Annotated in this window: 43 protein-coding genes, 1 pseudogene and 1 other annotated feature (2 of these 45 cut by a window edge); of the genes and pseudogenes, 20 read left to right on the forward strand and 24 right to left on the reverse strand. The window is 36.1% G+C overall.

The window, feature by feature from the left end:
• Window positions 1-4,311: the 3' portion of an S-layer homology domain-containing protein gene (locus tag ACWPVO_RS05535; RefSeq protein WP_454207085.1), read on the forward strand. Its footprint begins 2,130 nt before the window's first position; the window shows 4,311 of its 6,441 coding nt (coding positions 2,131-6,441); the start codon falls outside the window, past its left edge; its stop codon occupies window positions 4,309-4,311.
• Between the two features lie 223 nt (window positions 4,312-4,534).
• Here ACWPVO_RS05535 and ACWPVO_RS05540 read toward each other — a convergent pair whose 3' ends face one another.
• The 5 genes from ACWPVO_RS05540 to ACWPVO_RS05560 form a co-directional block, all read right to left on the reverse strand.
• The gene (locus ACWPVO_RS05540; protein WP_454207087.1) at window positions 4,535-5,854 is read right to left on the reverse strand and encodes a M18 family aminopeptidase; all 1,320 of its coding nucleotides are present in this window, start codon (window positions 5,852-5,854) and stop codon (window positions 4,535-4,537) included.
• Window positions 5,855-5,872: 18 nt separating this feature from the next.
• Complete coding sequence (locus ACWPVO_RS05545; protein ID WP_454207089.1) at window positions 5,873-7,309, reverse strand: APC family permease; 1,437 nt, start codon at window positions 7,307-7,309, stop codon at window positions 5,873-5,875.
• Between the two features lie 375 nt (window positions 7,310-7,684).
• Window positions 7,685-9,109 (reverse strand): citrate lyase subunit alpha, encoded by a 1,425-nt coding sequence (gene citF / locus ACWPVO_RS05550; RefSeq protein ID WP_454207091.1) that lies wholly within the window; start codon window positions 9,107-9,109, stop codon window positions 7,685-7,687.
• Window positions 9,106-10,002, reverse strand: coding sequence for an HpcH/HpaI aldolase/citrate lyase family protein (locus ACWPVO_RS05555; protein WP_454207093.1), 897 nt, complete (start codon window positions 10,000-10,002; stop codon window positions 9,106-9,108). The genes citF and ACWPVO_RS05555 overlap by 4 nt, the downstream gene beginning before the upstream one ends.
• Window positions 9,999-10,274 (reverse strand): citrate lyase acyl carrier protein, encoded by a 276-nt coding sequence (locus ACWPVO_RS05560; protein WP_454207095.1) that lies wholly within the window; start codon window positions 10,272-10,274, stop codon window positions 9,999-10,001. The genes ACWPVO_RS05555 and ACWPVO_RS05560 overlap by 4 nt, the downstream gene beginning before the upstream one ends.
• Window positions 10,275-10,438: 164 nt before the next feature.
• Here ACWPVO_RS05560 and ACWPVO_RS05565 point away from each other — a divergent pair, with 164 nt between their 5' ends.
• From ACWPVO_RS05565 to ACWPVO_RS05575, 3 genes are read left to right on the forward strand one after another with little or no spacing between them, the layout of a single operon-like run.
• Entirely contained in the window at window positions 10,439-11,341 is a 903-nt protein-coding gene (locus ACWPVO_RS05565; RefSeq protein WP_454207097.1) for a LysR family transcriptional regulator, read from the forward strand.
• Window positions 11,342-11,358: 17 nt separating this feature from the next.
• On the forward strand, window positions 11,359-12,735 hold the full coding sequence (locus ACWPVO_RS05570; protein WP_454207099.1) for a TRAP transporter large permease subunit: 1,377 nt from the start codon (window positions 11,359-11,361) through the stop codon (window positions 12,733-12,735).
• A gap of 13 nt (window positions 12,736-12,748) precedes the next feature.
• Complete coding sequence (locus ACWPVO_RS05575) at window positions 12,749-12,976, forward strand: hypothetical protein (RefSeq protein ID WP_454207101.1); 228 nt, start codon at window positions 12,749-12,751, stop codon at window positions 12,974-12,976.
• Window positions 12,977-13,208: 232 nt separating this feature from the next.
• On the opposite strand, the gene ACWPVO_RS05580 is transcribed toward ACWPVO_RS05575, so the two are convergent.
• From ACWPVO_RS05580 to ACWPVO_RS05615, 8 genes are all read right to left on the reverse strand, one after another.
• Window positions 13,209-14,321 carry a 5-methyltetrahydropteroyltriglutamate--homocysteine S-methyltransferase gene (locus tag ACWPVO_RS05580; protein WP_454207103.1) on the reverse strand — a complete coding sequence of 371 codons (1,113 nt, stop codon included), beginning with the start codon at window positions 14,319-14,321 and terminating at the stop codon, window positions 13,209-13,211.
• A 70-nt stretch (window positions 14,322-14,391) separates the two neighbouring features.
• Window positions 14,392-14,614, reverse strand: a binding site (T-box leader).
• 47 nt (window positions 14,615-14,661) lie between these two features.
• Complete coding sequence (locus ACWPVO_RS05585) at window positions 14,662-15,066, reverse strand: hypothetical protein (protein WP_195445150.1); 405 nt, start codon at window positions 15,064-15,066, stop codon at window positions 14,662-14,664.
• 24 nt (window positions 15,067-15,090) lie between these two features.
• Window positions 15,091-16,695, reverse strand: coding sequence for a potassium/proton antiporter (locus tag ACWPVO_RS05590; protein WP_454207105.1), 1,605 nt, complete (start codon window positions 16,693-16,695; stop codon window positions 15,091-15,093).
• Window positions 16,696-16,816: 121 nt separating this feature from the next.
• Window positions 16,817-17,098 carry a hypothetical protein gene (locus ACWPVO_RS05595; protein ID WP_250341496.1) on the reverse strand — a complete coding sequence of 94 codons (282 nt, stop codon included), beginning with the start codon at window positions 17,096-17,098 and terminating at the stop codon, window positions 16,817-16,819.
• Entirely contained in the window at window positions 17,091-18,287 is a 1,197-nt protein-coding gene (locus ACWPVO_RS05600) for a pyridoxal phosphate-dependent aminotransferase (RefSeq protein WP_454207107.1), read from the reverse strand. The genes ACWPVO_RS05595 and ACWPVO_RS05600 overlap by 8 nt, the downstream gene beginning before the upstream one ends.
• 25 nt (window positions 18,288-18,312) lie before the next feature.
• Entirely contained in the window at window positions 18,313-19,269 is a 957-nt protein-coding gene (locus ACWPVO_RS05605) for an ATP-binding protein (RefSeq protein ID WP_285043983.1), read from the reverse strand.
• Entirely contained in the window at window positions 19,244-20,257 is a 1,014-nt protein-coding gene (locus ACWPVO_RS05610; protein WP_270674203.1) for a DnaD domain protein, read from the reverse strand. Before ACWPVO_RS05610 ends, ACWPVO_RS05605 begins: the two co-directional genes overlap by 26 nt.
• Window positions 20,258-20,260: 3 nt before the next feature.
• Window positions 20,261-20,833 carry a GNAT family N-acetyltransferase gene (locus ACWPVO_RS05615; protein WP_285043984.1) on the reverse strand — a complete coding sequence of 191 codons (573 nt, stop codon included), beginning with the start codon at window positions 20,831-20,833 and terminating at the stop codon, window positions 20,261-20,263.
• Window positions 20,834-21,047: 214 nt separating this feature from the next.
• On the opposite strand from ACWPVO_RS05615, the gene ACWPVO_RS05620 reads away from it, so the two are divergent.
• The 8 genes from ACWPVO_RS05620 (at window position 21,048) to ACWPVO_RS05655 (ending at window position 28,480) form a co-directional block, all read left to right on the forward strand.
• Window positions 21,048-21,533: an Lrp/AsnC family transcriptional regulator gene (locus tag ACWPVO_RS05620; protein WP_005955134.1), complete on the forward strand. Its 486-nt coding sequence runs from the start codon at window positions 21,048-21,050 to the stop codon at window positions 21,531-21,533.
• An 18-nt stretch (window positions 21,534-21,551) separates the two neighbouring features.
• Window positions 21,552-22,253 (forward strand): response regulator transcription factor, encoded by a 702-nt coding sequence (locus tag ACWPVO_RS05625; protein ID WP_005955155.1) that lies wholly within the window; start codon window positions 21,552-21,554, stop codon window positions 22,251-22,253.
• Window positions 22,253-24,061 carry a HAMP domain-containing sensor histidine kinase gene (locus ACWPVO_RS05630; RefSeq protein ID WP_412622621.1) on the forward strand — a complete coding sequence of 603 codons (1,809 nt, stop codon included), beginning with the start codon at window positions 22,253-22,255 and terminating at the stop codon, window positions 24,059-24,061. Before ACWPVO_RS05625 ends, ACWPVO_RS05630 begins: the two co-directional genes overlap by 1 nt.
• The gene (locus ACWPVO_RS05635) at window positions 24,042-25,382 is read left to right on the forward strand and encodes a hypothetical protein (RefSeq protein ID WP_454207111.1); all 1,341 of its coding nucleotides are present in this window, start codon (window positions 24,042-24,044) and stop codon (window positions 25,380-25,382) included. Before ACWPVO_RS05630 ends, ACWPVO_RS05635 begins: the two co-directional genes overlap by 20 nt.
• Before the next feature lie 2 nt (window positions 25,383-25,384).
• Complete coding sequence (locus ACWPVO_RS05640; RefSeq protein WP_454207113.1) at window positions 25,385-26,233, forward strand: hypothetical protein; 849 nt, start codon at window positions 25,385-25,387, stop codon at window positions 26,231-26,233.
• Between the two features lie 57 nt (window positions 26,234-26,290).
• The gene (locus ACWPVO_RS05645; RefSeq protein WP_454207115.1) at window positions 26,291-27,076 is read left to right on the forward strand and encodes an MBL fold metallo-hydrolase; all 786 of its coding nucleotides are present in this window, start codon (window positions 26,291-26,293) and stop codon (window positions 27,074-27,076) included.
• 19 nt (window positions 27,077-27,095) lie between these two features.
• The gene (gene surE / locus ACWPVO_RS05650) at window positions 27,096-27,842 is read left to right on the forward strand and encodes a 5'/3'-nucleotidase SurE (RefSeq protein ID WP_454207117.1); all 747 of its coding nucleotides are present in this window, start codon (window positions 27,096-27,098) and stop codon (window positions 27,840-27,842) included.
• Between the two features lie 158 nt (window positions 27,843-28,000).
• Complete coding sequence (locus ACWPVO_RS05655; RefSeq protein ID WP_454207119.1) at window positions 28,001-28,480, forward strand: DUF4825 domain-containing protein; 480 nt, start codon at window positions 28,001-28,003, stop codon at window positions 28,478-28,480.
• Between the two features lie 393 nt (window positions 28,481-28,873).
• Here the strand turns inward: ACWPVO_RS05655 and ACWPVO_RS05660 are convergent.
• The 3 genes and pseudogenes from ACWPVO_RS05660 to ACWPVO_RS05670 all read right to left on the reverse strand — a co-directional run bounded on the left by ACWPVO_RS05660 (window position 28,874) and on the right by ACWPVO_RS05670 (window position 38,667).
• Window positions 28,874-36,318: pseudogene (locus ACWPVO_RS05660) on the reverse strand (S-layer homology domain-containing protein).
• Between the two features lie 213 nt (window positions 36,319-36,531).
• Entirely contained in the window at window positions 36,532-37,854 is a 1,323-nt protein-coding gene (mgtE, locus tag ACWPVO_RS05665) for a magnesium transporter (protein ID WP_454207121.1), read from the reverse strand.
• A gap of 255 nt (window positions 37,855-38,109) precedes the next feature.
• Entirely contained in the window at window positions 38,110-38,667 is a 558-nt protein-coding gene (locus ACWPVO_RS05670; protein WP_195445175.1) for a helix-turn-helix domain-containing protein, read from the reverse strand.
• A gap of 218 nt (window positions 38,668-38,885) precedes the next feature.
• Between ACWPVO_RS05670 and ACWPVO_RS05675 the strand changes: the two genes are divergently transcribed.
• A complete protein-coding gene (locus ACWPVO_RS05675) occupies window positions 38,886-39,785 on the forward strand; it encodes an alpha/beta hydrolase (RefSeq protein ID WP_454207123.1) in 900 nt (299 codons plus the stop codon).
• Window positions 39,786-39,900: 115 nt separating this feature from the next.
• Here ACWPVO_RS05675 and tnpA (ACWPVO_RS05680) read toward each other — a convergent pair whose 3' ends face one another.
• Together tnpA (ACWPVO_RS05680) and ACWPVO_RS05685 are read right to left on the reverse strand one after the other, a co-directional pair.
• Window positions 39,901-40,374 (reverse strand): IS200/IS605 family transposase, encoded by a 474-nt coding sequence (gene tnpA, locus ACWPVO_RS05680; RefSeq protein ID WP_005955379.1) that lies wholly within the window; start codon window positions 40,372-40,374, stop codon window positions 39,901-39,903.
• Window positions 40,375-40,530: 156 nt separating this feature from the next.
• On the reverse strand, window positions 40,531-41,754 hold the full coding sequence (locus ACWPVO_RS05685) for a helix-turn-helix domain-containing protein (protein WP_454207125.1): 1,224 nt from the start codon (window positions 41,752-41,754) through the stop codon (window positions 40,531-40,533).
• A gap of 199 nt (window positions 41,755-41,953) precedes the next feature.
• Between ACWPVO_RS05685 and ACWPVO_RS05690 the strand changes: the two genes are divergently transcribed.
• Both ACWPVO_RS05690 and ACWPVO_RS05695 read left to right on the forward strand, forming a co-directional pair.
• Window positions 41,954-43,285 carry a YjiH family protein gene (locus ACWPVO_RS05690; protein ID WP_454207127.1) on the forward strand — a complete coding sequence of 444 codons (1,332 nt, stop codon included), beginning with the start codon at window positions 41,954-41,956 and terminating at the stop codon, window positions 43,283-43,285.
• A gap of 48 nt (window positions 43,286-43,333) precedes the next feature.
• The gene (locus tag ACWPVO_RS05695) at window positions 43,334-44,005 is read left to right on the forward strand and encodes a flavin reductase family protein (RefSeq protein WP_005955248.1); all 672 of its coding nucleotides are present in this window, start codon (window positions 43,334-43,336) and stop codon (window positions 44,003-44,005) included.
• 640 nt (window positions 44,006-44,645) lie between these two features.
• On the opposite strand, the gene ACWPVO_RS05700 is transcribed toward ACWPVO_RS05695, so the two are convergent.
• From ACWPVO_RS05700 to msrB, 3 genes are all read right to left on the reverse strand, one after another.
• Entirely contained in the window at window positions 44,646-46,049 is a 1,404-nt protein-coding gene (locus ACWPVO_RS05700; RefSeq protein ID WP_454207129.1) for an alanine/glycine:cation symporter family protein, read from the reverse strand.
• 11 nt (window positions 46,050-46,060) lie between these two features.
• Window positions 46,061-46,984 (reverse strand): glutaminase A, encoded by a 924-nt coding sequence (gene glsA / locus ACWPVO_RS05705; protein ID WP_412446183.1) that lies wholly within the window; start codon window positions 46,982-46,984, stop codon window positions 46,061-46,063.
• Between the two features lie 257 nt (window positions 46,985-47,241).
• Entirely contained in the window at window positions 47,242-48,183 is a 942-nt protein-coding gene (msrB, locus tag ACWPVO_RS05710; protein WP_454207131.1) for a peptide-methionine (R)-S-oxide reductase MsrB, read from the reverse strand.
• 378 nt (window positions 48,184-48,561) lie between these two features.
• Between msrB and ACWPVO_RS05715 the strand changes: the two genes are divergently transcribed.
• The 5 genes from ACWPVO_RS05715 (at window position 48,562) to ACWPVO_RS05735 (ending at window position 54,230) form a co-directional block, all read left to right on the forward strand.
• Window positions 48,562-49,197, forward strand: a complete 636-nt coding sequence (locus ACWPVO_RS05715) for a ZinT/AdcA family metal-binding protein (RefSeq protein WP_454207133.1) — start codon at window positions 48,562-48,564, stop codon at window positions 49,195-49,197.
• Between the two features lie 81 nt (window positions 49,198-49,278).
• On the forward strand, window positions 49,279-50,574 hold the full coding sequence (locus ACWPVO_RS05720) for a metal ABC transporter substrate-binding protein (RefSeq protein ID WP_454207135.1): 1,296 nt from the start codon (window positions 49,279-49,281) through the stop codon (window positions 50,572-50,574).
• 3 nt (window positions 50,575-50,577) lie between these two features.
• The gene (locus ACWPVO_RS05725; RefSeq protein WP_454207137.1) at window positions 50,578-51,252 is read left to right on the forward strand and encodes a metal ABC transporter ATP-binding protein; all 675 of its coding nucleotides are present in this window, start codon (window positions 50,578-50,580) and stop codon (window positions 51,250-51,252) included.
• A complete protein-coding gene (locus ACWPVO_RS05730; protein WP_060799957.1) occupies window positions 51,239-52,036 on the forward strand; it encodes a metal ABC transporter permease in 798 nt (265 codons plus the stop codon). The genes ACWPVO_RS05725 and ACWPVO_RS05730 overlap by 14 nt, the downstream gene beginning before the upstream one ends.
• Window positions 52,037-52,226: 190 nt before the next feature.
• Window positions 52,227-54,230, forward strand: coding sequence for a C69 family dipeptidase (locus ACWPVO_RS05735; RefSeq protein ID WP_454207139.1), 2,004 nt, complete (start codon window positions 52,227-52,229; stop codon window positions 54,228-54,230).
• A 74-nt stretch (window positions 54,231-54,304) separates the two neighbouring features.
• Here ACWPVO_RS05735 and ACWPVO_RS05740 read toward each other — a convergent pair whose 3' ends face one another.
• From ACWPVO_RS05740 to ftsH, 3 genes are all read right to left on the reverse strand, one after another.
• Window positions 54,305-55,261 (reverse strand): glutathione S-transferase family protein, encoded by a 957-nt coding sequence (locus ACWPVO_RS05740; protein ID WP_454207141.1) that lies wholly within the window; start codon window positions 55,259-55,261, stop codon window positions 54,305-54,307.
• A 191-nt stretch (window positions 55,262-55,452) separates the two neighbouring features.
• Window positions 55,453-55,926, reverse strand: a complete 474-nt coding sequence (gene tnpA, locus ACWPVO_RS05745) for an IS200/IS605 family transposase (protein WP_005955379.1) — start codon at window positions 55,924-55,926, stop codon at window positions 55,453-55,455.
• 176 nt (window positions 55,927-56,102) lie between these two features.
• A protein-coding gene (ftsH, locus tag ACWPVO_RS05750) for an ATP-dependent zinc metalloprotease FtsH (RefSeq protein WP_454207143.1) crosses the window boundary here: on the reverse strand, window positions 56,103-57,671 show its 3' portion. It continues 264 nt past the right edge of the window; the window shows 1,569 of its 1,833 coding nt (coding positions 265-1,833); its start codon lies beyond the right edge, outside the window — the gene reads right to left on this strand; it ends in the stop codon at window positions 56,103-56,105.

The raw sequence follows: 57,671 nt of genomic DNA on the forward strand, positions 1-57,671 counted from the left end.
GTCAAACTTGGAGAGGAAAAGTTAAATCTTGTTCAAGATGAAGTTCCTGGACAAAAGGGCTATAAGGTTGATGGAAACTTCTTATATATCTACGGATTAAAAGTAGACGATAAAATAGATATTAAGCTTGATGGATATGTGCCCCTTAGATTAAAGGCTGTTGCAAGTAACTACCCAAAAATACCATATTTATTAGTTGCCTTTAAAGGAGAAAAGGAAGAAAGACCTTATCTTCCTGAAAAAGAGGTTGATATTTCAGTTGAAAGTGTCAATGCTGCAAAAAATTATATTAATGGTATTGAAATAAATGAATCTGCCCTAAATCAAGCAGGTGTAAATATTGGTAAAAATTCTTCAACTATAGATGCTTTCAAAGAAGCAATTAAAAAAGCTAAAGAACTTGCTAACAAAGCAAGTCTTAACGATGAAGAAAAGAAGGAACTTGTCTCTTACTTCACTAATAAGTTTGAGGAACAAACAAAAAATATTAAGCTAGATATGAATCTAGAAGATGAAAAAGTTATAACTAATAAATATGATAACACTAGGCTCCATGCAAAATTAAATGATGGAAAAGTAAGTTACTCCTCTCAGTTGCAAAATCTATCCAAGGACTCCTATCCTAAACTTAAAATTTATAGGATTGATAAAAGTTCTTATGAAACAAGGCAAAATTTAGATGCAACTTCTGGGGCAACTGTGCCAAGCTTTGAAGATAACGTCTTGGATGAAAAATATTATGACATTAAAAAGCTTTTAAATAATAATCAAGACAGGACTTCTGCAACAAATAATAAATACGAAATTGATATTAAAGAAAATGATATAAAAAGAGACTTCCCAGAAACGAAACTTTTAAAAATTGTTTTCTCTGTAGAACTTGCTAATGGTATTTATGCAAAAAGCTCTGACTTTGTATTTCTAAATGACACAAAGAATGAAGATAAACCTAGTGAAAATCCATCAACAGAAAATAACAATGTATCTACTGATAACAATACTTCAATTGTAGAAGAAAAAGATCCTATTAAGGAAGAAGCAAATAAAAATATTGCCAAGCCAAAGACAGAATCCACAGGTCATTATGAATACAGGCTAACAAAAAATTATTCTCCAACAAAAGTTAAACATACTAAAAAGACTTCTCAAAAATCTTTTATAGCTGGCTATCCTGATGGCTTGTTTAGACCGGACAATTCTGTTACAAGAGCTGAAGCTGCTCAAATGCTTTGGGTCTTAGAAAATGCCACTGCATCAAACTTAAAAGCAGACTTTAAGGACGCAAAAGATTCTTGGTACAACCAAGCTCTTAACTATACAAGATCTAAGGGAATGTTGCTTGCTAAGGATGGTAATATTAGACCTGATGTCCCTATGACTAGGGGAGAATTTGTTAGAATGTTATATCCCCTTCTAGCAGATAAGTCAGGTGGACCAAGATTTAATGATATTGCAGGTCATGAGTTTGAAGCCGCAATATTAAGATCTAGTGCCAATGGAATAATAAAGGGCTATCCAGATGGAAGCTTTAAACCTGATGGAAAAGTCACAAGAGCAGAAACAGTTACTATGCTTAACAAATTATCTAATAGATATTTGACATTAGATGACCTTAAGAAAAATAATTCTAAAATAAAAGAATTTTCTGATGTTCAAAAATCTCATTGGGCTTACTTGCAAATTATGTCAGCTGTAAACTACCCTATCATAAATGAAGTTACAGAAACTTATTACACTTATAAGGATGGATATGAAGAATCTTGGAACAAGGTTTGGGTTGAAAATTCTAAAGAAGTTACTGAAGATAAGGACCAAAATAATAAACCAGATTCAAATGCAAAAAAGGATTATATTGAAAGTAAATTAGATGACAAAACTTCTAATGTTAATATAGAAGGGAAACTTACGAAAGATGCAAAGCTTGTGGTTGTAGATAAATCCACTACAAAGGATGGTAAGGTTACAATAACAGTTCCTGAAACAATTTTAAAGGATTATAAAACTTTAAAGCCTGCACAAGACAAGCTTTATGAAATTGTAAAATCCTTTGATATAAAAATACTTGGTGACTATCAAGGAAAACTTAAAATAAGCTTGCCTGTTGGTGAAGAAAATAATGGAAGAAGGGCTATTATAAAGCACCTTTCAAAGGATGGTTTAAAAACTTATACATCAACTGTCGAAAAGGGCAGCGTAAGCTTTGAAGTAGATAGCCTATCACCTTTTGTTGTTATAGTCGAAAAGGATAAAGTTGATAAGGAACTTGTAAATCTAAAGAAACAACTCCAAGAAAAAATTGATCTTGCAAAGGCAAAAGATGAAACTAAGTTTACAAAAAAATCCTTTGATGCATTGAAAGCCGAGATAGCAAAAGCAGACTCCTTAAAAGATTCTAATGATAAGGAAGCCTTAAAAGTGGCATTAAAAGACTTGCAAAATTCACTTGACTCTTTGATAACAATTGGCGATTCATCAATACTAGAGAAAAAGCTAGAAGAAGCCTTAAAACTAACAAAAGATGAATCTTACACAGAAGATTCAAGGAAAACTTTAGAAAACTTCTTAAATAGATTTGCAGGATATGACTTCGATAATGCTACAGAAGATGATATTAAGTATGATTTAAAACTAGTTGAAGAAGCAGTTAATAAGCTTGTAAAAAAACCAAGCCAAGTGATAGTAGAAGTATTAGTTAATAAGAGTGGCTCTTCAAGTGATAATCTAAAGGGAATTATTGGAAAAACTTTCGCAGATTTGACAAGTGATTCTGGAAGCTACAAGATTGAAGATCCAAGTATAAGTGGTAAAGTCTTCCTTGGATGGAAAATAAATGATGACTCAGAAATTTTATCAAGTGATGCCTTAAAATCAAAAGTCATTACACAGGATATGGTTAAGGACGGAAGAATAAATATTTCTGCTGAGTTTAAAGATGAAGTTAATCCTTCACAAGAAGACGCTAAAACACCTAAATTTATATCATCTCCTAAGAAATATTTCGCACTTGCTATTGACCCTTCTGATGATGACACAATTGCCTGGCTTAATCTTCTAAAGGGCTCTACTGTTAATGTTTCTAGATATCCAAGTGGAGAAAAACTAAACTCTACCTCACGTTATTCTACAGAAACTGGATACTATGTTTATTCTAAATCTTCTTTAAGCATCAAAAATCTAAAAGTTGGAGATATAGTTAAGGTAGAAGTTCCTGGCTATAAGGATGTCTTTGTTAGAGCTGAAAAATATAGTTATAGCTACAACTTAGTTCAAATTGAAAACCCTGAAAAGAAAGAAGGCTCTGAACCAAAGCCTGCACCTAAAGTTAGTGTAGAAGTGTTGGTTAATAAGGGTGGTTCTTCAAGTGATAATCTAAAGGGAATTCTTGGAAAAACTTTCGCAGATTTGACAAGTGATTCTGGAAGCTACAAGATTGAAGATCCAAGTATAAGTGGTAAAGTCTTCCTTGGATGGAAAATAAATGATGGCTCAGAAATTTTATCAAGTGATTCCTTAAAATCAAAAGTCATTACACAGGATATGGTTAAGGACGGAAGAATAAATATTTCTGCTGAGTTTAAAGATGAAGTTAATCCTTCACAAGAAGACGCTAAAACACCTAAATTTATATCATCTCCTAAGAAATATTTCGCACTTGCTATTGACCCTTCTGATGATGATACAATTGCCTGGCTTAATCTTCTAAAGGGCTCTACTGTTAATGTTTCTAGATATCCAAGTGGAGAAAAACTAAACTCTACCTCACGTTATTCTACAGAAACTGGATACTATGTTTATTCTAAATCTTCTTTAAGCATCAAAAATCTAAAAGTTGGAGATATAGTTAAGGTGGAAGTCCCTGGTTATAAGGACGTCTTTGTTAAGGCTGAAAAATTTGGAAGAAGCTACAACTTAGTTCAAATTGAAAACCCTGAAACTAAAGAAAATAATAATGTACAACCAAGCGAAGGAAAAAATCCTAAGCCAAACACTCAACTTAAAAAAATTATTTTTGCAGAATCTGAAAATAGAAAGATAAGACTAAAAAAAGATCACCCAGACAATGGTGACTGGCTAAGCCAAATAGAAGAAAAAGCCATCGTTAAGAAGCTAGAAAATAATACTTTTGTAGATCTAAATAAAAGTGATGTAAGCATCTATAATAAATCCTCTAATAAATCTATAACTATTAAAAATTTAAAAGCGGGTGATATTATAAAAATATCACTATATGGTTTTGAAGATATTTATCTAAAGGCTATAAAAAATGGTCAAAGCTATCAGCTAGTTCAAATAGAAAAGCCAAACCTCTAAATAAAACAAATAATATAGTAATTACTCCTAATAGTGTCAGATAAAACTGGCACTATTTTTTTATTCATACTTTACTAATCCCAATTTTCATGGCAAAGAAAAAAGAGCAGGTCTAAGCCTACTCTCTTTCTAAAAAAGTATTTATTTAAATGTGTTGTCGCGATTTTAATTTTTTGCTTTCACAAATTTTATTTCTTAAATACTATTTTCTAATGAAAATTTATTATTCAACAGTAATTTTTGATGCTCCCTCAATTTTTACATTTGAGTTGTAATATTTTGTAAGTGCCTTAATCATGTAAGCTGGGTCTTTTGCTCCAGCTGTTTCATAACTAGAGTGCATTGCTAGTTGTGGAAGTCCAATGTCAACTGCGTGAAGGGAAACTTGTGTGTTGGATAAGTTTCCAAGAGTTGAACCACCTTGCATGTTAGATCTGTTGGCAAAGTGTTGAACTGGGACATCAGCAAGGGCGCAAATCTTTTTGAATACTGCTTGTGAAAAGGCATCTGATGTGTACTTTTGGTTAGCAGCTTCTTTGATTACAATACCTTGGTTCATGAAAGTTCTGTTTTCGTCATCAGTTAATTCCTTGTGGTTTGGATGAACTGCATGAGCATTGTCAGCACTTACCAGGAAGGATTTTGCAACAGCCTTGTGATATTCTTCTTCTTCAAAGCCAAGACCAGCATTAAGTCTTTTTAGCGTGTCGTGAAGAAGTGTTGACATGGCACCTTGTTTTGTGTTTGATCCAACTTCTTCGTTGTCGAAGCAGCAGTAAACATTTACTGCCTTGTCGTTTGAACCAGCTATAAAGGCCTTAAGTGAAGTGAAGGCACATTCTAGGTCGTCAAGTTTTGGTGATGAAACAAATTCATCCTTAAAGCCCCAGATTTTTCCTTCTTGTCTATTTACTAAGAATAGGTCCTTAGAAATAATTTGTTCTTCCTTAACTCCAAGTTCTTCAGCTATCATCTTGTTGTAATCTCCCTTTTTCATAGCTCCACTTGTAAATAGTGGAAGAAGGTCAACTTGTCTGTTAAACTTATAACCGTTGTTTACTTCCCTGTTCATGTGGATGGCTACATCAGGTATGATTAAGATGTCTTTGTCAATGTATAAAAGTTTTGATACAATTGCGCCATCTTCTTCAACTAAGACTCTTCCACCTAGGGTAAGAGGCTTGTCAAACCATGTCCAATCAATTGGTCCACCATAAACTTCTACATTTAATTTTACATAGTCTCCTGGGCCATCAAGCTCTGGCATACTTTTCACCTTGTAAGTTGGTGAGTCAGAGTGAGAAGCCACAAGTTGGTAGTGGTAATCTGAAAGGTCACTACCTACCTTAAAGGCAATAATACTTGAGCCGTTTCTTGTAGTGTAATAGTTCTTGCCCTTTTCAATAGTCCAGCTTTCGCCTTCCTTTAATTCTATAAAGTCTTCCTTGTCAAGATATGTCTTCACAGTGTCAACTGTGTGGAACATACTTGCAGATTTTCTAATAAATTCTAACAATTCCTTTGAAGTTTCTAAATAATTCATACTTCCTCCTTTTAGAATTTAGCTAAGTTTTTTATCTTCCTTTGCCCTAATCATTGGTAGGATTACTCCAAGTGCAACAAGTACAAGTGGTGTAATTACGTTAAGTGCCATTTGCATTGGATCGTCTGAAATCATACCTAGCATACAGCAAGCAGCTGTTAATATGAAGCACCAGAAGCCAAAGAATAGAGCAATTCCTTGGTTACGAGTAAAGTAGAATTCTCTTTTTACGTCGCCCCTGTTCTTTCTCAAGAAGATATAAGCCAAGAATACCCATAGGTAACGAAGTGGCATAGTGATTGAGTTAAGCTTTGTTAATTGTCTTAATACAGTTGCAGCACCTGGCACAAGAATTTGTGCAAGGATAATTGAACCTGCAAGAACAATTATAAGCTTAATACCGTTGATGTAAGCACCGTATTTGTTTTTCTTAAGAAGCTTTCTTGGGATGTATTTATTTGTCTTGTCATCATCAAGTAGCATTCTTAGTGGTGCGTCAATACTTACAACAAGTGTAGAGAATTGACCAATCATATTACATAGAGCGTAGATAATCATAATTGAATTTCCTACACCATAGTATTCTCCAACTCTTTCGAAGGCCCAATAAGCACCATTAGCTGCGTAAGAGTCAAAAGTTGCTGAGTCTGCATTGATAATACCAGGATCAAACATCATACCCATAGCAATAGTACCAAAGATAGCTGAAATAATTACCATTACAGCAGCGAAAATCATTGCCTTAGGGAATTCCTTTGAAGAGTTACCTTCCATGTGGTTTACATAAGGACTCATCTTTTCAATACCACCAACAGCAAATACAAGAATTGATAAAGAAGTGAAATACTTCATATCAAAAGTTGGAATCAAGTTGTCAAGTGACCAGTCCATTGCTTGGTAACCACCATCTGGATTAATCTTTGGTGCAGCAAGCATCATTAAGATGTAAAGAATACCCATGACAAACATACTTGAACCTGCAATAGTTGCAAGGTTTTTAAGTGGGTTAAGACCTCTACTTGCTACCCAGCAGAAAATTAAAAATACTGCTAGAGTTGCGATTTGTACATAAACAGTTGGTAGGGAATCATAAACTTCTGCGTTTTGGAAGAACATCCAAGACATAGCCTTTAGTCCACCTGAACCCTTTGAAGCAATGTAAGTGATGTGACATGCCCAATAAGTCCAACCTGCGTAATAAGCTAACTTATCACTAGAAGTTGCTCTTATCCATGATGTAACTCCACCACCTTCATCCTTGAAGGAAGAACCAAGTTCCCCAACCATAAGTGCGTTTGGAATAAAATAAAGTGCGAACATTAGGATCCATGAAAATATTACTTGGATTCCGTTAAAGAATACGAAACCGTTAACAACATTTCCAAAACCCCATAAAGTGGAAAAGGCCATGAACGCCAGCATATACCACTTAATTTTCTTTTGTGAATCTTGCATTTTAACTCTCCTCTCAAAAAAATAATTGCATGATTAATTTAATTATAACCTTAAAAAAATAGACCGTCTAGTGTATTTAAAAAATAAGAAAAACATTTTACTATTTTGATTTATAACTCATTCCACTTTATATCGGTTAGGCGATAAAGTCTTGAGTCTCTAAAAATACAAATCTATATTGCTTTTAAGTGAAATAGGATTTTCATTTGAAATAATTTTGATTTATCTTTACCTATTAAAAAATACAATTTTTAAGAGGATTTAAGATTGTCTTTTATCATTAATTTCTTCTAAATTGCAACAATAAACCAAAAAAATTCTTTATAAATATAAAGAAGTGCATACTTTTAATAAGATGCACTTCTTTTTTGTTATTTAATATTTTATTTTCTTAATTACATCTATAACGTCGCCATATCTATCTTCTACATTTGCTACAATTTCGTCAATTGTCTCTATACCACTTGGCTTACCTGTAATCTTATAAGCAATATCTCTAAGTTCTTCTATAGTTTTTAAATCTAAAGAAGATTTTTCTAAGTTATTCTTTAGAAACTCATAATTTTTATGTTTTGGATTTAAAGCTATACCTGCCTCAGTAACAACAACAGCTATATCTTTTCCTGGAGTACATTTTGTAAATACTTTATCTACTACACTAGGAGTTCTTTTCCTGTTAATTGGTACCGCGATTATTGAGAGGTCAACCCCTGCTGCAACATCAGGACCTCCACCAATTCCACTTAGCATCTTTCCGTTAGATCCCACAAGTAGATTCACATTAAAATCAGTATCCACTTCTAAAGCACCTAATATACCAACATTAACCATATTTACAGAGCAACCTTTTAAGTTTGGATTTGCATATTTACCACTATCTATTTCAATCATTCTTTGATTTTCAAATAGAACCTTAGCAGAGTTCGCATCAAAAGATTGTACAGCCAAAACATTTTTAACTAAGCCTTCTTCTAGCATTTCAGATATATAGGATGTAACTCCGCCCAATGCAAAGGAGGCTTTAATTCCTTCTTTTTCCATTTCTTTTCTTAAAAAATCAGTACAAGCTATAGCAATAGCCCCTGCTCCTGTTTGGAATGAGAAACCTTCTTTAAAATATCCTGAGTATTTTATAACATCAACAACTTGTCTTGATATTTGTAAATCTAATGGTCGATTACTTATTCTTGCTGCTCCTACACCTATTTTAGATGCGTCACCAATTTCATCTACAACCACAACATAATCAACATTATCTTGTGTAACTGACCATTTTTCACAAGGATATGGAACTAGATTATCTGTAATAACAATGGATTTTGTTGCATATCGAACATCTATCATTGGATAACTTAGTGTTCCGCAAACATTTTTTCCATAAGCTCCAGTTGCATTTCCAAATTCATCCGCTGACGATGCACCTACAAAAGCAACATCAATTTTTAAAGATCCTTCTTGTATTGCCCTTGCTCTTCCTCCGTGAGGTCTTAGTGTCACCCCTCTTTTGAGTCCATTTTTAAGGATGTAGTTTCCTAATTCACCCCTAATTCCACTTGCCTCAACGGATGTTATTGTCCCATTTTCAATATAATGAATAAAATCAACATTATCTAAGTTAACAATTGCACTTGCTGCTATTTTTAAGTCTTTAATTCCTAATTCCTCTATCACCTTAAGGACTTGGCTAATTAATAAATCCCCTGTCCTAAAGTGATGATGAAAAGAAATTGTCATACCATCTTTTAGACCTGACTTCTTTATCGCATCAGTTAAACTGTCACATATTTTGTTATTAATCATAGGTCAGCCTCCTTTATTTTTCCAGCAGCCACTGCCCTTCTTAATACTTTTTCTGCTCTTTCCACAATAGGCTTATCAATCATTTCTCCGTCTAATTTTATAACTCCAGAAGAGGATTCATTTGCTTCTTTCAAAGCATTCTTTATGTTCATAGCTTTTTCAATCTCTTGGTCAGTTGGAGTGAATACATCATTTACTGGTTTAACTTGGTTTGGATGAATTAAATATTTCCCATCAAAACCAAAGTCTTTTATGAATTCTGTTTCCTTAATTAAACCTTCTGTATCTTTAAAGTTGGCATAAACTGTATCATAAACCTGAATATCAGCTAGCCTAGCGGCCATTACTACTGCATTTCTAGCAAAGAATAGCTCCCAAGACTCTTTAGTCCTATTAGCACCCATACTAACTGAATAGTCTTCGCCACCTATTGAAATCGCAATAGTTCTTTTACTAGCTTTTGCAATTTCGTTTATGTTTGAAACGCCCATTACGTTCTCAACACCAGCTATTATTTTAGTTTTTCCACTTTCAATTCCATACTTATTTTCAAGTTCAGTAATAATTTCATCAGCTTTTTTAACGTCATCCGCTGTTTCAATCTTTGGGAATCTTATAACATCAGGTTGAGCAAGGACCATAGCTTCTAAATCTTTTTTTCCAATATCACTATTTATGTCGTTTACCCTAACCATTAATTCTGTATCAGTTACTCTTTCTGATGTTAAAAAATTAAAGACTAATAATCTTGCATAGTCTTTATCTTTCATTTGAACAGAATCTTCTAAGTCTATTAAAATAGAATCTGCTCCATAAAACTGAGAAGATACTAAGTTCTTTGCGTTACTTGCTGAAGCATATAATATTGATCTTCTTAATTTATTGTCTTTCATAGTAAACTCCTCCAATCAATATCACTTATTCCCTCATGCTCAAAAACAGCATATTCCACTCTAGACTTTATAATGTAGTCATAAGCCCCATTGTCTATAGCGACAATATTATAATTTTTGTCAGTGCATTTTTTTACTGTTTCCTTAATTAAATTTTCAATTTGTTTTCCAAATTGAAGTTTTGATGGAGATGTTAATTCTACTGTAGTGTTATCATTTTCACTTTCAATTTGAATATGTATATCTCCCTTTTTTACATCTTTTATAGTCATCAAATTCTCCTTTCTTCTTGAAATCAAAATATTCTTAATTTAACCCCATTATATATTATTAATTAAGTCATTAATAATAAGAGTTTAATATGGGGGTCATAAACAATATCTATTTTATTATGTATGCTATACTTGATAAAATGTTATCAATGGAGGAAGTAAAAGTGAATTTTCAAGATATTTATTATGCTATTACTGTTGATAGAGAAAGAAGTATTACAAAGGCTTCCAATGTTTTATATGTTTCTCAACCATCACTCAGTCAATGCATACAAAAATTAGAAAAAGAATTAAACATTACTATTTTCAAAAGAACATCAAGAGGTGTAGAGCCTACCGACGAAGGTGAAATATTCTTAGATTTTGCTAAAAATGTTTACACACTTCAAAAGGATTTTGAAACAAAATTATGTGACAAAACCAAGGCAACCTCAGGTAAGGTTGTTGTTGGTTTTACAGGAACTCAAGCATCATATGTATTACCATATTTTCTTCCAAACTTCAAAAAACTTTATCCAAATATAAACATAGTTTTAGAAGAAGCCACAAGCGATAACATAGAAAAAATGTTAGAAGAAAAAACTGTTGATATTGGAATTATACATCCACCAATTTTAAATAATAATTTGGATTTTTTTGAATTAAGTGTAGATAAAATGATTGTTGTTCCTAGAAAAGAAAGTAATTATTTAGATTATGTATATGATGAAAAATATATTAATCTTGATTTTTTCAAAAAAGAGGAAATTTGCACAACTTATCCTTGGCAAAGATCTCATATGATAACCATGAAAATTCTTGAAAATGCTAATATTAATCCTTTAATTAAAAAGACTTGTAGAAACCTATCTACTTTAGATGCCTTAGCACAGGTAGAATACAGCTCAGTCTTTTTACCAGAAAAACAAATATCTGATAATTTAAAGAAAGAAAAAGAATATTTCTTTATTGATGAAGAATTAAACGAATCTTTCTCTTTCTGTGTTGCAACTCTAAAAGGATCTTATATCTCAAATGCAACGAAAATATTATTAGATTATTTGAAAAAAATTCAATATAGTTTTTAAAAAGAAAGGAGTATTTTATGTTAACAAACTTAATAGGGATAGGTACAATATCATTAATAATTTATGTTGTAATTATCCTAATTGTAAACACTGTTTTTAAAAGAAAAATGGCTGAGTGTATGTTTTGGGCTTATTTAGTATTGTTAGGTATTACAATATTTAAATTACCAGAATTCAACGAATCTATAAAAGACAGCTTATCTTTTGCATTAAAGCAAGAAGTAATTTATGCAGCTATGGCTTTCACATTCATGGCCTACATAATGAATAAAACAGGAGTAATTGAAAGACTTGTAAATATTTTGAATAGTATGCTTGGCAGACTTCCAGGAGGTTCAGCTTACGTATCAACTATTGCTAGTGCTTTGTTTGGGATGATTTCTGGATCTGGTTCTGGTAACGCCGCAGCTGTTGGGTCAATTACTATTCCATGGATGAAAAAGACTGGTTGGTCAGATAACATGGCCACAACAATAGTTGCAGGTAATGCTGGATTAGGTATTGCATTTCCACCTTCATCTTCAATGTTCTTACTTCTAGGAATGCCAGCTATTGCTAAGGAAATAACAAGTGAGGAACTATACATCACACTTTTATCAGCTGCTACTATTCTTTTAATTTACAGATTAATACTAGTTAGATTTTATGTTAAAAAATATAATATTCAAGCAGTTGAAAACCAAAATTTAAACGTAGGCGCAACACTTAAAGAAAATTGGAAGTCTTTATTAATATTCCTAGGTGTTATAATTCCTGTTGTTATAACTTCTGGTCCTGTTAAAGAGTATTTAACAGCTTCAGAAACTTTTGGCAAAGACGCTTTAAAATCAGTATCACTAATATTATGGATTCCTATCTTAATAACATTCATAGCTATGCTCGAAGGAAGAAAGTTTTTACCAAAAACTGCAAAAGGATGGTGGGAACTAAATAAAGAATCCTATTCACAATATGCCCAAACTGGCGTTTTACTATTCTTTGCTTTTGCAGCAAGTAGACTTTTAATAAGCCTAGGACTTGAAGAAGAAGTTAATGGAATCTTTGCTATCTTGGCATCTCACTCAAAATTTGTAGTAATATTAGGCGTGGCAGTACTTTCAACAATGATGGTTGGACCTTTCACTGGTACAGCAACTACAACTGCTATTGGTTCAATTGCTTATCTAGCATTAAGATCAATTAATGTTGAACCAGCTGTTGCTTGTTCAGTATTATTACTGTTATTCTCTAATGAAGGATGTATTCCACCAAACTCTGCACCAATTTATATTGCATGTAGTATTTCAGGACTTGAAAACCCTGCAAGCACATTTAAGAATTTAGTTTTTGCCTACGCATTTCCAGCAATATTATTTGCTATGTTAATGGCACTTGGTATAATACCACTTTTATAATAAGGAGGTTAAAATGAATAATTTTAAAGAAACTCTTAAGAATATTTTAACTCTTACTTTAACACTATTTTTTATATTAGGATTAATAATAGTCTTTGTTCAGTTTTTCGCTGTAATAACAAATAATGGCGACTTAGCAATTGGTGTGTCAAAAGCTTTAAAAGATATAGCTATTAAATTATCTATTGCAACCGCATTTCTTAGTCTTGCAGTTACAACTATAGAACATAGCAAAAAATAACTCAGTATCTATAAAATAACTTTTTATCAAAATAAGCCTTTTGAATTCAAAAGGCTTATTTTCGTTTCATATATAAAATAAACACCTTTAAATTACTAGATTACTGTTTATACAAACACGTTCAATCTTTTAATTTAAAGAAAAATTTGTATTTATAAATAATAAACTTACAGGTACTATTTAAGGGTAAAGTTTATATAATTAAACCAGACTATATCTATCTAGAAAAACTTTAAATTAAAACTTCTTCTGCAACTTCTCTCAATAATTTTATCTTCTTCCATTGGTCTTCTTCTGTTACTGCGTTGCCTTCTTCTGTTGATGAAAAGCCGCATTGAGGTGAGATACAAATATTTTCTAGTGGAATGTAGTTTGATGCATCTTTTATTCTCTTAATGAGTTCTTCCTTGTCTTCAAGCTCTGGTCTCTTGCTTGTCACGATGCCAAGGACAACTTTCTTGCCTGCTGGAATCTTGGCAAGGGCCTTGAAGTCGCCAGATCTTTCGTCATCGTATTCAAGATAGAAGGCCTTCACATTTTCTCTTGCAAGGACATAATCTGCAACTGAGTCATAGGATCCTTCTGATGCATAATGTGATTTGTAGTTTCCTCTACAAATATGTGTTGTGATGTTAAGTCCTTCTGGTGCTTTTTCTATTGCATCATTATTTATTTTTAAGTATTCTTCTTTTAATTCTTCTATGCTCTTGGCATCAACGTGAAATCTTTCTGCAAAGTTTGGGTCTACTACGCTTCCCCAAGCACAATCATCAAGTTGAACATTTCTACAGCCAATATCGTAAATTTCTTGAAAAAATTCTCCATAGGCCTCCGACACATCTTTAATAAATTCTTCTATATCTTCGTAAGGATTGCCTTTTTTGATTTGATTGTAAACTCCTCTTAGGAGTTGAGCAGGTGATGGAATTGTTTGTTTTGCCACAGTATTTTCGTCTTCAAATCCTTTCACAAACTTGTAGTGGTCTAAGAAGGGATGGTTTTTACCTCCAAGCTTTCCAACAATTTTTATTCCATCAGGTCTTAAGGTTTCTCCATGGAAGTGAATTAGTTCATCTTCAGCCAAAGTGTACTTTTCTATTCCGTTAAGACCCCAGAAGAAGTCGTAGTGCCACCAGGACCTCCTAAATTCTCCATCAGAAATTATTTTTAGGCCAGCTTCCTTTTGTTTTTTCACAAGCTTTTCTATTTCTCTATCTTCTACTTTTTTAAGTTCTTCTCCTGAAATTTCTCCCTTGGAAAACTTTTCTCTCGCGATTTTTAAATCTCTTGGTCTCAAAAAAGATCCTACTACGTCGAACTTACTTGGTGCTAAAATTTTTGTCATTTTCTTTCTCCTTTTTTCTAAAATCCATCTTGAGAATGTATAAAAAAAAGTCCTTACTGTTTATAAAAACAATAAGGACGAATTATTTCCGCGTTACCACCTATTTTGCATATGGAATGCCACTCTCAAGTACCAACATACTCTATCTCTATAACGGGAGCTCCCGGAAAAGTCTAATATCGACTAATCCCATCAGAGGCCATGTTCACCCAAATCTTCCTTTGACCCTCTCAGCTAAACGGGCTTCTCTGTAAAATTCCAAAGTGGATTACTCTTCTCTTCAAATGGTTTAAATTTTATTTTATGTTAGCATCATTAATTTTACCTGTCAAGAAAATTTTTAATTTATTTTTCTCAAGAGTTCATCAACCCTGTCTCCAAGGTCTTCTAATTTTTCTCTAATTTCTCTGATTTCCCCGTTTACACGTAGGTCTGTAAAGATGTTGTCAAAGATTACATCAACAAAAAAATCGTAAGTTGAGTCGGGGATCTCTACATCAAGGTCAATCCTAATATCATTTAGTTCTCTTTTTGCAACTTCTAATTTATCCCTAACTATCTCTAAGTTACTGTTGATGTCTTTTATCTTTCCTCTTTTTACAAGTCCAACTAGGCCAGAGTCTGCGAAGAGATCAAAAAGTCCCCATCTTGATGCACTCTCTGTAAGCTTTATGGTCTTATCAATTTCATTTTTAAGGTCAAGTAAGGCTTGGCGAGCTTCTTTTAATTCTTTTTCTTGTGACATAAAATTCTCCTTTATACTTTTTTTTTACTTAGCTGGGTCTTCTATTTCATTGGTCTCCCTAGAGATTATTGCCCTGTCCCCAGACTTTAAAAGTGTGTTGCCCCTTGGGACAATTATTTCTCCATCAGGTCTTTGCACCATTATTATAAGTTCATCTTTTCTTATGTGGAGATCCTTTACCATCCTGCCTGCCCAAGGATGAGTCTCAGAAATTTTTATCTCATGAAGGTCTTCGCCTGTGTAGTCGAAGTAAGTTTCTCCACCAAGGACAAGTATATCCCCATCTCTCAGGTAGGTGTTACCTCTTGGGACTATACTCTTATGGTCTCTTTCTATCTTTGCGATTATAACGTTAAAGGCAAGTTCAATATCTGATATTTTTTTATTAACCCATGGAGAAATTTTTGTAACATGGGTCTTAATAAATCCAATGTCTGTCTTGTCTGAATAATAGTTAAAGGTCCTTAGGACTGTATCATCGGGGTCGTACATATCAACTTTTTTCGTTGCAAAAGAAAGAGCTGTTCCCTGGATGAGAAGTGAAAAAATACAAATTACAAAAACTATGTGGAAGATGTCTATGGATAGACTTACTCCAGAGTTTACCACCATTATGGCAAAGGCAATGGCAGCTGCTCCCCTAAGTCCTGCCAGGGAAATTATTGCAAGTTGGTTTTTCTTCATCTTAAAGGGTGCCATTAGTCCAAAGACTGAAAGTGGCCTTGCTATTATTAGCATGAAGATTGCAAGGATAAAGCCTATAGGAAGGGCATCCATTATTAAGTGGATGTCTGATAGGAGTCCCAAGAGGAAGAACATGGCAATTTGAAAAATTGTTGAAAGGCCGTCGAAGAAAAATACAACGTCTCTCTTCTTCTTGAACTCGTGGTTGCCAATGTAAATTCCAAGGACATAAAGTGCCAAGAATCCATTTCCGCCAAGGCTTTGAGTAAGGGCATAAGTTCCTATCATCAAAGTTGCAATGAATACTGAAAAAAGTCCGTCTTCATCAAGGGAGAGTTTTTCTATAAGTTTCATAAAGACAAAGCCCAGCAAAAATCCTCCAATTATGCCAAGGACAACTTGTTGCAAAATTATTATTGGAATGGAGACGCTATAGCCTGATAGAAGTGACAAGAAGACCATGGTCATGGTGTAGGCTGTGGGGTCATTTGATCCACTTTCGATTTCAAGTAGAGATGCTGTCTTATATTTTAAGTTTAGGTTCTTTGATACAAGTATGTTTGATACAGAGGCATAGTCTGTCGATGCCACAACTGATCCAAGTAGCATGGACTCTAAGAAGTCAAACTTCAAGACATAGTGGCAGAAGGCTCCTGTTATCAAGGCTGTTGCAAGAACTCCAAGGCTGGCAAGTATAATTGATTCTCTTGCTCTTTCTCTCCCCATGTTCCAGTTGGTACCAAAGCCCCCATAAAAAATTATTATCATAAGTGCTATTGTTGCAATATTCTCTGAAATTTTATAATTGTTAAAGTCATAGCCTAGTGCCGAGAACAAAACTCCTAAAACCAAGAAAAGCAATAGGGCAGGTAGGCCCGACTTGTTGGATATTTTTGTGGCAATCATTGCCAGTAAAAGAATCACTGTTATTAGTAATAGATTCATAAATTCTCCTCTTTCTAATTTGAAAAATCTATTTTTAAAAAGGAACTGCCCAGTGACAGTCCCCATTTAATGTGATTATAGCATTTTTATCTCGTTAAAGTGTAAAATAATTCCTAATATTTTAAATTCTGTTTGCTGATTTAAAAATATAAAAGAGCACGCCAGTTAAAATATAAAATCCAATTAGTACAAAGAAAAGTCTCTTGTTCTTAGTGAGGACTGCCATAATAAGAGTTAGGATAATTATAGCAATTGCTAGGACAATCTGCGCCATCCTAAGTCCGTCATTTATTGCCCCCTCACTAACCCTTAGGTAGTTGTTGGCAAGGACAGAAACCATTATTAGGGTAACTAAAAAGATTATTATTTTTTCTAAAATTTTTAAAATTTTGTCCTTATTCATTTTCCCTCGCATAGGCTTCAATGCCTTCTCTTAAAATCCTCATGCTCTTTCTAATATCGTCAACATTTAATACAAAGGCAAGTCTTACCATTTGCCTTCCTTCTTCCTTGTTCTTAAAGAAACCTGCAGCAGGTGCAAACATCAAAGTTTCTCCATCTATTTGGAAGTTTTCGATTAGCCAAATTGCAAATTTTTCTGTGTCGTCAACAGGAAGCTTTGGCATAACATAAAAGGCTCCCTTTGGTTTTTCTACAGTAACTCCAGGAATTTTTATAAGTTCTTCGTAGATAAGGTCACGTCTCTTTTGGTATTCCTTGTTCACTTCTTCAAGGTAAGAAGGGTCTATTCCATATAATTTTGCTGCTGCCTTTTGTTCAAGAGTTGGCGCAGCAAGCCTGCAGTTACAAAGTCTATTTATGGCATCCTTAATTTCTGGATTCTTTGATGCAATAGAACCAATTCTTGCCCCACAAGCTCCAAACCTCTTGGAGATGGAGTCAAGTAAAATTAAATTATCTTCAATTCCTTGGACTTCTCCAAAGGACTTGTAGTCGTTGCCATCGTAGACAAATTCCCTATAAACTTCATCTGCAACAATGTATAGGTCGTGTTTTTTTGCAAGCTCAACTATTCTCATAATTTCCTCTTCTGAGTAAAGAGCTCCTGTTGGATTAGTTGGGTTTGAAAGTAGGATTGCTACAGTCTTGTCATTTATGTGTTTTTCAATTTCTTCAATTTCTGGAAGGGCAAAACCTTCTTTTGGGTCAGTCTTAAAGGCCTCAACTTCAATACCAAGTTGTTGGAAAACTGTCCTATAGTTTGTGTAGAAGGGATCAGTTGTTAGAACTTCGTCGCCTTCGTCACAAATTGTTTGAAAAGTAAATACAAGGGCCTCGCTGGCACCGTCAGTGATGTAGATGTCCTTGGCATCAAAATTTATTCCCCTGTTTTTGTAGTATTTAGCAGTTGCCTCCCTAAGTTCAATGAGTCCTTGGGCATGGGCATAAGGAAGAGGTCCCTTTTTTACATCTCTAAAGGTCTCAAAATAAACATCTGGCACTTCAACGTCTGGTGCCCCAATGTTTAATTCGTAAATTTTTATTCCCCTTGCCTTTGCAGCATCTGCATAGGGTGTCAACTTCCTAACTGCTGAATATTCTACTTCTTGAATTCTCTTTGATAATTTCATGTTTTCTCCCTTCAATCCCTCTATCTCATTGCCATCTTAAGTCTGGTCCAAAAAATTTAATTGGGACAAATTTTTGAAAAACTCTTGAAAAGACCCTGTCTGTGTAGGTCTCTGACAATTCCTTTGGCGACAAGTTTGTAGAAATTAATGTCTTCTTGCCACGTAAAAGTCTCGTGTTTATAATGTTAAAAATTTCTGAAGCTGTAAAGGAATTTACAAACTCAATTCCCAAGTCGTCAACTATTAAGAGGTCTGCCTCAAAATAAAGATTGTACTTGTCATCTTCTATATTTTTAAACTTCCTATCTTCTATAGTCTTTAAAATCTCATAGGCTGTTTGATAAATTACTATGACGTCGCTCTTTATAAGTTCTGCCGCAATGCAATTTAGAAGAAAGGTCTTGCCTTGACCTGTTGGTCCCCAAAGGAGGAGGTTTAAATCATTTTCTTCCTTGAAGTCCCTGATGTATTTTTTAGAAATCGCCAAAATATTTTTCATATTTTCTCTTGGCGACATTTCATACTTTTCATAAACTTTTTCAGAAAAGACATTTAAGTCAAACTTGTCAAAGTTCTCCTTGTCTAGCATATAGGAAATTGAGGACATGTCGTATAATTCTGACACAATTAATTTCTTGAGGCAGTGGCACTTCTCGTCATCTTCATTTATGCCAGTGTCGTGGCAGTCCTTGCAAGTATAAATTTCTTCTAAGTAGTCTCTTGGATAGCCATTCTTTTCAAGATAGTCCATCTTTTGTATCTTTAAATTGTAAATTTTTTCTGATGCCTCAAGAGACTTGTCAGCATCTGGATTTGTTATCTGATCCATAGAGACCCTAAGTGCAATGTCCCTTATTAGGCCATCAATTTGCCTAACTTCAGGAATTTTTTTATAAATTTCCTCTAGCCTTTTCTCGTGGACTACAGAATTTTTTCTCCTCAACTCTTCATAATAATTACTTATCTTTGCCGTCAGTTCCATAATCAACACCTAGCTTTTTAAAACCCTCTTTTTGTTTTCTCATGGCAACATCAAAGAGGTCGTCTTCTGAATAATTTGCTGTTATTTGCTTAAAGTTGTGAAAGGCTGTGGGCTTTCTCTTCTTTTTCTTTTGATCCTTTTCCTCAACATCTTCAGGTGACTTTATATCCAAGTCCTTCCACTTCATGAGGATGGCATCAACATAATTGACATTGGGTTTGGAAATCTTTGAAGTCCTCTTGCAGGCCTCCAAGATTAAGTCTTTAGAAAATTTAAATTCATCAAACCAGGAGTTGATAATGTTAAAGTCAACTTGACTAAACTGCTTGTCCACTCCAATGTATCGCATGATTTTCTTGTACCTATAATATTTTATGTCGTGCTCAATGTAGGACTGCTCAACATCTTCCATGGTCCTGATGTTGTCTCTGGACCAGTTTCTCACAACTTGCTCTACATAGGAAATGTTGTAAATTCCCTTGATCTCTGTTGTGTAGAAAAAGGCCTCCTCAATTAAATCAGCAGGCATATTGTAGGCTGTAATCCAATTTATTATGTCGATTTTCTTCATAGGGGCAATGGGCTCCCTCATGAGGAACTCCGCCCTAGTGAGCAGGTTGGCATAGGTTGGGTTTGCCACAACTTCTGAATAACCCTTGTCTTTTTTCTTTTCCTCTGCCTTTAGGTTGTAGACATTTTTGATGTAGAGTTCCTTAAGGTTTACAAACTTAAGCTTGTCGTCTTCTATTTCAACTATGCCCATCTTCTTCCAATAGGCCCATGCCCTATTGACATCGGACTCAAGAATACCAAGATAATCGGCGAGCTTTTCGTTAGTAATATCAGTCCTATTTTCCTTGGCAAACTTATAACCCAAGAGATAAACTTTTACAAACTCGCCATTGGCTCCTGGCATAAAATCATTTATAAAAATATTCTCAATGGAAGTTTCTCCAAGGTCGTATTTATTATTTTCAAGTAAAAACATATTTCACCAATCTCTTTCCAGATCTAAGTCCATCTTTATAGCATAGTTAAAAGTCTTGTTTAAAATAATCTTAAAGGAAGACTTGTTTTCATAAAAGTCAGGAAGACTTTCATCATAGCTTCCATTGGGAAACTTCATGAGAAAGCTGTATCTCTTTTTAAAACCAAGCTCTTCATAACATCTTATTGCCCTCTTGTTGTAGTGGGCTGCAAATAAAAATATTTTCTTGAAGCCTCTTTCCTTTAAGTAAGTGAGGAAGAGCTCAAGTACCCTTTTGCCAATCCCCTTGTCTATGTAATTGGGATCTAATACAATGCCAAGCTCTGCCTTCTTTAAAATTTTATTTATGTTTTTAAGAGACAAGTAGCCAATAATTTTTTCATCGCTTTGGATTACAAAATATTCTGATAGGGGCCTTCTCGTCTTCCACTTAAACCACTCTATTATATCTTCTTCAGACTCTTCAATAAAATTATACTCCAAAAAAAGTGGCGATTCATGACGTCCCCAATTTCTAAAAGTAAAGACATCTCTTAAGTTCATCTTCCTAAAACAAAGGTCTGGATAATTTTCCATAAAGAGCCTCCTTTGATTATTATATACTATTTTAACTTGTCTATAAAGGAGTATAAGAATTTTCAAATTTATGAATAAGACTTATTCTCATTGTGCAAAAAGATAAATTATTTAATTTACATTGTTTAAATTTCTTTAATTTTTAAGCTTTTATGATAAAATAAAGTAAGGTTATTAATAAATTTTATACAATTCGTAACAGGAGAGAATTTTTATGAGAAAAAATGACAATTTAGATGAAATTGATGTTGAGATTCTTGAGCTCTTGAGAAAGAATGGACGCATGAGCCACGAAGACATTTCAAAAAAATTGAATCTAACAAGGCCTGCTATCCATAGAAGAATATATAAAATGGAAGACGCTGGTTACATCAAGGGCTACAAGGTCCTAGTTGATTGGCAAAAGATTGGCTACAACGTGGACACCTATGTCCTCTGCAAGGTCAACACCAACGACTTCAAGAGCCTTATCGCTAAGATAATGGGAATCCAAGATGAAAAATTTAAAATATTTGAATGCTACAGGGTCACAGGCGAACACTGTATCATGCTTAGGATTAAAACAATAAATACTTCAGACCTCACAAGGTTTTATGATATGATTTTAAAAATCGATGGTATACTTGATACTAAAACCCTTCTTATTCTTTACTCCGAAAAGGGAAACGACGAAATTTTTACAAGGGTTGATACTGAATAGTTAACAAAGGATGATTTTATGGAAGAAAAAATACTAGTTGTAGATGACGAATCTGCAATCTCTGATATTATAAAGTTTAATTTTGAGAAGGAAGGCTATCTTGTTGAAACAGCTTGCAATGGCAAAGAAGCTATTGCTCTTGCAAAAGAAAATAATTACGACCTAATCCTTCTCGACATAATGATGCCAAAGCTAAATGGCTTTGAAGCTCTAAGGGAAATAAGAAAAACTTCTGATGTTCCTGTCATCATGCTGACAGCAAGAGAAGAAGAAGTTGATAAGGTCTTGGGTCTTGAGCTTGGAGCAGACGACTACGTTGTAAAGCCCTTCTCTATGAGGGAGCTCCTTGCAAGGGTCAAGGCCGTCCTAAGAAGGTTTGATAGCCCAGACAAGAAAGACGATTCATCTATCTTAAAGGTCATGGATCTTGAAATTGATTTAAACAAGTACCAAGTCCTAAGAGGCGATGAGGTAATTGAACTTACCCTACGTGAGTTTGAGCTCTTAAAGTTCTTAGCTTCCTACCCAGGAAGGGTCTTCTCTAGGGAAGAGCTCCTTGAAGAAGTTTGGGAGTATGAATACTATGGCGACATAAGAACAGTTGATGTTACTGTTAGAAGACTCCGTGAAAAAATCGAAGATGAGAAAAAGGGCTTTAAATACATCAAGACTAAAAGGGGAGTTGGATATTTCTTTGCATCAGATAATGGTGAAGCCTAATGAACCACTCCATTAAGTCTAGATTTATTTTAATTTATGTGGTCCTAGTTCTTATTTCCATGTTTATCGCATCTACTTTTATCATAGATAGACTGGAAAATGTGCAAATAGAAACTGCCACTTCCTCTATGGTTAAGACCATGGACACACTTGCCACAACAACATCGGCATTTTTTAAAGATAATAATTATAGAAATCTACCCCAGCTTGACGCAACGCTAAAAGACTGGGGTATTTCCAGTGAAGAAACTGCCTATGTAATTTCACCAGACAAGGCTCCAAAGATCCTTGCAAGCACGCAAAATATTTCTCCCAAGGAGGCTGAAGATGCCTACTCAGTGAAATTTATCGAGCCAAAGCTTGTTATGGATGCAGCAGGAGGCAAGACTCGCGAAAAAATTGTTGAGTACAAAAACCTAGGCGATGTGGAAAAACACATTGCAAGGCCAATCCTATCTGGCGATGGGGACATACTTGCCATTATTTATATGACGAGAAACCTAAATTCAATTTACTCTGTAATAGAGGACTCCAAGGTAATTATTACTTACGCAACTTTGATTTCTCTTTTGACAACTTCTATATTGGGATACTTTATTGCCAACTCTATCACTGGTCCCATCCGTACCCTCACTAAGAAGGCAAAGGCCCTTGCCAAGGGTAACTTTAACCAAAGCATTGAGGTCAAGAGCAAGGACGAAATTGGCGAACTTGGTATGATGTTTAACTTCTTAACTAAGGAGCTCCGTGAGTCCATAGAAAAGATGGACCTTGAGAGGTCAAAGCTTGACACAATCTTCAACTACATGGCAGAAGGTGTCATTGCCATTGACAGGAAAAATAGGCTTATCCATGCCAATTCCATTGCCAAGAAGATTTTAAATATTTCTGAGAAGGACTTTAACAGGGTCATCAACCTAAAGTCCATTAACCTCTACAATATCGACTACAAAAATGAAGAGAGCCTCCGAGGGGAAGAGCTGACAAAAATTGCCAACTCCTTCTACAAGATCAAGTACGCACCCTACAAGTCCGACGCCTTTATTAACTCTGGGCTAATTATAGTTTTGCAAGACGTAGACAAGGAGCACATGTTAGACATTATGCGTAAGGAATTTGTTGCCAATGTCTCTCACGAATTAAAGACTCCTATCACAACTATAAAGTCCTACACAGAGACCCTACTTGATAGCGACCTTGACAAGAAATCGCAAAGAAACTTCTTAAAGATTATCGACAGGGAAAACTCCAGGATGTCTAGAATTGTTACAGACCTCTTGTACCTATCCAACATTGACTACAACAAGGACAATCTAACTTTATCAAGCATTGACACCTATGAGTTTATTGCCGAGGCCATAGAGTCTCAATCAATCTTAATAGTTCAAAAAAATCACAAGATTGAATTAAATATTGATATGGATATAAAGGATATTTACGCAGACAGAAGCGGAGCAGACCAAATCCTTACAAATATTATTTCCAACGCCTGCAAGTACACACCTGAAAATGGGAAAATAATTATTGATGCCACAAATAAGGGGGACCTTGTAGAGATTAAGGTAACTGACAATGGTATTGGAATCCCTAAGGAAGACTTGCCAAGGATAACCGAAAGATTTTACAGGGTTGAAAAGGGCAGGAGCAGGCAAATGGGTGGAACAGGTCTTGGTCTTTCCATTGCAAATGAGATGATAAAATCCTTTGGAGGCAGTCTAAAGGTTGATTCTGTCTTTGGAGAGGGAACTACTATTACCCTCCTCTTTAAAGCAAGCGAAGGTGATAACAATGATGAAGAACTTGCCTAAAGCAACGTCAACCTATATCCTTATAGGCCTAGTCCTCCTCTTGGTATTTCAATCAAAAAACCTCTGGCTATCCTTTGACACAAAGTCCGAGGACCAGGTTAAGATTGGCGATGTAGATGAATTCTTGCAAGAAATTTTAACTCCCCAAAGGCTTATTGCAAACTTTGGTGAGAGAGACCACTACATGACTACAAACTTGGGCTCTTACTGGAAGATGACGGGAGAAAATATTTCTGAAAAGCTACAAAAGGCAACCTCAGAAAACCTAAAACTAATTAACACAGAAGAGTACTTAAAGCTTCAAAAGCAAAAGTCCTTAGTTTTTAAATTTAACTCACCCCTATCAGGTTCTGTTTTTGTGAACCTAATTGGGGACAAGAGAAACTCCAACGACATCAACCTAAGCGTGGACTCCATTTACATTTCCAGTCTTGGAGAAATTTATATCTCTGGTAGCAAGAATTTTTATAAACTAGTAGACATTAAAGTTGACTTTGACATAAATGAAATTTTAGATGAAGTTAAGGCCAAGGGAATCCATGCAGTGAACTTCTACGAGGCCTATGGGATAAAGAAGGACATCTACATTCCTGACGAGGACTACCTATCCCTTCAAAAAGTTGCCTATGTCTCTGGCTTAAGCAAGCTTGAAGAAGGTATGAAGTCCAACTTGGCTGAGAGGTTTTTGGGCATCCCCATTGACTACATCAGGGAAATGTCCGTTGATGGAAAAAATACCTACGTCTATGAAAATGAATATCTATCACTTTCCAGCGACGGTATAATCGAGTACTCCCTTGAGTCCCTCTTTGATGTCAAGTCAAGAGACCTCAACAAGTCCCTTGACAGGGCTGTAGAATTTATTGCCCAAAAGACTGGCATAAGCTCTGGGATTTATCTTGAAAAAATTGAGCCTTGCGACTACAACGACAGTCTTGGATACAGATTTTTCTTCAACTTAAAAGACGGTCAGATTCCCCTAGTCCTTCCTTCCAAGGACCACAGCTTTATTGAAATCGACGTCTACTCCGAGTATGTAAAAAATTATAGGGAATACTACATTCGTAAGGATGACAACCCAATTTATAAAAAGGAAAAAATTTCTATTGAAGGCATCCACAAGATTTTAAGGAAGAATAGGAGACACTTTAACAACAAGCCTGTCATGGAGATCCTATCTTCCATAGAAAACTTAAACCTTGTTTATTTAATTTTCTCTAGTGAAGAAGCAGAAGAACCTACCCTAGTTTATGAAATGACCTACATGGGTAACTTCTACTACTTTAATGTCGAAAATGGAAGTCTAATGATGGTGAGGTAATTATGGATTGGAATAGAATTAAAAAAATTTTAATAATTGCCCTTGTAATTGCCAACGTGGTCTTGTTTTGCTACAGCAACTACAACAAGTTTAGGATGAGAAACGAGTCTACAAGAATTGACTTTGTAAGGGAAGTCACAGCCCTCTTAAAAGAAAAAAATATTACTTTGGATACAAAGATCCCAAGAAGGAGGAGGAAACTCCCTTCAGTCCTAGTTGCCTTTGAAACTTCATCAGAAGAAGACATAAAGGAAAGATACTTTGGAGGCAAGGGAAGTGTGGTAAGACCAAGTACCGACCTGGCAGAGATTTCCCTCGGCGACGAATATATAAACCTAGTTAACGGTCGCAGGGTCTACTATGAAAACAGAAAAGAAGAAAACAAATACGAGATCAAGAGCCTAGATGAAGCACAAAAAATTGCCAAAAAGTTTTTGCTAGACAAAAAGTACGACACCAGGGACATCTACCTAAGCTATTACGAAGAAAATGATGGCAAGTACATCTTGAACTACACCAAGGTCTTTGAAAACATACCAGTAGAGTCCTCTTACACCAACTTTATCATAGACAAGAGGGGAGTTATGTCCATGGATAGGCTCTGGCTCAACGTCTTGGACAAGTCTGATCAGAAGATATACTTGTCACCTGCTCCAAGGGCCCTTCTCTCCTTGTTAAACAAGACAGACTACTACGACAAGACCATAGAAAAAATTACTCCTTGCTTTTACTTTAACCCAGAAGACCAAGGCTACATCGAAGACATCACCCGTGCAGTAAACGGCCGTGCCATACCAGGCTGGAAGGTGAAATTTTCTGATGGGGAATACACAGTTCTATCCAACTATTAAGGACCCCTAAGCTTAACAATTTTAGGTCCCTGTGTTACAATAAAATTGGAGGTTTTTATGAAATTTTGCTCTTTGGCAAGTGGCTCCAGTGGCAACTGCCAATACATTGAATATAAAGATACAAAAATTATTATAGATGCTGGACTTTCTGGCAAAAAAATCGAAGAGAACTTAAAAAAAATAGGCGTAAATCCCTCTGATATTGATGCAGTTTTTGTAACTCATGAGCACATAGACCACATCAAAGGAGTTGGGGTCCTATCAAGAAGACACAACTTAAAAGTCTTTTCCAACATGATGACCCTAGATGCCATGCTCCCAACTGTGAAAAAGCTGGACCCAAAGAATACTTTTATCTTTGAGAATGGCAAGGCCTTCACCTTTAAGGACTTAGACATCATGCCCATATCCACCTTCCACGACTGTGCAAGTGGCTGTGGCTTTGTGATCAAGGGGGACAAAAAACTTTCTCTTCTCACAGATACAGGCTGGGTCAACCAAGAAGCCATGGAGAAAATGGATGGGTCAGACTTAATATATCTTGAGTCCAACCACGACGTCGACATGCTAATAAATGGGACCTACCCCTATCCAACAAAACAGAGGATCCTTTCTACTAAGGGCCACCTCTCAAACGAAAATGCAGGCGAAGTTCTTGCTATGATATTAAAAAAGAAACAAGAACAGGTAATCCTAGGTCACTTATCTACAGACAACAACTTGCCAGACCTGGCACTTAAGACAATAAATGACTTGCTTGCATCAGAACATAAAAAAGAAAACACAGACTACACCATAGATGTTGCTCCAAGATCCGAGCCATCAAAAGTCTTTGAACTTTAATAAACAAGGGAGGAAAAATTTGAACATACTACTTACAAATGATGACGGAATAAATGCTGAGGGCATAGAAGTCCTTGCCAAGGCTCTCCTAAAGGAAGGCCACAAAGTAACAATTGCAGCACCAAATGTTGAGAACTCTGGCAAGTCCCACGCCATTACTTTTAAGAGTCCACTTATGGTCCAAGAAACAAAACTAGAAGGTTTAGAAGATGTAAAAAGTCTTTGCGTCTATGGGACACCTGCTGACTGCGTAAGGGCAGCAGTCCACCTATTAGATGAAAAGTTCGACTTCTGCTTCTCAGGAATAAACTCTGGCTTTAACGCAGCTACAAACGTCCTCTACTCAGGCACAGTTTCAGCAGCTATCGAAGCCAACCTATTTAACATACCTGCCATAGCAGTCTCATCTCAATGGGTAAAGGGTCACTCAAAGTTTGACACAGGAGCAAGAGTTGCAGTAGAAGTCTTTAACAAGCTTGACGACCTAAAGAGACTCCAAGTCCTAAATATAAATGTCCCTTATCTTGACTATGAAGAATTAAAGGGGATAGAAGTCTGCAAGGTTGGAGCCGACGTCATGTCAATCTATGACATATCCGAAGAAGGAGAAAGCTACAACATGAGACTAAAGGGCTTCCCAAAGGACAACAACGAAAAAGATTCAGACATCCACTTCTTAGGTCAAGGCTACGCAACAGTGAGCCCACTCTTGTACGATGTAACTAACCTAACTCTTATAAATGAGTTAAGCAAAATGTTAAAGTAAAAATCTGAGAGGAAAAACGTGAACTATAAATTTACCTTACTATTTCTAATCTTATTAATCTTTGGAATATTTTTTAGAACAATAATGTAAATAAAGAATTTAAAAAGTCCTAGTGACTTTTTATTTTTTTGATATAATCAAAGAAAGAGGTGATGAATTTGAAAAAACTATATATTTTTTTGGCCCTAGTTCTAATCCTTTGCGGCTGTCAAAATAAAAGAATAGATAGTCTCTACAACTACAAGACAGACTTTGTCGGCGACAACTCAAAGGTCTCACACATAGTTTCAAACCAAGACTATCCCAAGGGCTTCCAAGTGGGCGCCATTGAAATTCTTTCAAGCAAGTCACCCTATGGACTTAAAATATTTGTGAAGGACACCACTAGCATCAATCGAGAGGACCTCTTCATCAATGCCATTGAGAGCTTTGCCCTAATAGGCAACCTCGACAGGATCTATTATGTAGAAAGTGGCATAGACTTTGAGGCAGAAAAAAATAAAGAGCTAAAGGACAAGATCTTCATCTTCTACAGGAAGGAGATAGAAGAAATCCTAGAAGAAAAAAACACAAGCCTAGAAGCAATATCAAAGGACAGAGAAAGCTTCGAGGACTTTATAAATAATTGGAATAAATAAAAGAGAAGACTTTGTGTTAACCACATAAAGCCTTCTCTTTTTTGTACTTCTTTTACTTTGATTTACCTTCTTATTTTTTATTAAATATAGTTTTTAATCTAAACTTATTCATTATCAAATAGTTTTTTCTCATCAATTCTTTTTCATAAAAATCTTCTTAGACAAAATTTGATAACCCTTAATTAACTCTCTTTTCCATAACTAATTCCTAAAAATTTTTATTTCATTAGAAAATATTTTTTATAAGCTTACCAGATATCCTTGATAGTCTATTCAACTAAGCTCAATAAAAATCATAAAATTTTATTAAGGCCTTTACAGAGATCTTAAACCAAAACAAGATTAAGAAAACATAAAATAAAAAAAGAGAAGGACTAAGCCTTCTCTCTTTACTTATCTAGGATTTCTTTGGAAGTTCTTTTGAACAATCTTAAGATCACTAGTGTCAATATTAAATTGATTCTTGTCTTCCTTAACCCAGTGAGCAATGTAACGATCTTTTCTATCTAAGAAAGTGTTACTTGCACAAAGAATATCTTCGTATGCCCACATAGATGTATTAACATCCTTGTAAGTTACAAGACTCAAGTTGTTCTTGCCAATGTAAGTCTTGTCTACAATTCGCTTAAAGACCTTGTTAGATACAGCTGCAACTTCTTGTCTTGGGATAAACTCGTCTCCCTTGTAAGTTGCAAGACCATCAGTGTAAATCTTTAGCCAGCCTTCATTGAAAGCAGCTTGGATTTCACCCTTAGCCCAGTGGTCATCTCTTAAGTTCATATTATTGCCACTAGCATCGCCAAGTTCTTGGAACCTCTTAAGAGTTGCGATCCATTCGTTCCTTGTAATCTTAGCTTGTGGCTTAAAGTTGCCATCATCATAACCAGCAAATACATTTGCTTCAGTTACAATCTTAACAGCCCTAGTGTACCAAGCCTCTCCAACATCCTTGTAAGAAATCTTGAAGTTAGGATTGTACTTGTAGCCATCTTCAACAAGAGCGTTGGCAAGAATTTGCGCAGCCTCAGCACGAGTAAGACCATCATTAGGTCTGAAGTAACCATTAAAACCTTGCATGTATCTTACTTCTTTGAAGTAGTTGTCAGAAACAGGCACAGGAACCTTAACAATCTTTTCTTGAATAATAGTTTCATACCTTACTTCAGGATACATTGGTATAGGTCCGCCTGGATAAGATGGATAGTATGGATAGTCAGGTTTATCAGGTTTTTCTGGTATCTTTCCATAAACCACAACTGTAACATCAACTGAGCTAGAAGATCCATCAGTGTAAATTACATTAACTTTAGCACTACTTACTCCTTCTTTACTCACGTCTGGTTTTTCAATAATTTCAACACCCTTAATTGTCTTTCCCTTAGGAGGAGTAATTTTATCCTTGTAGTCCTTTTCATTAGGTTGAATTCCAACCCTAGTTTCAACAATTCCTGCGTCAGGTTCTAAAGGTATGATTTGACTTGATGATATTTTGTACTTAGCTGTTATAACAGTTCCATCAACAAATTTTCCAGATAATGATGGATCCCAATGTGAAAAACTATATCCCTTTTCTTGATACTCATTGTTTACTTTAGGGTCTTCTGCCGGAATTGTAAGGTATTTATCTGGATTTACATAATAAATCTTATTAGCAGAATCTATGGCCTTTTCTGTTGGAACAAGAGTAACCTTAACATAATTTTCTGGTGTTTCTTCTGTCTTATTTCCATTTTCATCTGCTGGGTATATGTCTTCTGTCCATTTAGCCACAGCTGTTTTATCTTTTGTTAATGTCAATTGACTTCCTGCTTGGTATAAACTTCCATCAACCATCCAACCTATAAAGTTCTTGTTTCCATTACTTAGTCCACTTGGAGAAGAAAGATTTATTCTTCCACCAATGTTTGTAGATTCTGGGTCAGGTACATTTCCTTCCGCACCACCCGCAACATAAGTCAAGGTAACTTGATCCTTTGTGAAGTGGGCAACATATTCTCTATCACCTGTAATTGTATTGGTTAAGTCTAAGGATTCTGACCAATTAGCAAATCCATAATCTTTATTAGGAATAGTTTTGGGAACTGCAAGTTGTTTTTCACCTGCTGTTTGTCCTTCTCCAAGTTCAACAAGCTTGATGTCTGCCTTTGGATTTACATAGTATATTTTTACTAATTTATCTCCATCAAGTTTACCCTTATTTTCATCTTCTGTCTTGAAAATAACTTCTACATATCCGTCTGGTTTTTTAACATTGTCGTCTGTTTTTTCTACTATATCTTTTGTCTTTGTAAAGCTAAAAGTAAATTCAGTTTGGTCTTTGAATGTGTCTTTTAACTTCTTAGTTTCGCTTGTGTCCCAGTCTCCGCTAATATATCCAACTTCTGGAGTCTTTTTAATCTTTCCAGCTGAGTCTGTCATATCGACTTCAACTTCAGGGGATACATAGTAAACTGTGTCGCCACTTACTGTTCCGCCTTCGCCAGCCTTGAAGATTACTTTTACATAATTATCCATAGCGTCTTTTGGTTTTTGTCCGCCAGGTGCTTCTGGAATTATATTTTTGTGAACTTCTACTGGAATTACGACTGGATTGTCTTTAGTTCCTTGACTTGATCCGTCCTTATATTTAATAGTTACTTTTGCTTCTTGTTTGCCTGGTTTTGAAGGGTCTGGTCTTTCAACTACTGTTATTGATTCAATCTCTTTATTCTCTGGTGGAGTAATTTTGTCGATTAAATCTTTATCAGTAATTTCCTTGCCTTCAGGTGTATGAAGCTCTTCAGTTTTTATTGGTTTAACAATTGGTGTTGCTGCAAATCTTTCAAAGTAAGAAGCTTCGATTACAGTCACCTTATCAGTAAATTTATTCTTAGCTAAGTCAATTTTTACTGCTGGTGTTACATCTGTTAACTTATCATCAGCTTCTCCAGTCTTAACTTTTTGCCATTCTTTAAAGATATAATTTACTTCTTTTTCTCCAAGTCCCTCAATAGTAACTTTTTGTTTTTCCTTACCTGATGGACTTGTTACTGGAAGAGTAACTTCCTTGGTAGGGTTAACCCAGAAGGTTTGTGTTTGTTTTTCTTCCCCTTCAATTTTTGCCTTATCAGTTAAATCTACTATAACTTTTACATAACTATCAGGAACTTTTGGCTTATCTTCGCCTACTTGAGGAACTACATCCTTAGAAAATCCTGGTGAAATTACTGTATCTTCAGTAAACTTATGACGTTTTGTAAATTCATATACACCATTTGCTTCTTGCTTTTCATTTTGTTTAGCTTGGTCTGCTGTCCAATTTGTAAACCCTAGGTCAGCTTTTTCTTCATCTGTCAATTTAATTTCAGGAATATCTACCCAGGCCTTTGGATTTACATAGTAGATCTTACTATCTTTTTCCCCTGGTTTTCCTGTTGGGTTTACTGTTACCTTTACATATTCACCAGTTATATCTTTCAACTCGCCTTTTTCAGCTTGTGATAAGAATAGTGGTTTTTCTGTTCCTGTGAGGGCTTCGTAGACATTTTTGTAAACTGTAATTGGTATAGTTAGCTCTTGTGGATCTTGTCCTTCTTTGAAAGTAACTTTAGCCTTGATATTTACTTTGCGAACTACTTCATCTTTATCGGCTTTTCCTTTTTCATTTACTAACTTAAAAATGTCTTCATCTGTCTTTAGTTCATTTCCATCTGCATCAAAGAATTTGATATCTGTTCCGTCTGGAATTGGTTTGACTTGGTCTTTTTCTTTCCAAACTAATTGTTTCTTTAAGTCATCAATTGTTGGAGCAAAGTTATTTGTCCATTTGTTTTCAGGATCTTTAAAGGCTTCTGTTCTAACTAGACCAGATGCTGTTAAGCCTGACCATTCAAAGTATGCTGTGAAAGTGTGGTTTTCGTTGATAATTGTATTTTTATTTAATAGTGGATTCTTGTCCCACTTCACAAATTTCCTTCCAGTTTCTGGTGTGATATAGTGTTTATCTTTATCTACAGTTTCGCCTTCTGCCAATTCTTTTGGAACTGGAAGTAGATCTGACTTAAGTCCCTTTATTACATCATAGTTAAGTTCTATGATATCATTACCATCTTTATCTTTGCCAAAGGATCCACCTTTTTCTGCTTTGAATGTAACTCTTACATAGCCATCTGGTGTCTTGCCATCTTTTGGAACTTCTATAACTCTTACGTCCTTATAATAGAAGGTAATTTCATCTTTGCCAGTGCCATTGATGCCTAAGAATTCATTTGTTTTTTCATTTACATCAAAGAATAGTTGTTGTTGAGGCTTTTCACCTTCAGCTAAAACCCAACCTGGTATTGGTCTGTAGTTCCTTGCATCATAGTGACGGTTACCATTGGAAACTAATTCTTGTGGAACTATTGCCCCTTCTGCTTCGTTTGTCTTTCCTTTAAATCTTTCATCTATATAGTTGACCTTGTATTCACGTTGTCTAAATGGTATATAGAAGAATTTAAAGATATTGTCAGTAACTTTAGGATTATCTTCAAGCTTATTAGTTTCTGTATTTAGAATCTGTGCTGGTTCAACTCGGAATTGTTGGAAGAAGGTGTTGTCTCCCTTTACTCGCTTATTATATTCTTCATAAGTTGTCTTTAAATCACCAGTTAATTTCTTTTCCAGCTCTTCATGAGGTGCAAGTATATATTCGTCGTCTTGCTTGTCACCTGTCGTAGCAACTAAATAGTTAGCACGTTTAGCTTCAAGCGTGTCTTCTAGTTTTTTAACTAATTTATAATCCTTGTCCAACATATAATGTTCAACTTTAACATCTACTCTTTCATTTGGTACCCAAATCGCCTTTAGATATACTGGTGCTACGACATCGTTGCCGAATGAATAAAGCTCAGGAACCTTATATGTGTCTCTATAGCTTGTGTCAATTTCATCTGTATAGTCGCCTTTTGCATTTTTCTTATAACGAATGACTTCCCAACCCATAAAGTCGTAGCCTTTTCTTGTAGGCTTATATTTCGGTTCTACAAGCTTTTGTCTTTGGATAACGGTAAAGATTTGCTTGTCGCCTTCATTTGCTTCTTTTTTCGCATAGGTATTTATTTCTTCTTGACCTATGTCACCTTCTTGGATCTTTTTGCGGCTTATAGTTAAGTTCTCTTCTTTAATATTTCTTAAAGATCCGCCGTTTGGATCGAAAGTTACCTTCCATTTATAATCAGGTTCGCCCCATTTTGCGTAAAGGTTAACTGGGTGGAAAGGCATTGTCTCTTTTGGATTTTCCCAAACAAGCTTTGAACCGGCAGGGTCTAGTGCCCAGCCCTTGAATACCATTTGGTCTGAAAGGTTGTCTGGTCTTTTGACTTTTAACTTACCATCTTTAGGATCTGTGAAAACAAGGTCTTTAAGGCCTAATTCTTGTAACTTTTCTGGATTATCCAATAAGTTTTTCGGATTTTCTTTTTTATATTCTTCGTTGCCTTCTAAATCAGGGCTTAAAGCCTTTAGAGGAAATTCGTAGAAAGTATCTAATTGATTTGTAGAATTAAACTCAGAGTCATCTTTAATCTTTGATGGGTCGTAATTAAATCTCAATGGATACTTATTACGTTTGTATTTGTAACGAAGGTAGCCATTTTCTTCAAATGCTTGACCACCTTCCTTTACGTCGCCAAATTCATCGGAATCGCTAAAGAATACTGGTATAAAGTCTAGCTGACCTATAGGAAGTTTAGTTCCATAGTTGTTATAGTATGTCCCACAAGTGTTAGGAGTGATTTCATCACGTTCGTCGTTTAGTTCATTAATTCCTTCTTCATTCACACGCCATTTTCCTCGCTTCCCTCTGCAATTGCTGGCCAAGCGCTTCTAGGATTATATCCATAAGGAGTGAAGCCTGTAACTATCGGGTATCTGTGGCCATAGTCTTTGGCAGCTGTATCTGCCTTAGTCCTAACAAGGTCGTAACGTATGATGGTTTCACCTTTTTTAAATCCGTCCATCCAAAAGTCCATGTGGTGAGGAATAGATGGCTTATCCTGTTTTATACCGAAGGAAAGGGTTCTAAAGTCTGTTGGGTCTAAATCCATGGTTGTACCATCACCCTTGTCTATATGTTTAGTATAGCCGCCCCAGCTAGTATAGTTAGCCATGTCTAGGAATTCATCGGCATTTAGCCTATATGGAGGTGTGTCCAAATGAAGCGGCCAATTTGGAATAGTATAGTTTGGTCCCCAACCAAAACTTTGATAACCAGGAGTGAATCCTTTGGTTTGTTTGGCATCGTTAGGCCACTTATACATCATCTCATTAAATCTCGCCTTGTAATGGTAAAGATTGCCAGGTCCACCCTTCATTACCGCTTCACCTTGCGCTTCGTCATATCCCCAAATTTCAGGGTAGAAAGTGTTAGCTGGACTGTCTTTTTTCAAACTATTAGATTCAGTGAAGTAGAGGTCGTAGACTTGTCTGTCATAGTAGATATTGTAGACAGTCTTGCCTGTTGAATCAACAGACTTAACTAGGTTTACATTTGCAGGATCCTTGTTTTGCTCATGAGTTAGAGCTTGGTTGTAAACATAGAACTTGTTTAGATAAAGATCTTTTGTACGATTAAATCTTGCGTTAGCCCATATCTTTTTTAGACGAGCTTGGTCTAGGTCTGGAAAGACTATGTCTTTTACAGGTTCATTATCTAGGTCTGGTCTCGAACCTGTGGTTTGGTCTTTATAGACACGAGTGCCTATATAGTCGTACTTATCTGCTAGAGAAGCACCATCTGCGTGGTCTGCCTTTTCTGCCCAAAATTGTACAGCGTAGTCAGCCTTTTCCTTGTCTTTCCATACTGCTGTGAAAGTAAGCTTACTTGCAGGCATGATTAAGTCAGCATCAAGATTTTTGATAGCTGAGCCAGTTCCAACTGCAATTATTTCATTTGCCTTATATGTTTTTCCATCCTTTGTTGTTAAATCAACAGATGGTTTCCAGCCTAAAAATTCGCCTCCTACTTTTGTAGGTATAGATTCATCGGCAATTTTTGGAATCACTTGTCCATAGTAAAGAGTGCGAGCTGGAAGCTCCGTTCCGCCTTTAGTGTCAAAAATTACATCGTAGTGGGCACGGTTGTAGCGGTATTCTAAAATAAAGTTCTCAGCATTTTCCGGAACTTGCATGATTATATGGTCAGCTTCCGGAACAAAGCCTTTTACTCTCGGATCATTTTTGTCCGATGGACTTACTTCCATAGTAGAACCAGTATTACCGTTTTGAGTGGTAAAAAGTGCAGTTTCATCTCCAACACTTCCGTCTGGATTTGTATATTTAGTAAAGTCTTCTAGGTCTTGGAAGACGTGTTTGATTTTAATGCTATTGCTTTTAGCCGTGTATTTAAAATCTTGATTGGCACTGTACCTGTCGCCATTTTTGGCGTCTTTAGATTCAGTACCTGCTTTTGCTTTATTCACAATTGTATCGTAATTAATTGTAAAATTATCTTGTGGTTCGTCATAACCAGCAAGGGTGGGTAGGTCTATAGTCTTTTTGACCTTATCTTTTTCTGCTTGCGTAGCTGCTGCCCCTACACTAGCAATATAAGGTTGGTAGTTAACCTCATACTTCTCACCTCTTTGGACCTTGTAGTCTGTCCTTAGGGTGTAGATAGCTGGCTGGTCGGGATTTTTTATTAAATCCGCAGCCGTCTGTCCTTCTCTCGGTTTTGCAACCTTAACAGGTGGTTCTTTTTTATTAATAATATCTGCCTTACTACTGTTATAAGTAGGCTCAGCAAAGGCTTGTAGGGGGACTGACACTAGCATTAGTAATGCTAAGAAAAATGTCGTTGTCCTCTTTAAATAATTTTTCATTTTTTTCTCCTTCCTATATTTTCTCAATGAAAAATTTTTTGTTTCTAATTTATTCATAAAAATGCTTGTATACTTGTATTATACAACAAAACTACACTTTTTTATATATATAAGAATAAATTTAATTATATTTGCCGAAAGTATTGTTTTGTTATAAAAACAATCTTAATAAGCATAAAAAAAGAAGAAGCCTGTGCTTCTTCAAAATATTTTTTAAACACCTAATAAAATTGTTGCCACTTCGAAGTAGACGAATAGTACTAAGGTATCTACTATTGTTGTGATAAGTGGTCCCGCCATTATTGTTGGGTCTACGTGAGTTTTTTCTGCGATAAGAGGAAGGATTCCTCCAATAATTTTTGATAGGACTATTGTAGTAAGAAGGGTAACTGAAACTGTTAGTGTCACGCCTAGGCTAACGCTGTCGAGGATAGACATCCTAACAATATTTACTATTACAAGTATAAGACCAACTATTATTCCTATGCGGAGCTCCTTAAACATTACTTTGGCAAATTCTTTGAATTCAATTTCTCCCGTATAAATTCCACGTATAACAGTTGTTGATGACTGTGTTCCTGCGTTTCCGCCTGAGTCCATTAGCATAGGGATATAGGCTGCAAGGGCAACTGATGATGCCAAGAGGGTCTCATATCTTTTTATAATAAAGCTTGTGAAGGTTGCTGTTACAAGACAAATAATAAGCCACATTGTCCTGTCCTTTGCAAGTCTAAAGACAGACTTGTCCCAATAGTGTTCTGGTGATGACTCACTAATACCGTGGATGTTACCCAAGTCTTCTTCGTACTCTTCGTGCATAACGTCGATTGCCCATTCTGCTGGGACAATACCCACAAGTCTACCTTCAGAATCTGTTACAGGGATTTCTGATAGGTCGTACTTGAAGGCTAGCTTAGCAACAACTTCTTGGTCATCTGTTGCATAAACGCTGGCGTTAATTGGGTGCATAAATTCTTCGATGTTCTTGTTTTTGTTACGAAGAAGGTCGGCTAGATTTACATAGCCTATTAGGACTAGGGACTGGTTTGTAACCCAAACTTGTTCTAGTCTATCTGCATCTAGGTCTGAGTGAATGATTTTTTCTAAGGCTTGTGTTGGTGTAGCTGTTGACTTAACAAAGATGAAACCAACGGACATGATGGAACCAACGGAATCCTTGGGGAAGCCTAGTAGTTCGTTGATGATTGGTCTTCTGTCCTCTTCGATGTATTGGTTCATAAACTTTCTAACCATATTGGCAGGAAGTTCTTGCAAGGTATCTACAACTTCGTCTTCTTCAAGTTCTTTCATAAGACTCATAATCCTATCTTCAGAAAGTGAGCCTATCATTTCTATTTTCTTATCTCTTGGCAAGAGTGAAAAGGCATCTGCCAAGAGGTCTTTTTTTAGAAGTTTTATCCAAATGGCTGTGTCTTCTTTGGATAGGTCTTCTAGTCTTTCTGCAATGTCAACAGGGTCCATCCTGTTGATCTTGTCTTGCAAGATTTTTAATCTTTCTCTATCTAAGTTGTTCATGTAACCTCCTAATTTCTGCAAATATTATAAATTTTTGCATAAAAATTCGCTGCCTAGCGGTAAAGATACATGCAATTAAGACTCTAAGTATAGATCACAAGACTTTCTTTATCGCATAGGCACATACATATTTTCCAGGGTCGACTGGTATCCATGTAAACACCTCCATATAAAATGATTTTAACATATATTGACTTATTAAACTATTTTTTATTTTCCCAAAGAAAAATCCACCTCCTGAGGTGGACTTAGTTTTTATTTTTTGTTTTTTATTATGTGATAGAAGACTATTAGGGGAGAGAGAAGGTAGACTAGGGGAAGGGCCACTTTGGAGAACAAGTTGTAATCAAAGTCATCTAGTTTGTCGCCTATATCTTTGTAGGCTTGGGGGAAGGCTATTAGGGCTACAATCATGTAGATTGTAAGGACAAGATAAGGCATGTCTTTTGGGTCTTTGCCCAGATAACTTTCTACGAAGAGAAAGTAGTAGACTGAGAAAAAGAATATTCCCAGACCACAAAGGCAGGCATAGATGAAGATGTCCCAAAGGCCCTCTCCGAGAATTTTTCCCTTGCTTTTTTTCTCTTCTATTGCTTCATCCTTTTCTTTTTCTTCTTCCACAGCTTGACCGATAAAGTATGCCATATCAAGACCAAAGACTTCGGAGAGTTCTCTCAAGTTAGTCATTGTTGGTGTGGCCTTATCATTTTCCCATTTTGAAATTGCCTGCCTTGTTACAAAAAGTTTGTCGGCAAGGTCTTCTTGGGAGAGATTTAATTCTCGTCTCTTTGCTTTTATTTTTTCTCCGTACATAATTTTCACTCGCTTTTATTCTCTTAAAATTTCATTTTATGTAAGAAATGATAACAAAAATATACTTGTCTAACAAGCGAATGGGCAGCAACTTTTGGTTGCGGAGGCTTTTTCCCTAGTTTTTATAAAAAAATTTATTTTGAAGAGCCTTTTTCTTAAAATTTTTAATCTTTTTCTTGTTAAAGTGATAATATGTGATTGAAGATAGGAGGGTTGTTATGAGCATTTCTTATAAAGTTATAGCAGGTCTAGTAAGGGCACTTAGAATTAAAAAAATTTTTCTCTTGCCAAAGGATAAGATTTTAAATTATGCCAGAAGGCAAAATCAAAAGCCAAGCTTCAAGCTAAAAGATGAAGCTGATATTTATTATGAGGATAGGACTTTTTTGTCCCAAAGATTAATTATAATACATTCAAAAAATAAAAATCCTGGGTCAATTTTGTACCTCTTTGGCGGTGGCTACATAACAAATCCAGACAAGAGGGACTTAAGTCTTGCCAAGAAAATTTGTCGCGAGACTGGAAAAGACGTCTGGTTTTATTTTTATCCCCTTTGCATCGACAAGACCATAGTGGAAACCTATGCTGCAACTGCAGGAGTCTATGAAGAAATGACAAAAACCTATGGGGAAGAGCCCCTTTCTATTTTGGGCTTTTCATCTGGAGCATCACTTGCCCTGGGTATCGGCCTTTATATAAATGCAAATAAGTTGAGTTTGAAGATGCCAAGAGAAATCATCGCATCATCTGCCGGCGGCTGTCTATCTCAGGACCTCGACATGGATAGGCTCAAGGAATTAAACAAGAAGGACATAATAGTTGACTACAAGTATTTTGACACTGCGCGAGAAATTTTGACTAAGGGAGAACATATCCCTGACTACATGCTTTATCCCTATAGGGGAGACTTTAGCAACTTCCCTATGACCTACCTCTACTTTGGGTCTTACGAAGTTATCTATGCCTTTGCACCACTTTTTGAAGAAGCCCTAAAAAAATACAAGGTGGCTTACAAGATAATAGTGGGGGAAGGACTTTGCCACTGCTATCCACTCTTGTCAATCTTCCCAGAAGGCAAAGAGGCCCAAGAGGAAATTATAAGAATTTTAAAATCATAACCACCGGCTAAGCCGGTGGTTTGTTTTGCCCCTATAAGGGGCTGTTACCGGCAGCATTCCATGCTTTGAACTTTCTTTCTCGTGCACCAATTTTCACAGCTGGTGCTAAAGCACCTTATTTTTTGCTTTTGTTCACTTGCTCACCCGTAAACGGGTCTACAAATTCCTTTATACTTATTTGATCTGCCATGTAATCTTCTTTTAATTGATTTTTTATATATTCTTGTATCTTTTTCGCATTCTTTCCTGCTGTATCTACGTAATATCCTCTACACCAAAAGTGTCTATTCCCATATTTGTATTTTAAATTTGCATGCCTATCAAATATTATTAGACTACTTTTCCCTTTTAAATATCCCATTGTTTGAGATATGCTGTATTTCGGTGGAATTTCCAACAACATATGAATATGGTCTGGACAGCATTCTGCTTCTATTATATTTATTCCTTTTCTGTCACATAAATCCCTTAATATTTTTCCTATATCTTGTTTTAACCTTCCATAAATTACTTGTCTTCTATATTTTGGAGCAAATACTACGTGATACTTACAATTCCAGGATGTATGTGATAAACTATTTTTATCCATTTTAGGATACCTCCCTTTTCTATTTATGCTACTGCCAGTAACATTAATAGTTTATCACGGGAGGTTTTTTGCTTGAAGCTAAAGCTTTATTTTTCTACCACCAGCATAGCTGGTGGTTTATTCATGCTAAAGCGTACAATAAAAGATGCCAGAGACTTAACCCTCTCTGGCATTTTCTATTTTCTTTTTAGTTTTCTTTCTATAATCTTTGGGGCTAAGTCCATAGGCATCCTTAAAGGCCTTAGAAAAATAGGAATAGTCATTAAAACCAACTTCCAGGGATATGTCAAAAATTGATTTATCTGACCTTCTTATCAAATTTTCAGCATTTTCTATCCTCACCCTTATTAGATATTTTGAAAAGTTGATCCCCATTCTTTCCTTAAAGGTCCTGGAGAAGTGACTCTTACTATAACCTGCCACCATAGATATTTCATCAAGGCTAATGTCCCTCGTATAATATTTTTCAATATAAGCCTTGGCGTTATTCATTGCAAGTTCGTGGTCATCTTCTCTTTCAAGTCCTGAAGATATTAAGTCAAGTGTTCTCCTTATGGCATTCTTAGTGCCGTCAATGTTATTGGATCCAATAATAGTTTCGATGCTCTTAACCGTAATAAGTGACAGATCAGACTTTAGATTTCCTCTGGAAAAGTAATTTATCACTTCTACAAGTAGCCTTATGAGGTTAGACTTTATGTACTCTTCACTTACATTCCTCTCCACCATGTCTTGGACAATCTCATCAACTATGTCATAAGACCCTTCTTTATCTTGGAAGCCAACTTTTATTAGGAGTTCATAGATTTTTTTATCAATCTTGGACTTGTAGTCTTGGTCAATATTTACGTCTATGGGTCTGGGCCTTAAAATCTTTCCCCTTCCCTTGTTAAAAATATTTTCCAGACAGTTAAAGGATTCTTCATAGCCCTTAGCTAGATCCTTGTTGGACTTACAATAGGAGCTTATCCCAATACTAACTGTATGAGTCATCTCCTTCTTTAGGTTACCAATAATTTTTTCTGCTAACTCCTGGCTCAGGTCAAAGGCTTCTTCCTCAGTCCTTCCTTGACAATCCAAAAAAATTATTACCTTGTCCGTTCCCGTAAGGGTAGTGGAGATAGTCTTGTAGTCCTTAATTATCTCTCTCGTGTATTCAAGAAGTCTCCTTTTTAAGATATACCTGCAGTGGTTGTCGCGATTTTTGCAGACTTTCCAAAAGTCATCATACATAATAGTTAGTATGTAGTTGGTTTCAAGGTCAAGTTGATACTGGTTAAAGGTGGACTGAAAAAGTTTTGCCCTTGATAGGTCTCCGTATATTAGGTTGTGTATATATTCCTTTGTTATTATGTCGTATAAAAGTAACTTGTCTCCCAATTTTTTCCTCTCTATATTTTTAAATTTTTTTTACTATTCTATCCTAAATCAAATAAATTATAAAAAATTTATTATCTATAAAATCCCAATCACTTTATCATGATTATATTATAAAGCAAAAACTTTAAAATCGAAAGCAATATATTCCATGTGTTTGTTCTGAGGAAAAGGTTATTATCATATCAAAAGGAGGAAACATATGAAAGAAAAAATAATACATAGAGAAGAGAAGCTTTACAAAGACCCGAAATTACTTGCTAAGTTTATTATTCTCAGTGCCATTGGAATATTTGCCTTTTTCGTACCTATTAAGGTGGATGGCAAATCAACAATCCCACTAGAATATGTAATTTCACTTTTTATTAACAGCTTACCAAAAGTTGCAACGGCTTATGCCTTTATCATAATTATGATAGGTGCCTTTAGACCTTTTGTAAAGGGAACTTGGAAAACCGACAAGGTCACTATAATATTCTCTTTCACAAAATTAATCGGAGCATTCTTCACACTTTATTTATTCTCTGGTTACGCACCAGAAGCAGTTGCAAGAGATGATCATGGTCCATTCTTATTTAACTCACTAGCAATACAAGTTGGTACATTAATTCCAATCTCAGCAATTTTTATAACTTTCTTAATGGACTACGGATTTATTGATTTTATAGGAAACTTTTTGAGACCTATAATGAGAGCAATCTGGAAGACTCCTGGTAGGACAGCAGTAATTGCAGTAGCAGCCTTTATGGGATCAACTGCTGTTGGAGTAATGATGACTGACGACCTATACAGGGAAAGAAAGTACACACAAAGAGAAGCTGTGGCGGTAGTAACAGGCTTTACTACAGTTGCAATATCTTTCTTAATAGTTATTGCCAACACAACTGATCTAATGGAATATTGGGGCGAATATGTTTTTGTTTCACTATTTGTTACCTTTGCACTTAGTGCTATAACAGTTAGAATTCCACCTATTTCAACAACACCTAATAGGTACTACAAGGACATGGAAGGTTACCCAGAAGAAAAACTTGAAGGCAACCTATTTATGGCATCACTTAATGAAGGACTTACACTTTGCAAGGAAGCAGGACCTGTTGTTCCAAGAACTACTAAGAATGTCTTAGATTCCTTTAACCTAGTATTTGAAGTTCTACCAAACTTTATGTCAATTGGTCTAGTTGCACTTATAATTGCGAACTACACACAAGTATTTGACTACTTTGGATATATTTTATATCCACTTACACTTTTACTTAGAATACCTGAGCCACTACTAGCAGCAAAGGCAGCTATGTTAGGACTTGCTGAAATGTTCCTACCAGTAATGGTGGTAACAAAGGCCCCTCTAGTTACAAGATTTATAATTTCCGTAATGAGTGTTGCTCAAGTAATTATGTTCTCAACTACAATACCTACAATTGTAGCATCTGAGATTGATGTTTCTATTAAGGACCTAGTAATAATATGGTTTGAAAGAACTGTATTCTGTTTCTTAATAACTACGCCTATAGCATTTTTGTTAATCAAATAATTTAGAAAGTTTATTGTTTTAAAATTTTTATAGAAAAAGGAGATAATTATGTTTTACGAACCAAAGAAAAATAACCACGGACTAAAGAAGAACCCATTTAAATCATGTTCAGTGCCAAGAGTAATAGGCTGGATTTCAACTAAGAACCCAGACGGAACAGACGACATTGCACCTTACTCACAATTCACAAACCTAACTTTTGACCCACCACTAGTTTTATTCTCAGCTAATCAAAATGTATTTGGGGACAGAAAAAACACTGTTAAAAACATCGAAAGAACTGGAGAATTTGTTTACAACATGGTAACTGAAGACCTTGCACAAGCAATGAACGAATCTTCAATTGCAAGTGAAGACTTTATGGACAAATTCGAACACTGCGGTCTTGAAAAAGAAGAATCTAAGCTTGTAGACGTTGCAAGAGTTAAGGGTTCACCTATCCAATACGAAATCAAATACGTTCAAACAATTAGACTTCCAGGTGTTGACTCACTTAACACAATTGACATTATTATTGGTGAAGTTATTGGAATCCACATAGATGACAAGTTCATCACTGACGAAGATAAGATTGATATAGTTAACATCAGACCAGTTGCAAGACTTGGCTACTTTGACTTCACAGTTGTGGACAACTCCTTCACAATGGATACTCCAAAAATTGATCCAGAAAAACAAGCTCTTGTTGACAAAGGACTTGAAGGTATCGCTGGTAAATAAGGCAGGTAAGGAATAAAAAAAGTATTAAATATAGGATTTAGATAAAAAGTGGGCGTGTTTCTCTCACGCTCCCTTCTTTATATTTCTCACAAGAACCCATGACTATACATGGGTTTTATTTTTTGCATTATAATTCTTCTCAGCTTGTTCTTTGGGTCTTATTTTTTTAGTTAAATCCTAGTTATTCTAAGACTTATTAAGCTTACTTCTGGATTTTATTAAACTTATCCTTAACAGTTAATTCAGAATAATCTACTCTCTCATATTTTTTAATTAGTCATAACAATCCACTAGACCAGAGTCTTTTATTAAGTCATAGCATTCCACTAGATTAGAGCCTTTTATTAATTCATAATAATCTTCTTCATCACAGTTTTTTTCTAAGCTGTATAAATTTACAAGATTATAAATTTCTACGACTTCATAAATCTTTATGAGTTTATAACAATTATTAGCTTAACAATTTCTTATCATATACAAACCATCTATAAGTTCATTGTTATTTTATTTCTATAATATATATTAGACCAATTTATTTTCAAAATACCATGAAACTTTATAAAAAACGTCAAAAAATGGACCTAAGCTTGGCTTAGATCCATTAATAAATTATTTTATTTTACAATTATTCTTATATTATTTATTTCCAGTAGTCTAATTTTGAAGTGTCAATGCCAATTGTTTCTGCTTTGAATACTGGGTTCTTGCCTTCTTCTCTTTGTTTCTTGTAGTCGTCAAGTGCCTTAAGTGCTGTTCCACCAAGGATAATGATTGTTGGGATGTTGATTAAGCACATAACGCCCATTAGGAAGTCAGCGATGTCCCATGCAAGTGACATTTCCATACCTGCTCCTACAAAGATTAGGATTGTTGCTATAATTCTGTAGCAAAGCATAAATGTCTTTGAAGGTGTTTTCTTGTTAAGGTATGTTAAGCAAGAGTCTACATAGTATAGATTACCAAGTAGGGTTGTAAAGGCAAATAGTGCAAGGGAAACTGTGATAAATAGGTTTCCATATCTTCCAAATACTGTTGCTAGTGATGCTTGAACAAATGGTGCTCCTGCTAATTCTTCTGTTGGAGCAATGCCTGATGCTAGTGACATAAAAGCTGTTGCTGAACAGATAACAAGTGTATCTAGGAATACAGAGATCATTTGTACTAGACCTTGTTTAACAGGGTGAGATACTGATGCTGATGCTGCTGCGTTTGGAGCAGAACCCATACCAGCTTCGTTAGAGTAAAGTCCTCTCTTAATACCTTGTACTAAAGCTGAACCTGCAACTCCACCAAAGATTGCCTTGAAGTTAAATGCGTCTTCAAAAATCATACCAAACATTGCTGGAATATTTTTTACATTTATAACTATCATTATAAGGGCCATAATTACAAAGATAACGCCCATAACTGGTACTAGTAAAGATGTATATTTTATAATTCTCTTTCCACCACCAAGAATACAATATCCTGCTAATACTGCAAGAACTGCACCTATCATCCAAGAAGTTTTTCCTGGAACGTAGAAGTCATATACTCTAAAGGAGTCTTGTAGGTTGAAGGATGCAAGCATGTTAAATCCTACTGCGTATGTTGCAATAAGTGCTACTGCAAATAGAACGCCAATTCCTCTTGAGCCAAGTGCGTTTTCAATGTAGTAAGATGGTCCACCGTAGGATACTCCATCCGAACCACGTTTTTTATAAATTTGTGCTAGTGTTGATTCTATAAATGCTGATGCACCACCGATTAGGGCAATGATCCACATCCAGAATACTGCACCAGGTCCACCTAGGCAGATTGCGTTGGCAACACCAACAATATTACCTGTACCAACTCTTGATGCTGTTGATACCATTAGTGCTTGGAAGGAAGATACGTCGTCTTTTCCTTCTGGCTTTTCTGATATAACTTTAAAGGCTTCGCCTAAAAGTCCAAATTGTATAAATTTTGTTCTAATTGTGAAATAAAATCCACAAGCAAGTAATACTATGATTAATATTGGATAATATAAAACTCCATTAACGGCAGATAATAATTCTCTCATATTTTACCTCTCTAATAAATTGATAAGTCTAATTCTTCTGATAAGTATTCTAACATCCTAACTCCAGAGTAGGAGTTGCCGTGAGTGTCAAGTCTTGGTGCATATACTGCAAGGCCCGTTTTGTTGTTGGATGCAGTTACAATGCCGCCACCAACTCCTGACTTGGCAGGAAGCCCAACTCTTATGGCAAAGTCGCCTGAGTAGTCATAGGTTCCACAGGTTGCCATCAAGGATCTTAGAACTCTAGCCTCGTTTGGACTTATTACTTTTTTACCTTCTATGTCTAGTCCATTATTAGAAATAACATAGGACATGTGTGCTAGGTTCTCTGTGTTTACAAGGATTGAACAAGCCTTAAAATATGTATCTAATACTTCTTCTACCTTTGTGTCACTTGGCAGGATTCCCTTAGCTAACATCAAGTAGATTAGGGTCCTGTTTGTAAAGGAAGATTCCTTTTCTGACTGGGCAATTTCTCTGCTGTAATCTACATCTTCGCCTAAAAATTGGCTAGCTTTTTCTAGTATTACATCAAAGGTTTTTTCTCTATAAACGTTATATAAAATAGCTACTATAATAATTGCACCAGCATTGATAAAAGGATTGACTGGTATTTTCTTTTCTGAAAGTTCCAACTCAATTACAGAGTTAAAAGGTTTAGCCGATGGCCTAACTCCAACGTATTTCTTTAGTTCTGAAACCTTGTAGTTTTCCATGGCAAGAGCATATAGAATTACCTTTACAATTGACTGAATTGAATATCTAACCTTAGAATCCCCAACACTATAAATACTTCCATCTTCTATTGTAGAAATTGCAAGCTTATTTGCATCTACCTTTGCAAGTTCAGGAATATAATCTGCAACAGCTCCTTCGTGTATATATTTTCTACCTAAATTAAGAGCCTTCCCCAAAACTTCTTCTGAGTAAATCATCAATATCACCTCCTCTTTTTATTTTTGGAATTGTTTTCCCGTGTATTTAGATTATCACAACAAACTGTCTTTTTCAATTGTTAATTTAGCATTGTAATGTGTATTCCATTTAAACTAGCTTATGGGAAATCATTTTTATTTATTTATTTTTAAATTTTTTTATTTGTCTTTACTTTAGCCCCTTATTTAATTTTTTAATTATAATTTTCTTTTTGCAAAATAAAAGAACCTAATATTAAATTAGGTCCAAAAAATTTTTATTTAACAAATATCTTGTAGTCAGTATAGCCTTCCTCATCCATGTCTTCATAGGGGATGAAGTCAAGGGCTGCGCCGTTGATACAGTACCTAAGTCCGCCCATGTCTATTGGTCCATCAGGAAAGACGTGGCCAAGGTGGGAGTCTGATGACTTAGACCTCACTTCTGTCCTAACCATCCCATAGGAAGTATCCACTTCTTCATCGAGATAGGTTGAGATGATTGGTCTTGAGAAGGATGGCCAGCCGCAACCTGCATCAAACTTGTCTGATGATACAAAGAGTGGCTTTCTTGAAAGCTTGTCTACATAAATTCCCTTCCTATGTTCATGGTTTAAGTCACTTGTGAAGGGCCTTTCCGTTCCAGAATTTGCCATGACTTCATAGGATGTGTCATCAAGTGCTTCTCTCTTGTTCTTATTTAAAAATTCTCTTTCGTCATCAATTATTGGGTCATCAGCTAAGCTCAAATTGACATGGCAATAGCCCATGGGATTCTTGTCGAGGTAGTCTTGATGGTAGTCCTCTGCCTTTACAAAGTTTTTAAGAGGAGAGATTTCCACTGCGAGCTTGCCAAGCCTTTCTTCTTCATAGGCCATGAAGTTTCTGACAGTTTTTTCTGACTCCTCGTCTCCTTCTTCCCAATAAATTCCTGTCCTGTATTGTCTTCCTACGTCGTTGCCTTGCCTATTAATAGACTTGGGATCAATAATCCTAAAGTAGTGGAAGAGGATCTCTGTAAGGGAGATGCGAGAGAAGTCGTAATAAATCTTTACTGTCTCTGCATGGTCTGTTCTTGCCACAGATTCATAATTTGTTTCGTCGCTAATTCCATTGGCGTAACCAACCATGGTCTTCTTTATTCCCTTTATTCTTTTGAAGTAGCCTTCAGTTCCCCAAAAGCATCCCCCTGCAAGATAAATAATTTTTATGTTTTTCATTTTATCACCTAAGCTACCTTTACCCAAAAACTGATAAATAAATATAAGATCTTCTTGAAGTCCTTTTGGGGGAGAGCTTTGTCATTAATAATTTTTCTAAGCTTGGACTCATGATTATTCTTTAATTTTTGTGAGTTGATTAAATATTTAGATCAAAATAATTTTATAAACAATAATCTTTAGTGTTTATTAAATAAAATTGGATAAGTTCTTTAAAACAAAATTTTTCTACTTGTTATACTAGTTTTATCAAAATGATAATACGTATCATTTACAAGTTATTAATGTTTTGTAAATCCTTCATATAAAAGAAATTTTTCCCGACAATTTCTTTAATTTCTTCGCAAAATATTAGATAACTTATATTAAGGAGGAATTATGAATAAAAAATTTAGACTGTCACTAGGCCTATTGGCCCTATCTGCAACACTTCTTGTTGCTTGCAATAAGGAAGAAACTAAGAATGAGCCTAAAGAGAACAACACTAAGGTTGAACAAAATGTAGAGGCTAAGGCTGAAGATAAGGCTACTGATGAAGTTGCTCTTTCTGACTGGGACGGAGAATGGAATAACATTGCCAACTATCTTGATGATCCTGGACTAAAGGGAGCTTACGAGGAAGTTGCTAAGAGAGACAACATCACAGAAGATCAAGCTAAAAAGAATTTTGCTGATCACGTTGCAGTTGATTTTGGAGCCCTAAAGGTTGATGGAGATAGCATAACTTTCTTAACTGGACCTGAAGGAGACGAAATTGACAAGGCTGACTACAAACTTGTAGACAAACACCCAATGGAACACGGTGGAAAAACTCTTTATTGGTACGAGTTTTCTTCTAATGGAAAATATCCAACAATTTTATTAATGCCAGTTCACGGCGAAGACCACATGCCACACTTCCACTTAAGAGTTGGAGGAAGTGCTGAAGAAATGTTAGCTAAGGATGACTGGTACCCAACATTTGTTAGTCCAACAGTAACTATCGATCAAGTTTACGAAGAAGTTGCTGAATAATATTTCTATTTTTTTCTATCCTCGATGTTTCATCTCTTGATGTTCATCGGGGATAAATTTTTTTAAGAGAAAGGAGACTTTATGTCAAAAATAATAAAAATTATGACTGTATTTCTCTTGGCTTTTTCTCTAGTTGCTTGTAAGGCAGAAAAGGATGACAAGGCAAAACCTGTCGTCTACACTTCCTTTTATCCAGTCTACAGCTTAACTAAAAGCGTAGTTGGCGACACTGTGGACCTAAGGATCCTCATGCCAAAAAACCAGGACCCCCACCTCTGGGAGCCAACTCCAAGAAGGATAAAGGACCTGTCAAATTCTGACCTTTTAATTATAAATGGAGCAAATATGGAACACTGGGCAGACTCAATTGCAAATACCCTTCCAAATTTGGATATCCTAAATCTTGCCAGTGGGGTAAATTTAATTTCCTACAAGGGGGCTGCTGCCATTGGAGACTTCCAATACATGGTGGCTGGCGACTTTGACAAGGAAACCTACTCCTTTGACTTTGGTCACACTCACGAAGACAACATGAGGATTGCCTTCCTCTATTGCGACAAGGACTACTCTGAAAAGGACCTTGTTAAGATGGGACGAAGGATCATGGAGGACCCTGGGGAAGATATTCCACAAAAATCTGTAATTAAGGTTGAGGATAGGAAGACTTACAAGCTTGAGATGGGCCACGAGCATGGAGAAATTTATTACAAGCTTCCTAAGAAGGGAAGGTGGATTATGTTTAGCGACAGAATTTCCACAGACCTACTTTCTTATAAGATGCTTGATGCCCATGGAGATCCTATGAAACTTGATGTCCTTCGTGATACTTCAACTACTAACGAGGACAAGATAACCTACGATCCTCACTCTTGGATGAGTATTAGAAATGCCAAGAGATATGTAAATGATATTGAATACAAGATGTCCAAGCTCTATCCAGAGAATAAAAGCCTCTACAGGAAGAATGCTTCCAAGACTTTGAGAAAGCTTACAGAGCTTGACTACAAGTACAGGGACCTCTTTAAGAAAACTAAGAGGAAGGAATTTATTGTGAGTCACTTTGCCTTTGCCTACCTTGCCAAGGACTTTGACCTCATCCAATATCCTCTCCAAGGCCTAACAAGTACAGATTCTCCAAGTATAAAGAAGATCACCAGCGCCATAGATGACGCAAGGGATAGAAAGATCAATACAATCTTTTACGAATATGGTATGCCAAAAAATGGGGCAGACATAATCGCAGAAGAAATTGGTGCTGACCTAAAAGGCCTAATATCCATGGAATATATTAACAGGGATATCGAAAAGGACGTTGGAGACGACTTTATAGACATGATGGAATACAATTTGAAAAATTTATACGAATCATTGAGGTGATATATGAAGGCTATTGAAATAAAAAATGCCAACTTTGCCTATGATAGGGATCCAGTTCTCAGGGACTTAAACCTAACCCTGATGAACAAGGAGAAGATCACTATAATCGGTGGCAACGGAGTTGGCAAGACAACTTTAATAAAAATAATTATTGGGGAGCTCAAGCTAAGGTCTGGAGAAATAAAAATTTTTGAAGAAGACCTAAATATAGATTCACTGAAAAAAATCGGCTACGTTCCTCAATCACAAAAGGAAAACTTATATACTTTCCCAATTTCAGTCAAGGAGCTTGTAACCCTACAACTCTATGAGAGCATGGGTATGATAAAAATTCCAAGAAAGATCCACTACGACAAAACTATGGAACTTTTAAAGAAGATGAATCTTGAGAAGTACGCAGACTATCCTATAAGGGACCTGTCTGGTGGTTTGAGACAAAGGGTTTTAATCACAAGGGCCCTTATGAACAATCCAGAAATTTTAATTTTTGACGAGCCAACATCTGGCGTTGACGAAAGTTCAAAGAGGCAATTTGCCAAAACTCTTGAAGACTTAAACAAAAATTTTGACGTATCCATAATTTTAATAACCCACGAACTAGACTGGGTGAAAAACAACCTGCAAATGGATAAATTTTACGAATTAAAGAAGGGAGGTCTTGAACTTGTTACAGTATAGCTTTATGATTAGGACCCTCTTAGTTTCCCTTATGATTTCCATAATAATTCCCCTAATTGGGATTGTAATAGTAAATCGTGGGACTTCTATGATGGGGGATGCCCTATCTCACGTTTCACTAGCTGGGGTTGCCTTGGGACTAATCCTTTCAATAAATCCCCTAATTGGTGCCATCTTTGCCTGTGTCATTGGAGCCTTTTCCATTGAAAAAATCAGGAAGAAGTTCCCACAGTTTGGTGACATGGCAACAGCCATAATAACCTCTATGGGGCTGGGACTTGCTGCCCTCTTGTCAGACTTTTCGCCAGGAGGAAGCAGCTTTGACGCCTATCTCTTTGGTAGTATTGCATCAGTATCAAAGGCTGACGTTATAATCGTCCTCATAACCTTTATACTTGTTGTTGCAATTTCTTTAATTTATTATTTTGGCCTCCTCTCCATTGCAGTTGATCCACAACTTGCCAAGATGAGTGGGGTAAATGTGGCGAGAATAAATTCAATCTTCACACTTTTATCTGCCCTTACCATTGCCCTTTCAGCCAAAATAATTGGTGCCCTCATGGTGACATCACTTATAGTTTTACCAGTGGCATCATCACTATTAATAAGTAAATCCTACAAGGCAACCTTCCTAAACACCCTGGTCCTTGGACTTATTTACACCCTAAGTGGTGTCATTCTGTCCTACTACTTTGACCTAAAACCAGGTGGAGCAATAGTAGTTATTGCCTCCCTAGGAATGCTAGTTTGCCTCTTGATTTCAAAACTAAAAAACAAGAAATAAGTTAAGTCTGCAAGATAACTTGCAGACTTTTCTTTTGTGGTTTTAAGTGATATATCGACAAAATTTTGTACAAAATTAAAACATTGACTTATTATATTCTCAGGTGTTAATTTATATTTATAAAAACGCTCCCATCATCTTTATTTAGATAAAGAAAACATTTTTATAAAAGGGAGCCAAGGAGGTATTTATGAAAAATAGCAAGAAGAGATTATTGATAGCAGGTCTTGCATCTAGCATGGTCTTATCCATGGCAGTTCCAACTTTTGCCTGCACAGGTATTATCGTTGGTAAAGACCTAACTACTGATGGTTCTTTTATCTTTGGAAGAACTGAAGACTACCAAAGAAATAGGACTATGAGACTTGTAACTCACCCACGTGGAGAAATCAAGAAGGGCGATAAGTTGGTTGATGTCAACAACGGATTTACATACATACACAAGGAAGACTCTTTGAAATTTTTCTCAACTCCAGACTCTTCCAAGAAGCCAAAAGACATGGAGCAAGGTGTCTACGATGCAGCTGGCTACAACGAGGCAGGTGTAGGTATCTTCTGTACAGTTTCTGCTGACCCATCAGACGAAGTCTTAAAGGCTGATCCTTTTGTAAAAGATGGGGTCAATGAAGCAAGTATGACAACTTTCTTACTTGCACACGCAAAATCAGCTAGGGGCGCAATAGAACTTTTGGCAAAAACTATTGATGAGCAAGGTGCGTCAATGGGTGACATTGTTGCCTTTGGCGACCAAGATGAAGTTTGGTACATGGAAATTTACACTGGCCACCAATATGTTGCCATTAAGTATCCTGCCGACAAATTTAGTATCTTCCCTAACGATTTTTGGCTAGGTGGCGTTGACCTTAAGGACAAGGAAAATGTAATTGCATCAAAAGACATAGTCGAAGTTGCAAAGAAGGCAAAGACTTATAAGGAAACTGCTGATGGTCTAATGGATATGGCTGGATCCTATGGCCCTAAGGAAATTAGAGATACATCTCGTTCAAGAGTTTGGTCTGGTATCCACGACCTTGACCCTAACTCAAAAGTTCCTTACGATGCAAAGAGATTTGACTTGTTAAATGACCTATCAGAAGGCAGTGAAAAAATAGATATAACTCATGCCCTAAATGTATTTAGAAATAGACTTGATGGAACTGAATTTACTCCATCAGACAACAAGGCTGAGAGAAAGGCAAAGCCTAAGACTCACAAGAGACCAATTGGATCTATTAACACAATGCAAGCCCACATCTTCCAAATTAAGAAGGGTTATCCAAAGGAAGCTCCAGGTCTTATGTGGATGACTCTAGGAAGTCCACTTAACATTCCTTGGATTCCAATTTTCCCTGACATCAACGACTCTACAGCTGAAGCAAAAAATGATTCACCAGTTTATGATGCAAACTCTTACTACTGGGTTGGCTCATCTGTTAATGATTTAGTTTCTGGCAACAGAGAAGCACTTGGCGAATCAACAAGAAAAACTGTAACAGACTTTGAAGCTAAAATCATGAAGGACCTTCCTCAAGTTGAAAAGGAATGGATTGAACTTTATTCTAAGGACAAGGCAAAGGCTGCAGAATTCTCTACTGCTAAGACAATGGAATGGGAAAAAGAAGTTTTTGACCTAGAAAAGGGACTACAAAAAGAACTTTCACAAGTTTCTAAGGCCGACTTAATTGATCACTGGGCAAGAAAGCCTATTATCGATGCCATCAACAAGAAGTTAATGGTTGGTACAAGTGACCTTAAGTTCTCTCCAAATGAAAAAATCACTCGCGGAGAATTTATAACAATACTTGGAAGACTTGGCAAGCTTGACACAAAGAAATACGCTGAAGTTAAGGACAAGAACATCGAAGCTGGCAAGTTCTACACTGAATACATGAACTGGGCTGTTGAAAATAAACTTCTTCCAAAGACTTCTAAGCCAATGGCTAATGAAGACATCACTCGTGAAGAAATGGCTTACACTTTGGCAGCTTATCTAAAATTAATGGGCGACGACACTTCAACTCTTAAGATGGTAGTCTTTGATGACCAAAAGGAAATCTCTGACTGGGCTCTTGGCGAAATTGAATTCCTAGTTAACAAGGGAATCCTAAGTGGAACTACTAACAACAAGTTCTCACCTAAGGCAAACTTAACAAGGGCAGAAGTAGCACAAATAATTTCAAAACTTGATAAGTAAGTTTATAAAACTTGGTAAATTTAAAAATCCTAGGCCTGAAAACCTAGGATTTTTTGTTATTATAAGATTTTATCTTAAAGTGAGAAGTCTATCTCTGGACCTATTGGCACTATCTTATTTGGATTTATCAAGTCGTGGGACATGTAGTAGTGGGTCTTGATGTGGTCTAAGTTCACTGTCTCTGCCACTCCCTCCATGTTGTAAATAACTCTTGTGTATCTCCAAATATTTTCATAAGAAGTAAGGGGTCTTAGGTTGCACTTGAAGTGACCAAAGTAAACTGGATCAAATCGAACTAGAGTGGTAAAGAGTCTTATGTCTGCTTCAGTAAACCTATCGCCAACTAAAAACTTATTCTTTGATAAGATTTCTTCTATCTTATCTAGGGCTTCAAATACATTTTTCGCTTCCTCTTGGTAAACTTCTTGCTTAGTTGCAAAGCCTGCCTTGTAAACCCCATTGTTGATCCTGTCGTAGACAAAGTCGTTTATCTCATCTATCTCATCTCTAAGGTCTTCTGGATAGAAGTCTCCCTCTTTTGCTCCTAAGTCGTCAAAGGCATGGTTGAAGATCCTAATTATTTCTGAGGATTCGTTGTTGACGATTTTTTCTTCTTTTGTGTCGTAGAGAACCGGCACAGTTACCCTGCCAGTGTAGTCAGGCTTCACATGGGTGTATAGCTCATGAAGGTACTTAAAGCCATGGACCTTGTCCTCTGTTGCACCTGGATAGTCTCCAAAGGTCCAACCCTTGTCGTACATAAGAGGACTCACAATTGAAAGGCCAACAATGTCTTCTAGTCCCTTGAGCTTCCTAACCATTAGGGCCCTTGCTGCCCAAGGACAAGCTAGCGAAACATAGAGGTGGTATCTCCCTTTTTCTGCTGGGTAGGCCTTCCTGTCCCCGTCATCTATTTTTCCGTCCCTTGTTATCCAGTCCCTGAATGAAGAGTCCTTTCTCACAAATTTTCCACCTGTTGACTCTGTGTCATACCACTGGTCAAGCCATTTACCTTCTACTAATAATCCCATATTCATCTCCTTTTCTCTCTCTAAATTTTTCTAACTATATTTATACTTTACCCCTGCAAGACTTTTGCAATCATAACCACCGGCTAAGCCGGTGGTTTGTTTTGCCCCTATAAGGGGCTGTTACCGGCAGCATTCCATGCTTTGAACTTTCTTTCTCGTGCACCAATTTTCACAGCTGGTGCTAAAGCACCTTATTTTTTGCTTTTGTTCACTTGCTCACCCGTAAACGGGTCTACAAATTCCTTTATACTTATTTGATCTGCCATGTAATCTTCTTTTAATTGATTTTTTATATATTCTTGTATCTTTTTCGCATTCTTTCCTGCTGTATCTACGTAATATCCTCTACACCAAAAGTGTCTATTCCCATATTTGTATTTTAAATTTGCATGCCTATCAAATATTATTAGACTACTTTTCCCTTTTAAATATCCCATTGTTTGAGATATGCTGTATTTCGGTGGAATTTCCAACAACATATGAATATGGTCTGGACAGCATTCTGCTTCTATTATATTTATTCCTTTTCTGTCACATAAATCCCTTAATATTTTTCCTATATCTTGTTTTAACCTTCCATAAATTACTTGTCTTCTATATTTTGGAGCAAATACTACGTGATACTTACAATTCCAGGATGTATGTGATAAACTATTTTTATCCATTTTAGGATACCTCCCTTTTCTATTTATGCTACTGCCAGTAACATTAATAGTTTATCACGGGAGGTTTTTTGCTTTAAGCTAAAGCTTTATTTTTCTACCACCAGCATAGCTGGTGGTTTATTCATGCTAAAGCGTACAATCAAAAAAGGCGGCTCATGCCGCCTTCTTCATAATTCTTATTCTTCTTCAAAGTTCTTGTACTTTGATAAAATTTCCATAAATTGTTTGCCAGTTATTGTTTCTTCTTCTAACAAGAATTCAGAAAGTTCCTTCATGGCATCCCTATTGTCTGCAATTAATTGTCTTGCATTTTCTTGGGCTGACTTCACAATCTTAACCATGAGGTCGTCAATTTCTTTTCTTGTTTCTTCAGAGCAGTTCATGTTTCCATTGTCGCCCATGTATCGTGAGCCAGAATCTTGGAACTTAACCATGCCAAATTCGTCAGCCATACCATATTGGGTGATCATGGACCTTGCAGTTTCTGTTGCCTTCTCTATGTCGTTGGCTGCACCAGTGGAAACTTCATTAAAGATAACTTCTTCTGCTGCACGTCCTCCACAAAGAGTTGTGATGTGGTTAATCAAATCTTCTCTTGTGTAGAGATTTTTTTCATCCTTAGGAACCTGCATAGTGTAACCTAGGGCTCCTGAAGTCCTTGGGATAATTGTAATTTTTTCCACAGGCTCAGACCCAGTTTGTAGAGCTGCAACAAGGGCGTGACCAATTTCGTGGTAGGCCACCCTCTTCTTTTCTTCTGGAGAAAGGATGTCTTGCTTTCTTTGGGCACCTGCAATTACAACTTCAATTGACTCTTGGATGTCCTCTTGACGAACCTTGTCGTGACCCATCCTAACTGCACGAAGGGCAGCTTCGTTTAAGATATTTGCAAGTTGGGCACCTGATGCACCGGCAGTTGACCTTGCAATAAGTGAATAATCAATGTCATCTTCCATCTTGTAGGACCTAGCGTGAACCTTTAAGATTTCAATCCTGTCCTTTAAAGTTGGGAGCTCAACCCTAATTTGTCTGTCAAACCTTCCTGGTCTTAAAAGGGCTGGGTCAAGGATCTCGGGTCTGTTAGTTGCAGCAAGCATTACAATTCCAATGTTGCCATCAAAGCCGTCCATCTCTGTCAAAAGTTGGTTAAGAGTTTGCTCTCTTTCATCATTGCCAGAAATTCCTGCTGAATCTCTCTTCTTACCAATAGTATCAATTTCGTCAATAAAAATAATACATGGGGCATTCTTTTTCGCTTCATCAAAGAGTTCTCTTACCTTAGCTGCACCACGTCCCACAAACATTTCTACGAATTCAGAACCTGCTATGGAGAAGAAGGGAACGTGGCTTTCTCCAGCTACTGCCCTGGCAAGTAGGGTCTTACCAGTTCCTGGAGGGCCAACAAGTAGGGCGCCCTTAGGGCACTTGGCACCTATGTCTGTATATTTTTTTGGATTTTTTAAGTAGTCCACGATTTCCACCAGGGACTCCTCTGCCTCTTCTTGACCTGCAACGTCATCAAAGTTTACAGTCTCGCCACTTGGTTCGTACTTTTGGATTTTCTTTCCGCCACCAAAGATGCCACCGCTGCCGAGATTTTCCATTCTCTTAGTCATTGCCCTTTGGAGCAAGAAGAATAGTAGGATTGGGAATCCCCAAGTCATTACAAAGTTCATAAATAAGCTTGGCTTTTCTGGGATTTCAGAAGAGTATTCAACACCCTTTTCTTCAAGGTCTTTAACTAT

This window comes from Peptoniphilus sp. Marseille-Q6390 (assembly GCF_965119475.1).

Bases quoted from the DNA above. Each gene is read 5' to 3' on its own strand.
- citF (WP_454207091.1), bottom strand. From the start codon at position 9,109: ATGATTAATAACAAAATATGTGACAGTTTAACTGATGCGATAAAGAAG.
- ACWPVO_RS05580 (WP_454207103.1), bottom strand. From the start codon at position 14,321: ATGACAAAAATTTTAGCACCAAGTAAGTTCGACGTAGTAGGATCTTTT.
- ACWPVO_RS05740 (WP_454207141.1), bottom strand. From the start codon at position 55,261: ATGGGATTATTAGTAGAAGGTAAATGGCTTGACCAGTGGTATGACACA.
- ACWPVO_RS05675 (WP_454207123.1), top strand. From the start codon at position 38,886: ATGAGCATTTCTTATAAAGTTATAGCAGGTCTAGTAAGGGCACTTAGA.
- ACWPVO_RS05720 (WP_454207135.1), top strand. From the start codon at position 49,279: ATGTCAAAAATAATAAAAATTATGACTGTATTTCTCTTGGCTTTTTCT.
- ACWPVO_RS05700 (WP_454207129.1), bottom strand. From the start codon at position 46,049: ATGAGAGAATTATTATCTGCCGTTAATGGAGTTTTATATTATCCAATA.
- ACWPVO_RS05735 (WP_454207139.1), top strand. From the start codon at position 52,227: ATGAAAAATAGCAAGAAGAGATTATTGATAGCAGGTCTTGCATCTAGC.
- glsA (WP_412446183.1), bottom strand. From the start codon at position 46,984: ATGATTTACTCAGAAGAAGTTTTGGGGAAGGCTCTTAATTTAGGTAGA.
- ACWPVO_RS05670 (WP_195445175.1), bottom strand. From the start codon at position 38,667: ATGTACGGAGAAAAAATAAAAGCAAAGAGACGAGAATTAAATCTCTCC.
- ACWPVO_RS05590 (WP_454207105.1), bottom strand. From the start codon at position 16,695: ATGAATCTATTACTAATAACAGTGATTCTTTTACTGGCAATGATTGCC.
- ACWPVO_RS05725 (WP_454207137.1), top strand. From the start codon at position 50,578: ATGAAGGCTATTGAAATAAAAAATGCCAACTTTGCCTATGATAGGGAT.
- ACWPVO_RS05560 (WP_454207095.1), bottom strand. From the start codon at position 10,274: ATGACTATAAAAGATGTAAAAAAGGGAGATATACATATTCAAATTGAA.
- ACWPVO_RS05640 (WP_454207113.1), top strand. From the start codon at position 25,385: ATGGATTGGAATAGAATTAAAAAAATTTTAATAATTGCCCTTGTAATT.
- ACWPVO_RS05645 (WP_454207115.1), top strand. From the start codon at position 26,291: ATGAAATTTTGCTCTTTGGCAAGTGGCTCCAGTGGCAACTGCCAATAC.
- ACWPVO_RS05545 (WP_454207089.1), bottom strand. From the start codon at position 7,309: ATGCAAGATTCACAAAAGAAAATTAAGTGGTATATGCTGGCGTTCATG.
- ACWPVO_RS05610 (WP_270674203.1), bottom strand. From the start codon at position 20,257: ATGTTTTTACTTGAAAATAATAAATACGACCTTGGAGAAACTTCCATT.
- ACWPVO_RS05600 (WP_454207107.1), bottom strand. From the start codon at position 18,287: ATGAAATTATCAAAGAGAATTCAAGAAGTAGAATATTCAGCAGTTAGG.
- ACWPVO_RS05695 (WP_005955248.1), top strand. From the start codon at position 43,334: ATGTTTTACGAACCAAAGAAAAATAACCACGGACTAAAGAAGAACCCA.
- ACWPVO_RS05630 (WP_412622621.1), top strand. From the start codon at position 22,253: ATGAACCACTCCATTAAGTCTAGATTTATTTTAATTTATGTGGTCCTA.
- ACWPVO_RS05575 (WP_454207101.1), top strand. From the start codon at position 12,749: ATGAATAATTTTAAAGAAACTCTTAAGAATATTTTAACTCTTACTTTA.
- ACWPVO_RS05615 (WP_285043984.1), bottom strand. From the start codon at position 20,833: ATGGAAAATTATCCAGACCTTTGTTTTAGGAAGATGAACTTAAGAGAT.
- ACWPVO_RS05690 (WP_454207127.1), top strand. From the start codon at position 41,954: ATGAAAGAAAAAATAATACATAGAGAAGAGAAGCTTTACAAAGACCCG.
- mgtE (WP_454207121.1), bottom strand. From the start codon at position 37,854: ATGAACAACTTAGATAGAGAAAGATTAAAAATCTTGCAAGACAAGATC.
- tnpA (WP_005955379.1), bottom strand. From the start codon at position 40,374: ATGGATAAAAATAGTTTATCACATACATCCTGGAATTGTAAGTATCAC.
- ACWPVO_RS05555 (WP_454207093.1), bottom strand. From the start codon at position 10,002: ATGAAAGACAATAAATTAAGAAGATCAATATTATATGCTTCAGCAAGT.
- ACWPVO_RS05595 (WP_250341496.1), bottom strand. From the start codon at position 17,098: ATGAATAAGGACAAAATTTTAAAAATTTTAGAAAAAATAATAATCTTT.
- ACWPVO_RS05540 (WP_454207087.1), bottom strand. From the start codon at position 5,854: ATGAATTATTTAGAAACTTCAAAGGAATTGTTAGAATTTATTAGAAAA.
- ACWPVO_RS05570 (WP_454207099.1), top strand. From the start codon at position 11,359: ATGTTAACAAACTTAATAGGGATAGGTACAATATCATTAATAATTTAT.
- ACWPVO_RS05625 (WP_005955155.1), top strand. From the start codon at position 21,552: ATGGAAGAAAAAATACTAGTTGTAGATGACGAATCTGCAATCTCTGAT.
- ACWPVO_RS05635 (WP_454207111.1), top strand. From the start codon at position 24,042: ATGATGAAGAACTTGCCTAAAGCAACGTCAACCTATATCCTTATAGGC.
- ACWPVO_RS05585 (WP_195445150.1), bottom strand. From the start codon at position 15,066: ATGTCACAAGAAAAAGAATTAAAAGAAGCTCGCCAAGCCTTACTTGAC.
- ACWPVO_RS05620 (WP_005955134.1), top strand. From the start codon at position 21,048: ATGAGAAAAAATGACAATTTAGATGAAATTGATGTTGAGATTCTTGAG.
- tnpA (WP_005955379.1), bottom strand. From the start codon at position 55,926: ATGGATAAAAATAGTTTATCACATACATCCTGGAATTGTAAGTATCAC.
- ACWPVO_RS05605 (WP_285043983.1), bottom strand. From the start codon at position 19,269: ATGGAACTGACGGCAAAGATAAGTAATTATTATGAAGAGTTGAGGAGA.
- msrB (WP_454207131.1), bottom strand. From the start codon at position 48,183: ATGAAAAACATAAAAATTATTTATCTTGCAGGGGGATGCTTTTGGGGA.
- ACWPVO_RS05715 (WP_454207133.1), top strand. From the start codon at position 48,562: ATGAATAAAAAATTTAGACTGTCACTAGGCCTATTGGCCCTATCTGCA.